The sequence below is a fragment of the Pseudomonas sp. AL 58 genome (assembly GCF_036348395.1).
Classification (GTDB): Bacteria; Pseudomonadota; Gammaproteobacteria; order Pseudomonadales; family Pseudomonadaceae; genus Aquipseudomonas; species Aquipseudomonas defluvii.
Genome location: NZ_JAZBQR010000002.1, coordinates 337,804 through 394,962 on the forward strand (window position 1 = coordinate 337,804; position 57,159 = coordinate 394,962).

Sequence of the window (57,159 nt, forward strand, 5' to 3'; positions counted from 1 at the left end):
AGGAGTTCCCATGCGCGTGACCCAGATTTTTGCCGCCGCCGCACTGGCGTTGGTCAGTACCTTTGCCGCGGCTGCCGATGAGGCCGAGCAGACCATTCGCAAGACCCTGCAGTCGCTTGAGCTGGATGTGCCAGTGGAGAGCGTTGCGGCCAGCCCGCTCAATGGCCTGTATGAGGTCAAGCTCAAGGGCGGCCGTGTGCTCTATGCCAGTGCCGATGGCCAGTTTGTCATGCAGGGCTACCTGTTTCAGATCCAGGATGGCAAGCCGGTCAACCTGACCGAGAAAGCCGAGCGTCAGGCAATCGCCAAGACCATCAACGGCATTCCAGCCGGGGAAATGGTGGTTTATCCTGCGGTTGGCCAAGCCAAGTCGCACATTACCGTTTTTACCGACACCACCTGCCCGTACTGCCACAAGCTGCACGCCGAAGTGCCTGAGTTGAACAAGCGCGGTATTGAAGTGCGTTATGTTGCTTTCCCGCGTCAGGGCCTTGGCTCACCGGGCGATGAGCAGTTGCAGGCGGTCTGGTGTTCCAGCGACCGCAAGGGCGCACTGGACAAGATGATCGACGGCAAGGAAATCAAGGCGGCCAAGTGTGCCAACCCGGTCAGCAAGCAGTTCCAGCTGGGTCAGTCGATCGGCGTCAACGGTACACCAGCCATCGTGCTGGAGAACGGTCAGGTGATTCCAGGTTACCAACCAGCTGCGCAAGTAGCCAAGCTGGCGTTGGCCGACAAGTAATTCAATCGCGAGCCGCGACCTGAGGTCGTGGCTGTTTTCACGACCGGCCTCATGCCGGTCGTTTAATGGGGAGTTCACAGTGAAACCGGTCAAAGTAGGCATCTGTGGGTTGGGGACCGTCGGTGGCGGTACCTTCAATGTACTTCAGCGTAACGCCGAGGAGATTGCCCGCCGCGCCGGGCGTGGAATCGAAGTGGCACAAATTGCCATGCGTTCGCAAAACCCGAATTGCCAGATTACCGGTACCCCCATTACCGCTGACGTGTTCGAGGTCGCGAGCAACCCTGAGATTGATATCGTCATCGAGTTGATCGGCGGTTACACCATCGCCCGCGATCTGGTGCTCAAGGCCATCGAGAATGGCAAGCACGTGGTCACCGCGAACAAGGCGCTGATCGCAGTGCATGGCAACGAGATTTTCGCCAAGGCCCGCGAGAAGGGCGTTATCGTCGCCTTCGAAGCTGCCGTTGCAGGCGGCATTCCGGTGATCAAGGCGATTCGCGAAGGCCTCTCGGCCAACCGCATCAACTGGGTTGCCGGGATCATCAACGGCACCGGTAACTTCATCCTCACCGAAATGCGCGAGAAAGGCCGTGCATTCCCTGATGTGCTGGCCGAAGCCCAGGCATTGGGCTACGCCGAAGCCGATCCGACCTTCGACGTCGAAGGTATCGACGCGGCGCACAAGTTGACCATTCTGGCGTCCATCGCCTTTGGTATTCCGCTGCAGTTCGACAAGGCCTATACCGAAGGCATCACCAAGTTGACCACGGCTGACGTCAACTACGCCGAGGCACTGGGCTATCGCATCAAGCACCTGGGCGTGGCCCGCAGCACTGCCAATGGTATCGAGCTGCGCGTCCATCCGACCCTGATCCCGTCGGACCGCCTGATCGCCAATGTCAACGGCGTGATGAATGCTGTGATGGTCAATGGCGATGCGGCGGGTTCGACCTTGTTCTATGGCGCGGGTGCCGGCATGGAGCCGACCGCCTCCTCGGTTATTGCCGACCTGGTGGACGTGGTTCGTGCCATGACCTCGGACCCGGAAAACCGTGTGCCGCACCTGGCGTTCCAGCCAGACTCGCTGTCTGCTCACCCGATTCTGCCAATCGAAGCCTGCGAAAGTGCTTATTACTTGCGTATTCAGGCCAAGGATCATCCGGGCGTGCTGGCCCAGGTGGCGAGCATCCTGTCGGAGCGCGGTATCAATATCGAATCGATCATGCAGAAGGAAGTCGAGGAACACGACGGCCTGGTACCGATGATCCTGCTGACTCACCGAGTGCTCGAGCAGCGTATGAACGACGCCATCACCGCGCTGGAAGCCCTGCAGGATGTCGTGGGCAACGTGGTGCGTATTCGCGTCGAACAACTGAACTGAGCAGTCTTTGCGTTAGAGGAATAGGTCATGCGTTACATCAGTACCCGCGGCCAGGCACCGGCCCTGAATTTTGAAGACGTGTTGCTGGCAGGTCTCGCCAGCGATGGCGGCCTGTACGTGCCTGAGAACCTGCCACGCTTCACCCAGGAAGAGATCGCTTCCTGGGCTGGTCTGCCGTACCACGAACTGGCATTCCGAGTGATGCGCCCGTTCGTCACCGGCAGCATTGCCGATGCCGATTTCAAGAAGATTCTCGAAGAAACCTACGGTGAGTTCGCCCACGCAGCCGTTGCTCCGCTGCGTCAGCTGAACAGCAACGAGTGGGTGCTTGAACTCTTCCACGGCCCGACCCTGGCATTCAAGGATTTCGCCCTGCAACTGCTGGGTCGCCTGCTTGACCACGTTCTGGTCAAGCGCGGCGAGCGCGTGGTGATTATCGGCGCTACCAGCGGCGACACCGGCTCGGCCGCTATCGAGGGTTGCCGTCGTTGCGACAACGTCGATATCTTCATCCTGCACCCGCACCAGCGTGTTTCCGAGGTTCAGCGCCGCCAGATGACAACCATCTTCGGTGAGAACATCCACAACATCGCCATCGAAGGTAACTTCGATGACTGCCAGGAAATGGTCAAGGCCAGCTTCGCTGACCAGGGCTTCCTCAAGGGCACGCGCCTGGTGGCAGTGAACTCGATCAACTGGGCGCGGATCATGGCCCAGATCGTCTACTACTTCCACGCTGCCCTGCAGTTGGGTGGCCCGGCGCGTTCGGTTGCCTTCTCGGTGCCAACCGGTAACTTCGGTGACATCTTCGCTGGCTACCTGGCACGTAACATGGGCCTGCCGATCAGCCAACTGATCGTCGCGACCAACCGCAACGACATCCTGCACCGCTTCATGAGCGGTAATCAGTACGTCAAGGAAACCCTGCACGCGACCCTGTCACCGTCGATGGACATCATGGTCTCGTCGAACTTCGAGCGTCTGCTGTTCGACCTGCATGGGCGTAACGGTGCGGCCATCGCTGAGTTGATGGACAACTTCAAGCAGGGCGGCGGTTTCAGCGTCGAGCAGGATCGCTGGACCGAAGCGCGCAAGCTGTTCGACTCGTTGGCGGTCGACGACGCGCAAACCTGCGAGACCATCGCTGACGTCTTTGCCCAGACTGGCGAAGTGCTCGACCCGCACACCGCCATCGGCGTCAAAGCCGCTCGTGAGTGCCGTCGTAGCCTGGACACTCCGATGGTGGTGCTGGGCACAGCGCACCCGGTCAAGTTCCCGGAAGCGGTAGAGAAGGCGGGTGTTGGCAAGGCACTTGAGCTGCCGGCTCACCTGGCCGATCTGTTCAGCCGTGAAGAGAAATGCACGGTGTTGGCGAATGACCTGAAGGCTGTACAAGCTTTCGTCAGCCAGCATGGCAATCGCGGCAAGCCGCTGTAATCGGCTGATCCGAGAAGAGAAAAACCCGTCATTTGACGGGTTTTTTTTCGCTCGCGTTTATGGTGAGTTGATTGTGGACTTATCCCGGCAGTGTTTCGGAATTGTCCTATGGGATGTCTGTGAGGGGTTTTCTAGAGTGTACCCGCGTGTTCGACCGATCACGCCTGCAACAGGAAAACCGCCATGCAAACCCTTAATGTACTGGTGCTTCAAGAGCAGCCCTTTCAGCTGATGGCATTGCATCAAATGCTCAACGCCAATGGGGTGTTCAACGTGCTCACCGCTGATACCCTGGTATCAGCCATGGACGTACTGACGCGTTGCAAGCAGGTCGACCTGTTGATCTGCGATGACGCCATGTCTGAGCAGGCGAGTGAGGCATTGCTGGCGTACCTGCTCGATCACTCAGGCGTCAGGGCGCTGCTCGTTGTCGGTGAGGTAGATCCCACGTCACCCAACAGCCTCTGCAGCAGGGCGCGCGCGCAAGGGGTATGGGTGTTGGGTGGCCTGCCATGGCCTGTTACGGTGCCGGCGCTGGACCAGCAGTTGCGTCGCTACCGTGAAGGGTATTCATGTGGCAGCGCACGGCCCCAGTCGCTCATGTCGACTCAAGGCGTCTGCGCCGCAGCGTCTGCTGCCCGCTGATCGAAAAAGTGCCGGGCGTCATTCAGGTAGCTGTCGCGCAGCTCCGGATCCAGCCAGCGTGCATAGGCTGTTGGCATCAGGTCCTGACGCAGTGACTGCAGCAACTGATCAATGTGCTTGATGGCTTCGTTACCTTGCGGGGTATCTGAACAGCCGACGTGGGTGAACTGATAGCGTGGGAGGCCTTTGAGCGGGTACACCGTCAGGTGCTCCGCGTTCAGTTGCTGCTGTTTGCTCAGGTAGCGAATTTCCGGCAGATAGCCCAGTAACAGGTGCAGGCGCCCTAGATGCTGCATCTGCAGCAGGTTGGTCACAGCATCGTTGCCATAGTGTCGACTCAGGGTCTCCTGAGGCGCGGCTTTCAGCATGTCATCGATGACCGGGCCGTAGCTGCGTTCGGCGACGATGCCGAGTTTGAGCAAGCGACTGGCAAGCAGCGCTTCCAGGTCGACCTTGCCATCCTTGAGAAACGGCGTGATCAGCGAGGCGTCCTGTTTGCGCACGACCAAGCCGTTACTCAATGCGCCGAGGTTCGGGATTGAATACGTCACATAGCGGTCGCGTTCAGGTGTCCAGATCAACGTCGGGTCGCAGGTGAAGGTCGGCGATTGCAGCATTTGCAGGGCACGTGCGCGGTTCACCCTGACGATACTGTGATCGTACTCGGGCATATTGGCGATCAGCTCTTTGAGTAACAGATCGACCACACCCTGGCCTTTCTGTGGGCCTTCAAAGATTGTCAGTGGCGGAAGGTCGCGCAGCAGCCAAGTCAGCGTTTCCTTGGCCGAGGCGGAAGTCGGCAGGGCAATGCCGAGCAATATGCCCAGCACAGCGCCGAGCATGCTCCGTTTGCGCGCCCTGTTCAGACCGCGCCCTGCTCGCGCAGGCGGGCGACCGCCTGTGGGTCATAGCCCAGGTCCTTCAGCAGGGCATCGGTATGGGCGCCCAGCTCGGGCCCCACCCAATCGCTTGAGCCGGGCGTTTCGGACAGTTTGGGCACGATGCCAGGCATCTTGAAGGGCTTGCCATCGGGCAGCTTGGCCTGGAGGAACATCTCGCGAGCGAGGAATTGAGGGTCGCTTAACATGTCTTCGGCAGAGTAGATGCGGCTGGCAGGCACTTGTGCGTCGTTCAGCGTCTGCATCAGGGCGTCCAGTGGCAGGCTCTGGGCCCAGCGGTCGATCACCCCATAGAGTTCGTCGCGGCGCAGGTCGCGGCCATCGTTGCTGGCCAGTGCCGGATCGTCGGCCAGGTCGTCGCGCCCAATCGCGTGCATGAAGCGCTTGAAGATCGCATCGCCATTGGCGCCGATCTGCACGTGCTTGCCGTCGGCACTGGTATGGATCGATGACGGTGTGATGCCGGGCATGATGTTGCCGGTGCGTTCACGAATGAAACCGAACACGTCGAACTCCGGGACCATGCTTTCCATCATGGCAAAGATGGCTTCATACAGAGCAACGTCGACCACTTGGCCCTGGCCGCCATTGACTTCGCGATGACGCAGGGCCATCAGTGCGCCAATCACACCCCACAAGGCGGCGATGGAGTCGCCGATGGAGATGCCGGTGCGTACAGGCGGGCGGTCCTCGAAACCGGTGATGTAGCGCAGCCCGCCCATGGACTCGCCGACGGCACCGAAGCCGGGTTGGTCTTTCATCGGGCCGGTCTGACCGAAGCCGGAAAGCCGCACCATGACCAGTTTCGGGTTTAGTGCATGCAGGGTGTCCCAGCCCAGCCCGAGCTTTTCCATTACGCCGGGGCGGAAGTTCTCGATCAGGATGTCTGCGTCGCTGAGCAACTGCTTGAGGATGCCCAGGCCTTCGGGGTGTTTCAGGTTCAGTGTCAGCGACTTCTTGTTGCGTGCCTGTACGAACCACCACAGCGAGGTTCCTTCATACAGCTTGCGCCATTTGCGTAACGGGTCGCCGCCATCCGGGGACTCGACCTTGATCACCTCGGCGCCGAACTCGGCGCAGATACGCGAGGCAAAGGGGCCGGCGATCAGGGTGCCAAGTTCGATGACTTTCAAGCCGGCGAGTGGTTTGCTGGGCGTAGACATTAGGCATCCGTTGCAACTGGGCAGAGCACTGTTTTTATCACAGCTGTGCGACGACAGATACTGCTCTGGCGCAGGTTTGTAAGGGACTGGGTGTCGAGATCGGTTAGACTGGGCGACTTTCTTTTTTCGCAAGAAGCCCGTTCATGGCCCAGCCGTCCACTACCTACAAGTTTGAACTGAATCTTACTGACCTCGATCGCGGTGTGTATGAAAGCGTCAAGCAGACCATCGCCCGCCATCCTTCGGAAACCGAAGAGCGCATGGCCGTACGCCTGCTGGCTTATGCCTTCTGGTACAACGAGCAGTTGGCGTTCGGCCGAGGCTTGTCGGACGTCGACGAGCCGGCACTCTGGGAAAAGAGCCTGGATGATCGCGTCCTGCACTGGATTGAAGTTGGTCAGCCAGATGCCGATCGCCTGACCTGGTGCTCGCGACGCACAGAGCGCACCAGCCTGTTGGCCTATGGCAGCTTGCGTGTCTGGCAAACCAAGGTCGTCGATGCGGTCAAGGGTCTGAAGAACGTCAACATCGCAGCGGTGCCCCAGGACGTGCTGGAGACGCTGGCCACGGACATGCCTCGTGCAATCAAGTGGGACGTGATGATCAGTGAAGGGACCATTTTCGTCACCGATGATCGCGGTCAGCATGAAGTTCAGTTGGAGTGGCTGCTCGGCGAGCGCGTCTGAGCTCACCCTTCGTTTTCCCGAATGCCAGAGAAGCCCTTTTAGCCCCATGCGTATCGAACCGCGGCCCTTGCCGACCACATTGCCGTTCCTTGGCGATCTGCCACCCCTGTTGACCCGTTTGTACGCTGCGCGTGGCGTGCAGTCCGAGGCCGAGCTGGATAAAAGCCTGGCGCGCCTGTTGCCGTACCAGCAGATGAAGGGCATTGATGCGGCGGTCGACCTGCTGGTCGAAGCCCTGGAGCAGCGCCAGCGTATTCTGATTGTCGGTGACTTCGATGCCGACGGCGCGACCGCCAGCACGGTGGGCATACTCGGTTTGCGTTTGCTGGGGGCGGCCCACGTCGATTACCTGGTGCCCAACCGTTTCGAGTTCGGTTACGGCCTGACCCCGGAAATCGTTGCAGTAGCCCTGGAGCGTCAGCCTCAGTTGCTGATTACCGTGGACAACGGCATCTCCAGTGTCGAGGGCGTGGCGGCAGCCAAGGCCGCCGGGCTCAAGGTATTGGTGACCGATCACCATTTGCCCGGCAACGAACTGCCGGCAGCGGATGCCATCGTCAACCCGAACCAGCCGGGCTGCACCTTCCCGAGCAAGGCATTGGCCGGGGTAGGGGTGATCTTCTATGTGCTGATGGCGCTGCGGGCGCGGCTGCGCGGCCTCGGGCATTACGCCAACCGGCCGCAGCCGAACATCGGCGAACTGCTTGATCTGGTGGCCCTGGGCAGCGTCGCCGACGTTGTGCCACTGGATGCGAACAACCGCATTCTGGTGCATCAGGGCCTGGAGCGCATCCGCGCCGGGCGGGCCCGGCCTGGGCTCAAGGCCATTCTGGAAGTGGCCCGACGTGACCATCGGCGTATTACCTCGACTGACCTTGGGTTCATTCTTGGGCCACGGCTCAATGCGGCCGGGCGTCTGGATGACATGAGCCTGGGCATTGAATGCCTGCTCAGCGAGGATGCGGGCCAGGCGCAGGAAATGGCGACCCAACTTGACGAGTTGAACCAGGACCGCAAATCCATCGAGCAGGGCATGCAGCGTGAGGCGCTGGCCCAGCTCAAGGACTTGCCACTGGAGTCGATGCCGTTCGGCCTGTGCCTGTTCGAGCCCGACTGGCACCAAGGCGTCATCGGTATTCTCGCCTCGCGACTGAAGGAGCGTTACCACCGCCCGACCATCGCCTTTGCCGACGCCGGTGAGGGCATGCTCAAGGGCTCGGCCCGCTCGGTGCCGGGGTTCCATATCCGCGATGCACTGGACGCGGTAGCTGCTCGCCATCCTCAGTTGATCAGCAAGTTCGGTGGCCACGCGATGGCGGCCGGTCTGTCATTACCGGCAGAACACTTTCCGGCGTTCGCTCAGGCCTTTGATGAGGAAGTGCGTCGGCAATTGCGTGAAGAAGACCTGACCGGTCGGTTGTTGTCCGACGGCAGCCTTTCGGCTGAGGAGTTTCACCTGGAACTGGCGCGGGCTTTGCGTCATGCCGGTCCATGGGGGCAACACTTCCCTGAACCGCTGTTTCACGGGGTGTTTCAACTGGTCGAGCAGCGGGTGGTGGGTGAGCGCCACCTGAAAGTGGTGCTCAAGAGTGAGTGTGGCTCGGTCAAGCTCGACGGTATTGCCTTTGGCATTGATCGGGATATCTGGCCCAACCCTACCGTGCGTTGGGTGGAACTGGCCTACAAACTCGACCTCAACGAGTTCCGAGGGCAGGAAACCGTGCAATTGATGATCGTCCATATGGAGCCGCGCTGATTGCAGGGAGCAAAGTGGTCTAGGCTCTAAAAAGGGTTGATCGGGTCGAAGAGCCTGCGGGGAAGATTCTGTGGTCGGCCGATCAATGCCTCTGGAGCCTTACCACTTAATTTGAGAGGTGCCCCATGAGCTTGCTGCTTGAGCCCTACACCCTGCGCCAACTGACCCTGCCCAACCGAATCGCCGTATCACCCATGTGCCAGTATTCGGCCGCGGATGGGCTGGCCAATGACTGGCATCTTGTACATCTGGGGAGCCGCGCGGTCGGTGGTGCCGGGTTGGTCTTTACTGAAGCGACTGCGATCACCGCCGAAGGCCGGATCACCGCTCAGGACCTTGGCCTGTGGAACGATGCACAGATCGCCCCATTGCAACGTATTACCCGGTTCATAACTGCCCAAGGCGCGGTACCCGGCATTCAGCTGGCGCATGCCGGGCGTAAGGCCAGCACCCATCGGCCCTGGCTTGGCAAGCGTGGCAGCGTCAAACCCGAAGACGGTGGCTGGGTACCGGTGGGGCCGTCGAAAATTGCCTTCGACCCTGAGCACACCGCCCCCAGTGAATTGAGCGTGGCGCAGATTCACGAGGTGATTCAGGCCTTCGTCAGTGCGGCCAAGCGTGCGTTGACGGCCGGCTTCAAAGTGGTCGAGGTGCATGCTGCCCATGGTTATCTACTGCACCAGTTCCTGTCGCCCTTGAGTAATCAGCGCCGTGATGAGTACGGCAGCAGCTTTGAAAACCGAATTCGTTTGACGCTGCAGGTCACCGAAGCTGTCCGTGAGGTCTGGCCCCGTGATCTGCCCGTATTCGTACGGGTGTCGGCCACTGATTGGGTCGAGGATGGCTGGAACCCGGATGAAACCGTCGAATTGGCCAGACGCTTGAAAGCCCTGGGGGTCGATTTGATCGATGTGTCCTCCGGCGGGACCTCGGTGCATGCCGAAATCCCGATCGGGCCAGGCTACCAGACCCGATTTGCCGAGCGGGTACGCAAGGAGTCGGAAATCGCTACCGGCACAGTGGGCATGATCACCGAGCCGGCCCAGGCCGAACATATCCTGCGCACCGGTCAGGCCGATATTATCCTGCTGGCCCGAGAGCTGCTGCGCGATCCTTATTGGCCGCTGCATGCCGATGATGACCTGGGCGGCAACAAGGCGGTCTGGCCTGCACAATACCAACGAGCCACCAGCCGCGAGCAGCCGATTCACGAGTCAGATTTGCGCGATTGAAGGCGAGCCTTCATCGTCGACGCTCTGGAAAGCATCGCAGGCAAGCCCGCTGCTGCCATTTGGGCTTGCCTGCGCTTGGGCGGTCAGTGCTTGAACATTACATGGCGGATGCAGGTGTAGTCCTCTAGCCCGTACATCGACATGTCCTTGCCGTACCCGGACAGCTTTTGCCCGCCGTGCGGCATTTCACTGACCAGCATGAAGTGGGTGTTCACCCAAGTGCAGCCGTACTGAAGGCGTGCCGAGATACGGTGTGCACGGCCCACGTCGGCGGTCCAGAGCGAGGAGGCCAGGCCGTAGTCGGAGTCGTTGGCCCAGGCCACTACTTGTGTTTCATCCTCGAACCGGGTCACGGAAACCACTGGGCCAAACACTTCACGGCGGACGATTTCATCGTCCTGCTGGGCGTCGGCCAGTACGGTTGGCTCGAAGAAGAAACCATGGCCAGGCACTGATTTGCCGCCCGTGATCAGACGGATATGTGGCTGGGCAATCGCGCGCTCGACGAAGCCGGCAACGCGCTCACGGTGCTGGGCGGTGATCAATGGGCCGAGTTCGGTACTGGGGTCGCCTTGCTTGCCGTACTTGATGGTGGACACCGCCTTGCCGAGTTTCTCGACAAAACGTTCATAGATACCGCTCTGGGCGTAGATGCGGCAGGCGGCAGTGCAGTCCTGGCCTGCGTTGTAGAAGCCGAACGTGCGGATGCCTTCGACGGCGGCATCGATGTCAGCGTCGTCAAAGATGATGACCGGTGCCTTGCCGCCCAGCTCCATGTGCATGCGTTTCACGCTGTCGGACGTGCTGGAAATGATGTTGGCGCCGGTGGCAATCGAGCCGGTCAGCGAGACCATGCGCACTTTCGGGTGCGTCACCAGCGGCGTGCCGACACTCGGGCCACAACCAAACAGGATGTTGAGGACCCCCGCCGGAAAGATCGGTGCGGCCAGTTCGGCCAGGCGCAGGGCCGTCAGAGGGGTCTGCTCCGAGGGCTTGAGCACCACGGTATTGCCGGCGGCCAGCGCGGGGGCGATCTTCCAGGCGACCATCATCAGCGGGTAGTTCCACGGAGCGATGGAGGCAACAACACCGATCGGGTCGCGACGGATCATCGACGTATGCCCCGGCAAATACTCGCCCGCCGCCGAACCGCTCAGGCAACGGCTGGCGCCGGCGAAGAAGCGGAACACATCAGCAATGGCCGGGATTTCGTCATTCAGGGCCGCGTGGTACGGTTTGCCGCAGTTGTCCGACTCCAGTTTTGCCAGCTCGCCACCATGCGCTTCGATGGCATCGGCCAGTTGCAGCAACAGGTGTGAGCGGTCTTTCGGCGTCGTCTGCGACCAGCTTTCAAAGGCCAGGTCTGCCGCGCGGACGGCGCTGTCGACTTGCGCTTCGCTGGCTTCATTGATTTCTACCAGCACGCTGCCCTGTGCCGGGTTGATCACTGGGTAGGCGCTACCTTCGCCGGCAACCAGTTGGCCGTTGATCAGCAGTTTGGTTTGCATGTTCGAGTCCTCCAGGAGTTATTTGCCGCTGCCGGCAACGCTTTCGCCGCCGCGGGTCAGGTAGTAGGCGCCAAGGATCGGCAGCATGGTCACCAGCATCACCAGCATTGCGACGACGTTGGTGACAGGTACATCGCGTGGCCGGCTGAGCTGATTGAGCAGCCAGATCGGCAGGGTGCGCTCATGGCCGGCGGTAAAGGTGGTGACGATGATTTCATCGAACGACAGGGCAAAGGCCAGCATCCCGCCCGCCAACAGGGCTGAGCCCAGGTTGGGCAGAACGATGAAGCGGAAGGTCTGCCAGCCATCGGCACCCAGGTCCATGGACGCCTCGATCAGGCTTTGCGAGGTTCGGCGCAGGCGAGCGATGACGTTGTTGTAGACGATCACCACGCAGAAGGTGGCGTGGCCGACGACGATGGTGAAAATACCCGGCTCGATGCCCAGGCGCTTGAACGCGGAGAGCAGAGCGATACCGGTGATGATGCCAGGCAGGGCAATCGGCAGGATCAGCATCAGCGAGATGCTTTCCTTGCCAAAGAAACTGCGCCGGTACAGGGCCGCGGAGGCCAGGGTTCCCAGTACCAGGGCAATCAGGGTGGCCATGCAGGCGACCTGCAACGAGAGCTTGATCGACTCCAGCACGTCGGGGCGCGAGAACGCCACGCTGATCCACTTCAGGGTGAAGCCCTGAGGCGGAAAACTGAAGGCGGCGTCTTCAGTGTTGAAGGCGTAGAGGAAGATGATCAGGATCGGGAAGTGCAGGAACACTAGCCCGCCCCAGGCAGCCAGGCGCAGGCCCAGGGACGCTTTTTCAGAGTGCATCGAAGGCCCCCAGTCGTTTGACGATGGACAAGTAGATGGCAATCAGCACGATCGGCACCAGGGTAAAGGCTGCGGCCATCGGCATGTTGCCGATAGCGCCTTGCTGGGCATACACCATGCTGCCGATGAAGTAGCCGGGCGGGCCGACCAGTTGCGGCACGATGAAGTCGCCCAGGGTTAGCGAGAAGGTGAAGATCGAACCGGCGGCAATGCCCGGTACCGACAGTGGCAGGATGACCTGCATGAAGGTTTGCCGGGGTTTGGCGCCCAAGTCCGCCGAGGCTTGCAGCAATGAGGGCGGCAGGCGTTCCAGCGATGCCTGGATCGGCAGGATCATGAACGGCAGCCAGATGTAGACAAACACCAGAAAACGGCCCAGGTGCGAGGTCGACAGGGTGCTGCCGCCAACGCCGGGAATACCGAGGATGACATGCAGCACTGGCTCCAGATTCAGTTGCTGAATGAACCACTGGGCAACCCCGCCCTTGGCCAGCAGCAGGGTCCAGGCATAGGCCTTGACGATGTAGCTGGCCCACATGGGCATCATCACGGCAATGTAGAAAAAGGCCTTGGTCTTGCCACTGGTATAGCGCGCCATGTAGTAGGCAATCGGGAATGCCACCACTGCGCTGGCCAGGGAGACCGCGACGGCCATGCCCAGGGTGCGCAGGATGATGTCGAAGTTTGACGGGTTGAACAGGGCGGTGAAGTTCGCCAGGGTCAACTCGGGGGTGACCGCCATGGTGAAGTCGTCGAAGGTGTAGAACCCTTGCCAGAGCAACGTCAGCAGTGAGCCCAGGTAAATCGCCCCGAACCAGATCAGTGGCGGCACCAGCAGCAAGGCCAGGTACAGGTTCGGCCGTCGGTAGAGCAGGTTGGAGAAGCGTCGCAGCGCAGGCTCGTGCTGTACGGGCGCCTGTTTATCCAGGGTCAGGCTCATCTTACTGACCCTCGTGCAACGCGGTTTCCTGCAGGGCGGTCATGGCCTCGCGGGCCCAACGCGCGGTCAGGCGTTGGCCAGGCTGAAATACCGGCGACTGGGCTTGCCACTGGTTATTGGCCTGGCTCACCGCCAGGGTCTGGCCGCTGTCCAGCGTCAGTTCGTAGCGGGTGGCGCTGCCCTGATACTGAATGTCATGGAGCAGCCCGCTGACCTGCACCTCATGGCTGGCCAAGGGGCCTTCGCCAAAGCGGATATGTTCCGGGCGAATGGAGAACGGCAGGCTACTGCCATTGAGCTGTTGGGCCAGTTCGCCACGGACCACGTTGGAGGTGCCGACGAACTCGGCGACGAACGTGGTGGCCGGCTGCATGTAAAGATTGCGTGGGGTATCGACCTGTTCGATGCGCCCTCGGTTGAATACGGCTACGCGATCAGACATCGACAGCGCTTCGGTCTGATCGTGGGTGACGAAGATGAAGGTAATGCCCAACTGACGCTGGAGCTTCTTCAGCTCACTCTGCATCTGCTCGCGCAGCTTCAGGTCGAGGGCGCCCAAGGGTTCGTCGAGCAACAGTACGCGCGGCCGATTGACCAGGGCGCGGGCCAGGGCCACGCGCTGGCGTTGACCGCCGGACAGTTGTGCCGGCTTGCGCGCGCCGTAGCCCCCCAGCGCGACCATGGCCAAGGCTTCTTCGGCGGCGGCGTGGCGTTCGTTTTTTGAGACGCCTTTGACCTTCAGGCCGTAGGCGACGTTATCGAGAACGTTCATGTGCGGGAACAGGGCATAGTCCTGAAACACCGTGTTGACGTCACGCTGATAGGGCGGCAGGCCGGCAGCCTCCACGCCGTGTATGCGAATCGAGCCGGCACTGGGTTGTTCGAAACCGGCGATCAGTCGCAAGCAGGTCGTCTTGCCTGAGCCGGACGGGCCCAGCATGGAGAAGAACTCGCCGTCCTGAATATCAATGGAAACCCGGTCTACGGCCTTCACTTCGCCGAACAGGCGGGAAACGTGGGTGAACTGGACTGCAAGCGTCATGGTGCGGTGCTCCGGATAGGCGTAAGGGCGCGCAGCGCGCCCAACGCCTGGACTGCTGAAATCGATGTAAGGTGTCTCTCAAGGCATTGACCTTGCCGGTGCAGGGTTGTTACTGCACCGGCAAGGTCGGCACTTGAAGCTGTCAGCGACCGCCCATGATCGCGATGTAGTCTTGAGTCCAGCGGCTGTAAGGCACGAACTTGCCGCCTTCGGCCTGCGGGGTCTTCCAGAAGGCGATCTTGTCGAACTGGTCGAAGCCGTTGGTTGCACAGCCTTCTGCGCCCAGCAGTTCACTGGCCTTGCAGGCCGCAGGGACGGCGGGCAGCGAGCCGAACCAGGCCGCTACATCGCCCTGGACCTTCGGTTGCAATGACCAGTCCATCCACTTGTACGCGCAGTTGGGGTGCTTGGCTTCGGCATGCAGCATGGTGGTGTCCGCCCAGCCCGTGGCGCCTTCCTTGGGAATAGTCGAGGACACAGGCTGTTGCTCGGCTTTCAGGCCGTTGACCATGTAGCCCCACGAGCTGGAGGCAACCACGCCTTCGTTTTTCACGTCGCTCATCTGGACGGTTGCGTCATGCCAATAGCGGTGAATCAGCGGTTGCTGCTGACGCAGCAGGTCAAGCACGGCCTTGTACTGGGTTTCGGTGAGTTCATAGGGGTTCTGAATACCCAGTTCCGGTTTGGCCGATTTCAGGTAGAGCGCCGCATCGGCAATGTAGATGGGGCCGTCATAGGCCTGGACCCGGCCCTTGTTGGGTTTGCCGTCTGGCAGGTTCTGTGGCTCGAACACCACGCTCCAGCTGGTCGGGGCCTGCTTGAACACATTGGTGTTGTACATCAGCACGTTCGGGCCCCATTGGTACGGGGTGCCATAGACTTGCTTGTTGACCACATACCATGCGCCATCTTTCAGGCGCGGATCGAGGTTCTTCCAGTTGGGGATCAGTGCGGTATTGATCGGCTGTACGCGTTTGCCAACGATCAGGCGCAGGGAGGCATCGCCCGAGGCAGTGACCAGATCGTAACCGCCTTTGGCCATCAGGCTGACCATCTCGTCGGAGGTCGCGGCGGTTTTCACGCTGACCTTGCACCCGGTCTCTTTCTCGAAACCGGTTACCCAATCGTAGTTCTTGTCACTTTCGCCGCGTTCGATGTAGCCGGGCCAAGCGACGATATCCAGTTGGCCTTCACCCGCGCCAACAGCCTTGAGTGGTTCGGCCGCTTGCAGGCTGGCACTGGCCAGCAGTGCGGTAGCCAAGGAACTGAGCACTGCAGTCTTGTTCACGAACATGGTTATCCCTCTTCTTTAAATTATGGTCGGGGCAGTAGTGAAGGCGTTATCTGATCTACTTCTTATAAGCGTAGTGCGGTTCTGCGGGTCTAACCCCATGGTTCGCCCTGGCGGGCCATGATGTGCCGGACCACGCTGTAGTCCTGCAGTGAGTCGCTGGACAGGTCCTTGCCATACCCGGAGCGCTTGAGCCCGCCGTGAGGCATTTCGCTGACCAGCATGAAATGGCTGTTGATCCAGGTGCAGCCATACTGCAGTCGAGCCGCGACCTGCAGGGCTTTATCCAGGTTCTGCGTCCATACCGATGAGGCCAGGCCGTATTCGGAGTCGTTGGCCCAGTCCACGGCCTGGGACAGTTCGTCGAAGCGGGTGACGGTCACCACCGGGCCGAATACCTCACGCTGGACAATTTCGTCGGTCTGTTTGCAGCCAGCCAGCAGGGTCGGCTGGTAAAAGAAACCTGGCCCGGAATGCACCGCAGCCCCAGTGATGCGTTCAATGTGGGGCTGGCTCAGGGCGCGCTCGACGAAGCTTGCGACCCGGTCCCGCTGGCGGATACTGATCAGTGGGCCGATCTCGTTGTCGGCATCGCGCTTGCCGGCAAAGCGTACGCTGGAAACGGCGCTGCCGAGCTCGCTGACCAGCCGATCATGGATGCCGGCTTGGGCATAGATGCGACAGGCCGCGGTGCAGTCCTGGCCGGCGTTGTAGTAACCGTAGGTGCGTACAGCCTCGACGACGGCCTTGAGGTCGGCATCGTTGCAGACGATCACCGGTGCCTTGCCGCCCAGTTCCAGGTGTGTGCGCTTCAGGGTTTTGGCCGCGCTCTGGAGGATTTTCTGGCCGGTGACGATATCGCCGGTCAACGACACCATGCGTACCGCCGGGTGGCTGACCAAGTGGCTGCCAACCCCCTCGCCACCGCCACAGACAATATTCAGTACCCCGCGTGGCAGGCGTTCGGCCAGCGCCGGGGCCAGTGCCAGGATCGACAGTGGTGTGTGCTCGGAAGGTTTGAACACCACGGTGTTGCCGGCGGCCAGCGCAGGCGCGATCTTCCAGGCGGCCATCATGATCGGGTAGTTCCATGGCGCAATCGAGGCGACCACACCGAGTGGATCACGGCGCACCATGCTGGTGTAGCCGGGCAGGTACTCACCGGCCAGTTGACCGGTCTGGCAGCGCACGGCCCCGGCGAAGAACCGGAACACGTCGATGGCGGCTGTCAGGTCGTCCTGGCGTGCCAAATGCAGGGGTTTTCCGCAGTTCATGGCGTCAAGGCGTGCCAGCAGGTCTGCCTGCGCTTCGATGGCATCGGCAATCGAGAGCAGGGCGCTGGAGCGTTGCTGTGGTGTTGTGCGGGCCCAGCCAGCAAATGCCCGTTGAGCCGCCTGAATGGCCTGTTCGACCTGCTCGGTGCTGGCGTCGGCAACCTGAGTCAGCACCTCGCCGGTCGCAGGATTGAGGATCGCTTCGGCCCGACCGTGACCGGCCACCTGTTCGCCGTCAATCAGCAGATGGGTCAGCAGTGGGGGCGTGCCAGCCATAGTGCGAGTTCTCTTTTGTTCTGTCGGTGCCAAGTGCTTCGTCGGGAAGCCTGGGGCCTTGCGTGCTCGTCACGGAGAGACTAGTGGCCATGAGCTAGGCCTACAAATTCTAAATACTGAAGGCTGCGTTCGATTAAATAGATGGCTTGCGCCCGGAGGGTTGTTCGCGGGCCACGGTGAGAAAGGGGTCGACCAAGGCCGGCCTTGCCGTGCCTCGGCGCCAGGCCAGACCGACGTCGAGGGTCTGGTTGAGGTCGGCCAGGGGGCGGGCCTCGATAATGTCGCCCTCCAGCGACCAGGGGCGGTAGGTCATGTCCGGTTGTATCGAAACCCCCAGGCCGGCCGCGACCAGGCTGCGCACCGCTTCGGTGGAGGCGGTGCGAAGGCTGATGTTGGCCTGCAGGCCGGCACCCGCCCAGATGCGCTGGGCATTACGCTCCATTTCATCGACGTTGAGCTGGATCAGCGGTTCGCGGGCAACGTCGGCCAGGCTGATGCTGTCGTGTTCGAGCAGGGGGTGACGCGCGGGCAGCCAGAGCCTGTGGGGTGAGTGGGTGAGGACTTCAGTCTGCAGGGCCAGGCGGTCTTCAAGGTTGGACAGGATCAGTACCCCGACATCAATTTCACCGTTGACCAACAGGTGCTCGATGTAGGGGCGTTCGTCCTCGGTCACGCGGATATCGACATTCGGGTAGGCCCGCTGGAAGCGCGTCAGCAGGTCGGCCAGGTAGTAACCGGCGACCAGGCTGGTTACGCCAATGGTCAGTTGCCCGGCAACCTGATCGGTACTCTGCTGCAGGCTGCGCTTGGCATTGTCGACCGTGGCGAGGATCAGGTGGGCCTGACGCAGGAACTGATGGCCCTGATGGGTCAGGGTCATTCCCTTGGCGTGCCGACTGAACAGGCTGACGCCGATGTCCTGCTCCAATTGCTGGATCGCCAGGGTCAGGGTTGATTGGGAAATGAACGCGGTTTGAGCGGCGGCGGAAATGGACCCGGTTTCAGCGACGGCGATGAAATGTCGGATCTGGCGCAAGGTCATCATGGCGTTGGCTTTTATGAGTTTTTATGGGATTTGTGAGTCTATATCGTTTTTATCAATAGGCGTGTTTTGCGTCGGGTGCAACATCCAGAAGCAAATACACCGGTATGCAGGAAAGCCGATCGGCTTAATCTGGACGGCAGTTTTTCGTCCCTCTCTTGGAGGTTGTGAATGGATACCCGTGGCTTGCTCGACCAACTACTCAAATCCGGCAAGGACCTGTTGCAGAACCAGGCTGGCAATGTGACTGCCGCAAAGCCAACCAAGAGCGGCGGGCTTGGCAGCTTGCTCTCGGGCGCCGGAGGCGGCGCGCTGGCTGCCGGAGCCATGGGGTTGTTGCTGGGTAACAAGAAGGCGCGCAAGTATGGTGGCAAGGCGTTGACCTATGGCGGTTTGGCCGCCCTGGGTGTGCTGGCCTACAAGGCGTATGGCAACTGGCAGGCCAGTCAGGCCTCGGCACCGAAGGGCGAGCCGCAGACCCTTGATCGCCTGCCTCCTGCGCAGGTCGAACAGCACAGCCAGGCGATCCTCAAGGCGCTGGTGGCGGCAGCCAAGGCCGATGGGCATGTCGATGAGCGCGAACGTGCACTGATCGAGGGTGAGTTCGTCAAACTGACGCCGGATCAGGCATTGCGCCAATGGTTGCATGCCGAGCTGAACAAACCCCTGGATCCGGCGGATGTTGCCCGTGCAGCCAGTACGCCGGAAATGGCCGCCGAAATGTACATCGCCAGTGTCATGCTGGTGGATGAAGAGCACTTCATGGAGCGCGCCTACCTCGATGAACTGGCCAGGCAACTGGGGCTCGACCCGGCATTGAAGCAGGCACTGGAGGTACAGGTTCGCGAAGCCTGAGGTCAAAAAATATGGGCTGATTGCCACTATTTATGACTTTCAGCCAGTTCCATGCGCTATGTCAGCCGCAAAAGCGACGAGTGGCGGGCTATAATCCGCCCATTTTTCCGCTCGCGTAGAACACTTGAGGGCTGACTGTGAATAATTGGACATTGCGCCAACGGATCCTGGCGAGCTTCGCCGTGATCATCGCCATCATGTCGCTGATGGTGGTTGCTGCCTACTCACGCCTGGTGACGATCGAGTCCGGTGAGGAGGATGTGCGTGCCAACAGCATCCCGGGTGTCTACTACAGTTCGATGATTCGTGGCGCCTGGGTCGATAGCTACGTGACCACCCAGCAGTTGGTTGGGTTGAGTGACAACCGTGAAATCACCAGTGCTGACATGGCGCTCTACAAAAGCTTCGACGAGCGCGTGAAGCAACACATGGCCAGCTACCAGGCAACCATTGAGGACGCTGAGGAAAAAACCAATTTCGAGGAATTCGCGCGCCTTGAACAAGCGTACCGGGCTACCCTCGACAAAGTGCTTGATGCCTATCGCGGCAAAAACTACCCAGAGGCACGGCGTCTGTTGGAGCAGGAGCTGACGCCTGCCTGGATGAATGGCCGTAAAAACCTGACTGCAGTGATCGAGCGTAGCCGTCATATGGCCGAAGATGCGACGTCGTCGATCGTCAGCGCCGTGTCTACCGCCAAGGTCAGCATGATCATTTCGTTGTTGATGGCGATTGTGGCAGCCACCGTCTGCGGTCTGGTGCTGATGCGTGCGATCAGTACGCCTATGCAACTGATTGTTCGCGCTTTGGATGGGCTGCGCAGTGGTGACCTCAGTGTGCGTCTGGACCTGCACCGCAAGGATGAGTTCGGTGCAGTGGAAACCGGTTTCAACGACATGATGGTCGAGTTGACCAATCTGGTATCCCAGGCCCAGCGTTCTTCGGTGCAGGTGACCACCTCGGTGACTGAAATTGCCGCCACCTCCAAGCAGCAGCAAGCTACGGCGACGGAAACTGCAGCGACGACCACTGAAATTGGTGCTACGTCACGGGAAATCGCCGCCACCTCGCGCGACCTGGTGCGCACCATGACCGAGGTGACCAGCGCTGCCGATCAGGCCTCCATCCTGGCCGGTTCCGGGCAGCAGGGCCTGGCACGCATGGAAGAGACCATGCTTCAGGTCATGGGGGCTGCGGACCTGGTGAACAACAAACTGTCGATCCTCAATGAGAAGGCCGGCAATATCAACCAGGTGGTCGTGACCATCGTCAAGGTGGCCGACCAGACCAACCTGCTGTCGCTCAATGCGGCGATTGAGGCCGAGAAGGCGGGCGAGTATGGTCGCGGCTTTTCGGTGGTGGCTACGGAAGTGCGCCGTCTGGCCGATCAGACCGCCGTGGCGACCTACGATATCGAGCAGATGGTGCGGGAGATTCAGTCGGCGGTTTCGGCAGGGGTCATGGGCATGGACAAGTTCTCCGAGGAAGTCCGCCGCGGCATGTTTGAGGTGCAGCAGGTCGGCGAGCAGCTCTCCCAGATCATTCAGCAGGTTCAAGCCCTTGCACCGCGTGTATTGATGGTCAATGAAGGCATGCAGGCCCAGGCCACAGGCGCCGAGCAGATCAATCATGCGTTGGTTCAGTTGGGCGATGCCAGCAGCCAGACAGTGGAGTCGCTGCGTCAGGCCAGCTTTGCCATCGACGAGCTGAGCCAGGTCGCGAGTGGCCTGCGTGGCGGCGTTTCACGGTTCAAAGTCTGACACGCCGATGAACGACCTCCCGGCACACGGCAGCGCGGATGCGACCAACAAGGGCAGACTCTTCCTGTTGTTTCGCATTGGTGATCAGCGTTTTGCCCTCGACACCCATGAAGTGGTTGAGGTGTTGCCACGTTTGCCACTCAAGCCTATTGCCCAGGCGCCACATTGGGTGGCCGGGGTGCTGGCCCACCGGGGCGCTCTGGTGCCGGTGATTGATGTTGGCGCGTTGAGCTTTGGCCAACCGGCGCCTGTGCGTACTAGTACCCGACTGGTACTGGTGCATTACCGTGTCGATCCCGAACGACCAGATTTGTTGCTGGGGCTGATTCTGGAGCAGGCCAGCAACACCTTGCGCTGTGATCCTGACGAATTTCGCCCCTATGGCCTGGATAACAGCCAGGCGCCTTACCTGGGGCCGGTGCGCGAAGATGCGCAAGGCCTGCTGCAGTGGATTGGGGTTCAGGCGCTGTTGAGCGATGAGGTGCGCCAGTTGCTGTTTCCGGCCGTAGCCGATGCGGGCCAGGAGCAGCAGGCATGAACAGCGAGCAACGCTTCTTTCGCTTTCTTCAGGAGCGTATTGGCCTGGATGTCGCCTCGGTGGGTGAGCCAATGGTCGAGCGCGCCTTGCATCAGCGCTGCGCTGCGGTTTCGGCACGTGATCTGGACGACTATTGGCTGCAAATGCAGCAGTCGAGCCAAGAGCAGCAGGCGCTGATCGAGGCGGTCATTGTCCCTGAAACCTGGTTCTTTCGTTACCCAGAGTCGTTCGCGGCGTTGGCCGGCCTGGCCCTCAAGCGACTGGCCGTGATCGCGGGTAGCAGGCCATTGCGTATTCTCAGCCTGCCGTGTTCGACCGGCGAAGAGCCCTACTCGATTGCCATGGCCTTGCTGGATGCTGGCGTCCCTGCGCAAGCGTTTCGTGTGGATGGTATCGACATCAGTGGCGGCTCTATAGCCCGTGCGAAACAGGCTGTGTATGGCCGAAACTCGTTTCGTGGTCAGCAGCAGCACTTTCGCCAGACGCATTTCAGTGAGTGTGCCGAGGGGCATCGATTGGATGAACGCGTGCAGCAACAGGTCAACTTGCAGGTTGGTAATGTCCTGGACCCGATGCTGCGCACGCGTGAAGGGACGTACGATTTCGTCTTCTGTCGCAATTTGCTGATCTATTTTGACGTGCCCACTCAGCAGCGGGTCTTTGAAGTGCTGAAGGGCCTGACCCACGAAGAAGGGGTCTTGTTCATTGGCCCGGCCGAGGGCAGCCTGCTGGCGCGCCTGGGTATGCGTCCCTTGGGTATTCCCCAATCATTTGCCTATGTCCGTCAGACGCCGGTGGAACTGCCGGCGGAGCTGCCGGTCAGCAAGCCTGTGCCGGTATTGAAACCGGCACCAGTGGTTGTACCCCGCCCGGTGCTGGAACCTGCGCGACGGCCATTTACCGCGCCTCAGCTTAAGCCACAACCACAACCACAAGCACAGCCACAGGCCAGCACTGAAACCGCTGTGCAATTGCTGGCACAGATTGCCCAGTTGGCCAATAGCGGCAGCAGTGCGCAAGCGCGTGTCGTGTGCGAGCGTTACTTGCGTGAGCATGAGCCTTGCGCTCAGGTGTTCTACTGGCTGGGGCTGCTTGCCGATACGGCGGGTGACAGTGCCGACGCTGTGCGGTACTACCGCAAGGCCCTGTATCTGGAGCCGCAACACCCTGAGGCGCTGGTTCATCTGGCCGCCTTGTTGGCCTCTCAGGGTGACCTGGTCGGTGCGCGCCGATTGCAGGAGCGAGCGGGACGCTTGGAACGGGAGTCTGAACGATGAACGAGCACAAGGCATGGAGTGTGATTGCCAGCGACCAGCCGAGTTTCGACGACTGCTGGAATCGCATCGGTGTTCACGGCGACAAGCAGTGCGCGTTGTTGGTCGAGCATGTTCATTGTCGTAACTGCGCTGTTTATGCGGCTGCGGCAACCCTTTTGCTTGACCGTTATGCCCTGTCTCAGGATGCGCATCAGCAAGCGGAGAGTGTCCAGAACATTGGCCCTACACGGTCCTTGCTGTTGTTTCGATTAGGCGATGAGTGGCTGGCCTTGGCGTCGCGCTGCCTGGTGGAAGTCGCGCCGCTGCAATCGGTGCACTCCTTGCCGCATCAGCGTTCCCGGGTACTGCAGGGGGTTGCCAATGTGCGGGGGGCGCTGGTGCCATGCCTGTCGTTGGGGTATCTGCTTGGGCTTGAGGGGGGCGCGTCAACCTCGACGGTGTCGCGTGTGGTACCACGGATGTTGATTCTGGCCGCCGAAGGTGGCTCTGTCGTGGCACCAGTTGATGAAGTAGAGGGCATTCATGCCCTTGAGCTGTCCCGGCTGACTCAGGACAGCCCGCCCGAAGAGCGCTTTACCGAGGCTGTTTTGCAATGGCGTGGGCGCACGGTGCGGGTGCTGGATGAAAAACAATTGCTGTCTGCCGTGAGCCGGAGCCTGTCATGACCCCAGAGCAAATGCGTGATGCGTCGTTGCTCGAACTGTTCAGCCTTGAGGCTGAAGCGCAGACCCAGGTGCTGAGCGCCGGGTTGTTGGCCTTGGAGCGCAATCCGCGGCAGGCGGATCAACTGGAAGCCTGTATGCGTGCGGCGCACTCGCTCAAGGGCGCAGCGCGCATTGTCGGGGTTGACGCCGGAGTCAGCGTTGCCCATGTCATGGAAGATTGCCTGGTTGGTGCGCAGGAGGGGCGGTTGTTTCTGCGCCCGGAACATATCGACGCCCTGCTGCAGGGCACGGACCTGTTGATGCGCATCGCCACCCCTGGCGATGTTTCGATTGATGCGGCGGTCCAGGCGTTTCTGGTGCAGATGGCGGTGCTGCTGGATCCGGCGGCGACTGCTGCGGTCGTTCCCGAACCGCCCATCCCCAGCGCCCCAGTTGTCAGTCCGCCGGCACTCCTGTCCAGCGCGCCCGAGCACCTGTCGATGCCCGAGCCTGCGCCATTGGCGCCGCCAGACGAGCCCGTTGTTGCCGTGCCGGTCAGCGGGCGTCGGAGCAAGCGCAGCAGTGAGGGCTCGGAGCGCGTGTTGCGGGTGACCGCCGAGCGTTTGAACAGCCTGCTGGACCTCTCGAGCAAGTCGTTGGTCGAGACGCAGCGGCTCAAGCCTTACCTGGCCACCTTGCAGCGGCTCAAGCGCATGCAGAACCAGAGTATTCGAGCCCTTGATGGCCTGAAGCATCAATTGGAAGCAAGCGGTCAGAGCGCTGAAGTGCAGGAAGCGCTGGCGTTGGCACAGCGTCTGTTGGGTGAAACGCAACAGATCCTTCTGCAACAGGCCGCGGACCTTGACGAGTTTGGCTGGCAGGCCAGCCAGCGCGCGCAGCTGCTTTACGATACAGCGCTGGCCTGCCGGATGCGTCCCTTCGCCGATGTACTGACGGGACAGAGCCGCATGGTGCGCGACCTCGGGCGCTCGCTGAACAAGCAGGTGCGGCTGGAGATCGAAGGCGAAAAAACGCAGGTCGACCGCGATGTGCTTGAGCGGCTCGAAGCGCCTTTGACGCACCTGTTGCGCAACGCCGTTGATCACGGCATTGAAACGCCTGAGCAGCGGCTATTGGCGGGTAAGCCCCTGGAGGGACGAATTCGTCTTCGCGCCTCGCATCAGGCGGGATTGTTGGTGTTGGAACTGCGCGATGACGGTGCCGGGGTTGATCTGGAGCACTTACGTCACGCCATTGTCGAGCGCCAGTTGTCCCCTGCGGAAACCGTGGCGCAGATGAGTGAGTCCGAACTGCTCACCTTCCTGTTCCTGCCCGGTTTCAGTTTGCGCGATACCGTGACTGAAGTCTCCGGCCGTGGTGTTGGGCTTGACGCTGTGCAGCACATGGTCCGCCAACTGCGTGGGTCAATCGAGTTGACCCAGGTCAGCGGTCAGGGCAGCTGTTTCCACCTTGAAGTTCCACTGACCTTGTCAGTGGTGCGCAGCCTGGTCGTTGAGGTGGGGGGAGAGGCCTATGCCTTCCCGCTGGCCCATATTGAACGCACGCTGGAGTTGCCGGCTGAGGCGGTCGTGCAGATCGACGGGCGTCAGCACTTCTGGCATGAAGGCCGACATATCGGCCTGGTCGCGGCTAGCCAGCTATTGAACAGGCCGGCTAGCGCCTCTGATGGGCAAGACATCAAGGTGGTGGTGATCCGTGAGCGCGAGACACTCTATGGGGTTGCGGTCGAGCGCCTGATCGGTGAGCGGGTGCTGGTGGTGATGCCGCTCGACGCCCGTTTGGGCAAGGTCCAGGATATTTCTGCCGGTGCGTTGCTGGATGACGGTTCGGTGGTCCTGATCATTGATGTGGAGGACTTGCTGCGCTCGGTTGAAAAGCTGCTCAGTACCGGTAGCCTGGAGCGCATTGAGCGTGGTCGGGGCGTTGCCAGCAACAGCGTACGCAAGCGCATTCTGGTGGTCGATGACTCGCTGACCGTGCGTGAGCTGCAGCGCAAGCTGCTGAGCAATTGCGGTTATGACGTCGCGGTAGCAGTTGATGGCATGGATGGCTGGAATGCCCTGCGCAGCGAAGACTTTGATTTGCTCATCACCGATATCGACATGCCGCGCATGGACGGTATCGAACTGGTTACCCTGCTGCGTCGTGACAATCGATTGCAGTCGCTGCCGGTGATGGTGGTCTCCTATAAGGATCGTGAAGAGGATCGCCGACGTGGACTTGATGCCGGTGCCGACTACTATTTGGCGAAGGCCAGTTTTCACGATGATGCCTTGATCGATGCCGTGGTGGAACTGATCGGGGGAGCACAGGGATGAGAGTCGCCATTGTCAACGATATGCCCTTGGCGGTTGAGGCCTTGCGCCGAGCCTTGGCGTTTGAGCCCGCGCACCAGGTGGTCTGGGTCGCGAGCAACGGTGCCGAGGCGGTGCAGCGTTGCACCGAGTTGCTCCCGGACCTGATCCTGATGGACCTGATCATGCCGGTGATGGATGGTGTTGAGGCTACCCGGCGGATCATGGCCGAAACACCCTGCGCCATCGTCATTGTCACGGTCGACCGTAAACAGAATGTGCACCGGGTCTTTGAGGCCATGGGGCATGGCGCCCTGGATGTGGTCGATACGCCCGCCTTGGGCGGCGGTGAGCCCAGAGAGGCAGCGGCCCCGCTGTTGCGCAAGATCCTCAATATCAGCTGGCTGATCGGCCAGCGCAATGCCGCGCTGCAGCCGTTGAACACACACTTGCGGGATGCGGCGCAGCGTCAGAGGCTGGTTGCCATTGGCTCTTCGGCGGGTGGTCCGGCCGCACTCGAAGTGTTACTCAAGGGCCTGCCGCGCAACTTTTCCGCCGCGATCGTTCTGGTTCAGCACGTCGATCAGGTGTTTGCCGCCGGCATGGCCGACTGGCTGGCGAGTGCTTCTGGCTTGAACGTACGCCTGGCACTTGAGGGCGAGCCGCCGCAGCCCGGCCAGGTGTTGCTGGCGGGAACCAATCACCACATTCGGTTATTGAGCAATGGCACCCTTGGTTATACCGCTGAACCGGTGAATGAAATCTATCGTCCCTCGATCGATGTGTTTTTCGAGAGCGTGGCACGGTTCTGGCGTGGTGATGCGGTCGGTGTGTTGCTTACCGGTATGGGCCGCGATGGTGCCCAGGGGTTGAAGTTGATGCGCCAGCAGGGGTTTCTGACGATCGCCCAGGATCAGCAAAGTAGCGCCGTTTACGGTATGCCCAAGGCTGCTGCGGCCATTGATGCAGCGGTGGAGGTTCGTTCGCTGGAACGCATTGCCCCCCGACTGCTGGAAATTTTTTCAAAATGACAATATCTATTGAAGCGGGCCGTTTGGCCGGCAGAGGCCAGGTGACAGCGCATGAATGATTTACCGATCAGTGGCTTTCCGAGCACCAATGAGAATTCAGCGATGGTTCTGCTGGTAGATGATCAGGCCATGATCGGTGAAGCGGTGCGACGCGGCCTGGCCCAGGAAGAGAACATCGATTTTCATTTCTGTGCCGACCCTCATCAGGCGGTGGCCCAGGCGATCCGTATCAAGCCGACCGTGATCCTCCAGGATTTGATCATGCCCGGTCTTGATGGCCTGACGCTGGTACGCGAATACCGCAGCAATCCGGCCACCCAGGACATTCCGATCATCGTCCTTTCCACCAAGGAAGACCCTCTGGTCAAGAGCGCCGCGTTTGCTGCCGGTGCCAACGATTACCTGGTCAAGTTGCCGGACAACATCGAGTTGGTGGCGCGAATTCGTTACCACTCGCGCTCGTACCTGACCCTGCTGCAGCGTGACGAGGCCTACCGGGCCTTGCGGGTCAGCCAGCAACAGTTGCTCGACACCAACCTGGTGCTGCAGCGGTTGATGCACTCCGATGGGTTGACCGGGTTGTCCAATCGCCGCCACTTCGACGAGTACCTTGAGCTGGAATGGCGCCGTTCAATCCGCGAGCAGACACAATTGTCGCTGTTGATGATTGATGTCGACTACTTCAAGGCGTTCAACGATACCTTTGGTCACTTGGCCGGCGATGAGGCCTTGCGCAAGGTCGCCGAGGCCATTCGCAGTTCCTGCAGCCGGCCCAGCGACTTGCCAGCGCGCTATGGCGGTGAGGAGTTCGCGCTGGTGCTGCCCAACACCTCTCCGGGCGGCGCCCGCCTGGTAGCCGAGAAATTGCGCCAGACCGTGGAAGCGCTGCAGATTGCGCACACCCTGCCAGAGGCCGGCTCAAGCCTGACGGTCAGTATTGGCCTGGCGACGCACATCCCAGCGGTTGGTAGCCATTGCCGGCAGCTGATTTCGGCGGCGGACAAAGGCTTGTACCTGGCCAAGAATGGCGGGCGCAACCAGGTCGGGGTGGCCTGAGGCGAGTTTTCTTGCGGCAGGCCGTCGGGCGGGCTGCCGCAGGCATTTGAGTGCGTTATACTCTCCGGCTTTTGACAGATTACGCACGAGAGCTGCCCGCCCATGGAAATCAACCCGATCCTGAACACCATCAAGGACCTGACCGAGCGCTCCGAGACTATTCGGGGGTATCTTTGACTACGATCAAAAGCATGAGCGCCTGATCGAAGTCAACCGCGAGCTTGAAGACCCGAACGTCTGGAACAAGCCCGAATACGCCCAGGAACTGGGCCGTGAGCGCGCCATGCTGGCGCAGATCGTCGAGACCCTGGACGAAATGTCCGGTGGCCTGGCCGATTGCCGTGACCTGCTGGACATGGCCGTTGAAGAAGACGACGAAGCCGCTGTCGAGGACGTCGTCAGTGAACTCGACCGCCTGCGCGTCGCGCTCGAGAAGCTCGAGTTCCGTCGCATGTTCAGCGGCGAGATGGACATGAACAACGCCTACCTGGACATCCAGGCCGGTTCCGGCGGTACCGAGGCTCAGGATTGGGCCAACATTCTGCTGCGCATGTACTTGCGCTGGGCCGACAAGCGCGGCTTCGATACCACGATCATGGAGCTGTCCGAAGGCGAAGTGGCCGGTATCAAGGGCGCCACCCTGCATATCAAGGGTGAGTATGCCTTCGGCTGGTTGCGCACCGAGATCGGTGTTCACCGCCTGGTGCGCAAGAGCCCGTTCGACTCTGGCAACCGCCGTCATACCTCGTTCTCGGCGGTGTTCGTCTCGCCTGAGATCGACGACAAGGTCGAAATCGATATCAACCCGTCCGACCTGCGAATCGATACCTATCGTTCGTCCGGTGCCGGCGGTCAGCACGTTAACACCACCGACTCGGCGGTGCGGATTACCCACGTCCCGACCAACACCGTGGTCAGCTGCCAGAACGAACGCTCCCAGCACGCCAACAAGGACACCGCCATGAAAATGCTGCGGGCCAAGTTGTACGAGCAGGAAATGCAGAAGCGTAACGCCGCCTCCCAGGCCCTTGAAGACAGCAAGTCCGATATTGGCTGGGGGCATCAGATCCGTTCCTACGTGCTTGATGCATCGCGGATCAAGGACCTGCGTACCGGCATCGAACGCAGCGACTGCGACAAGGTGCTCGACGGCGATCTCGACGAATACCTGGAGGCCAGTCTCAAGCAGGGGCTATAACCCCTCCGAGACCTGCCACAAGTCCCTCGCCCGACGGGCGAGGGCAACGAACCCGTGATGGAAAATGTGAAGACATGAGCGACCTACAACTCGATCCGCAAGACCTGCAACAGGAAGAAAACAACCTGATCGCCCTGCGCAAGGAAAAACTTGCCGCTGTGCGCGAACAGGGTCAGGCCTTCCCCAACGACTTCCGCCGTGACAGCTACTGCAACGACCTGCAGAAACAGTATGTCGACAAGACCAAGGAAGAGCTGGAAGCTGCAGCGATCCCGGTCAAGGTTGCCGGCCGTATCATGCTCAACCGTGGTTCGTTCATGGTGATTCAGGACATGACCGGTCGTATCCAGGTCTACGTCAACCGCAAGACCTTGCCGGAAGAAACCCTGGCTGCGGTCAAGACCTGGGACCTGGGCGACATCATCGCCGCTGAAGGCACCCTGGCGCGTTCCGGCAAGGGCGACCTGTACGTGGAAATGACCAACGTGCGCCTGCTGACCAAGTCGCTGCGCCCGCTGCCAGACAAGCACCACGGCCTGACCGATACCGAAACCCGCTACCGTCAGCGCTACGTTGACCTGATCGTCAACGAAGACACCCGCCAGACGTTCCGCGTTCGTTCGCAGGTCATCAGCCACATCCGCAGTTTCCTGGCCAAGCGCGACTTCCTTGAAGTCGAAACGCCGATGCTGCAGACCATCCCTGGCGGCGCCGCGGCCAAGCCGTTTGAAACCCACCACAACGCGCTGGACCTGCCAATGTTCCTGCGTATTGCCCCGGAGCTGTACCTCAAGCGCCTGGTGGTCGGTGGTTTCGAGCGTGTGTTCGAGATCAACCGCAACTTCCGTAACGAAGGTGTGTCGACGCGTCACAACCCTGAGTTCACCATGCTGGAGTTCTACCAGGCGTACGCCGATTACGAAGACAACATGGACCTCACCGAAGAACTGTTCCGCGAACTGGCGCAACTGGTTCTGGGCAGCACTGATGTGCCGTATCAGGGCAAGGTGTTCCATTTCGGCGAGCCGTTCCAGCGTATCTCTGTGTTCGATTCGATCCTCAAGTACAACCCGGAAATCACCGCTGACGACCTGCAGGACATCGACAAGGCGCGCGCCCTGGCCAAGAAGGCCGGTGCCGACGTCAAAGGTTTCGAGGGCCTGGGCAAGCTGCAGACCATGATTTTCGAAGAACTGGTCGAACATAAACTCGAGCAGCCGACCTTCATCACCGAATACCCGTTCGAAGTGTCGCCATTGGCACGTCGCAACAACAAGAACCCGAACGTCACCGACCGTTTCGAGCTGTTCATCGGTGGCCGTGAAATCGCCAACGCCTACTCCGAGCTCAACGATGCCGAAGACCAGGCCGAACGCTTCATGGCGCAGGTGGCCGACAAGGATGCCGGTGACGACGAAGCCATGCACTACGATGCCGACTTCGTACGTGCCCTGGAGTACGGCATGCCGCCTACCGCCGGTGAAGGCATTGGTATCGACCGCCTGGTCATGCTGCTGACTGACTCGCCGTCGATCCGTGACGTGATCCTGTTCCCGCACATGCGCCCACAGGCCTGAGCGTACTGAACAAGCCGCCTTCCGGGGCGGCTTTTTCTTGCCCGCAATAAGTTGATCGAATCGACAGCAATTCATAGAGGTAGACCTGTAGTGACTCCTGCAATGGCTCAACAAGGTGCTGCTGGCGTGGCCACAGCGGTGGCGGAAAGTGTTCAGTACCAGGGGCGCAAGGCGAGCCGTCGTGGCAGTGAGCAGCGTCGTCAGGAGATTCTCGACGCGGCGATGCGCATCGTTGTCCGTGATGGCGTGCGGGGTGTGCGGCACCGTGCGGTAGCCGCCGAGGCAGGGGTGCCCTTGTCGGCCACCACCTACTACTTCAAGGATATCGAAGACCTGCTGATCGACAGCTTTGCCCAGTACGTGGAGCGCAGCGCTGCGTACATGGCCAAGCTCTGGGAGCACACCGAAGTGGTGCTGCGTCAGTTATTGTCTCAGGGCGACGGCAGTCCACAATCCCGGGCGCGGCTGGCCGACGAAGTGGCGAAGATGATGAGCGAGTATGTGCAACGCCAACTGCATAACCGCCGCAACTTCCTGATGGCCGAGCAGGCCTTTCGCCAGGAGGCGCTGCTGTGTCCGAAATTGGCCGAACTGGTCAAGTCGCACGAGCAGATTTTGCTACGCGGCGCGGGCCAGATGCTTCAGGTCGTGGGCTCTCGTGAACCTCAGCAGGACGCCTTGGTGTTGACGGCGATAATCGAGCAGATGGAATATCAGGGCCTGCTCGATGCTGAGCGACCGCACGCCGAAGCGCAGATGCTCGCTATTCTTACGCGATACCTGCATCTGGTATTGGCTGCGGTCTAAGGCACGATCCATTTCAAGGAGAACCTGATGAAAGCCTGGCGTGTGCTGTTGGCCTTGTCGTTTTTACTGCTTGGCGGTTGTCTGGTGACCTTCAATGAACCCATTCCGGCGAATCAGCCGGCGCCTAAGGCGTTGCTCGGTAGCTGGAGCAGCAAGGATGCCTGGGGCGAACCCTTGAAACTGCTGATCAGTCGCACGGGGGGCAATGCCTACAAGGCAGTGGCCACGGCCAAGGGCAAGCCACGGCAGGAATACACCTTCACGGTCTCGCGTCACGGTAACCGCTGGTATTTCTCGGCTGGCGTGCCGAAAAAGCTCGGCGGGAACTTCCTGATTGCCGGTTTTGACGTGATCGGTAACAACGAGTTAGTGCTCTACAACCTTGATGTTGAACGGATCAACCAGGCGTTGGAGCAGAAGGCACTCAGCGGTCAACGCTACGAAGTGCCGGAAGATAATGGTGAGGGTGTCTTGATCGACAGCCCTGCACAACAGGTTTTCGCCTATCTGGATGACCCTGCCAACTCCGATCTGTTCATCGAAGTCGCGCGGTTCCAGCGCGCAGGCAAATAACCGATTCGAAGCAAGGAGTGTGGTGTGGACGAGTACCAGCAGACGATACGCGGCCTGTCTGATCGCATTGTTCAGGCACAGACGCCGATCCGCGTGCTCGATGCGGTGAAGTGGGACGATAGCATCCGCCAGGGGTTCCTCAAGGCCAAGGGCAAAGAGTTGCCGAAGGTGGACCGTGAGTACTATCTGGGTCGACCACTGTCCTTTGACTCCAGTGCGGTGAAGCTTGAGTTTCAGAACATCGAGCGTGACATCACGCGCCAGCTTGGCCAGTTCAACCCGGTCGGGCAGATCATGCGACGCATGTGCAAGGAGTACCGCATGGTGGTGCGCATGCTCGAGGCGCGCGGCACCGAGGATTTCGGGCTGATCTCCCAGGAGCTCTACGGCGCCGCATCCGATGCCTTTCATGCCGGTGACCCGACCCTGTCCGATCTGGGCCTGATGCTCTCCGACTACCTGAACAACATCGATTGCCTGGGTGACTTGAAGGACGAGCCGAAGAACCTTACCGCCAAGCAGGCCGTGGAAATACTTCAGCATCGCTTGAACAAGGTGTTCGGTGAGGCTGAAGAGACCATCCGTGTATTCGAGTCGGACGGTATCGTCGCCGACGCGGCGGCCGGTGCCGACTACATCAAGATCCGCGCTGACGCGATGTTCAACAACCGCGATGTCCGCGCGTTGGAGGTCCATGAGGGGCTGGTGCATGTCGGCACCACCCTCAACGGCCTGAACCAGCCGATCTGTACCTTCCTTTCCAAAGGCCCGCCTTCTTCCACGGTCACCCAAGAGGGGCTGGCGATCCTCATGGAGGTGATTGCTTTCGCCTCCTACCCCAGCCGGCTGCGCAAGCTGACCAACCGCACCCGTGCCATTCACATGGTCGAGGAGGGGGCCGATTTCCTCCAGGTGTTCGAGTTCTTTCGCGCTCAAGGGTTTGGCATGCAGGAGAGCTATGGCAATGCCAGCCGCGTGTTTCGTGGCTCGGTGCCCAATGGCTTGCCATTTACCAAGGACTTGTCCTATCTCAAGGGCTTTATCATGGTTTACAACTATATTCAGTTGGCCGTGCGTAAAGGCAAGCTTGAGCAGATTCCTTTGCTGTTTTGCGGCAAGACGACGCTGGAAGATATGCGGACTCTGCGCCAATTGGTCGACGAAGGCCTGGTGGAGCCGCCCAAGTACCTGCCTGAGCAGTTCCGCGACTTGAACGCGCTGTCGGCCTGGATGTGCTTCTCCAACTTCCTCAATCACTTGAGCCTGGACCGTATTGAAGCCGACTACTCGAACATTCTCTGACGTCCTTGGCAGGCCGCTGTGCCTGCTTCTTGTGCTGTTGAGTCTGGCCGGCTGCAGTGCCTTGCTGTTTTACCCTGAGCCGGGCGAGCCCTTCACGCCGACGCGTGCCAAGCTTGAGTACCGTGACCTCACCCTGACCGCTGCAGACGGTACGCGCCTGCATGGTTGGTGGTTGCCGGCCAAGGAGGGGGTAGCGGTCAAGGGGACGGTGCTGCACCTGCATGGCAACGGTGGCAACCTGGCGTTGCACCTGGGCGGCAGTTGGTGGCTACCGGAGCAGGGCTATCAGGTGTTGATGATCGACTACCGGGGCTATGGCTTGTCGGAAGGCATGCCGAGCTTGCCGGAAGTCTATGACGATATTGCCGCTGCTATGGACTGGCTGCAGCAGGCGCCTGAAGCGCAGGGCAAGCCGCTGGTGTTGCTGGGGCAAAGCCTGGGTGGCGCCCTGGCCATCCATTACCTGGCGCAACACCCTGAGCAATCACATCGGTTCAAGGCCATGGTCTTCGACGGAGTGCCGGCCAGTTACCGGGATGTCGGGCGTAGCGCCTTGAGTTCGAACTGGTTGACCTGGCCTCTGCAGGTTCCGCTGTCATGGCTGGTGCCGGATGGCGACAGCGCCTTGCGCTCGGTCGGGCAATTGTCCGGGGTTCCGAAGTTGATCTACCACAGCATCGACGACACCACCGTACCCATGGTCAATGGTATCCGTCTGTATCAGGCAGCCCCACCACCGCGCGTGCTGCAGTTGACCCGTGGTGGTCATGTGCAGACCTTCAACGACCCGATTTGGCGTAAGGTAATGCTGCGCTTTCTGGAAGACCCTGAACATTTCAATGGACTGCGACGTTTGGCCGAAGTCCCCAATTACCCTGACGAGAAGTAGTAATGAGTGAAGAACGCAACGCCATCCCGCTGATCATCACCGGTGTCTGCAGCATCATTGGCACTGTCGGTGCGCTTTGGTATTACGGCTACCTGCATTTTGCCAAGCCGGAGGATGCGCTGCTGCTGTCCGACTTCACCATGCTCAAGACTGTTCCCGGTGAAGACTACAAGGTTTCGCTCAGCCCGGCGCCACAGGTGGCGCAATGCATCGATGGCGTGTTGGTGCTGTTCGACACCCAGCAGAAGGGCCTGACCGGCGTACTGGTCGACAGCAAGAAGCAGGCGGTGCGCTGCATGGGGCAGGAGACGCCGCAGCAGGTACAGTAATACCGTCAATTAGCGGCGTCCCTATCGCTGGCAAACCCGGCACCCACCGGTTTCAGTCGTTGGACGCCTCTTTTTCCGCGCTTAAGGTCTGCAGGTAGTGTCGTGACAACGCCAGAAACCGTGGCGTTGGCCCGATGTCTTCATACAGCGGATTGCCTTCTTCATCGGTTTCGATGACCTGTTGACCGCGGACATAAGGGAAGCTTGCCTCCAGCTCTTCGAGCGCGGCGCCGAGCAGTTCGCCGAGCAGTTCCTCGGGTTGACGCTTGGGGTACATCTCGGCCAGCGCCGCCAGACGCGCCGCGGCTTCGACATCCAGGTGCAACACATAGCCGGTAGGGCTCATGCGCCCCGTGGCGGTCTGTTCCCAGTTCTGGGCAAGTTCGCGGATTTTCATGGTGACCTCGTTGAAGACGGATGGCCTCCTTTCAGCGTAGCTACTGGTCGCACTTTGGTCTGCCTTGAAGCACAGGCGGTACTGCGGCACTCTGATGTCATCGCTGTTTGCCCGCGTTGGAGATGAAGGCTGATGACTGGTATTGATGTGCGCTTGCGTGAAGACGTCCATCTGTTGGGCGAATTGTTGGGGGACACCGTACGCGAACAGTACGGCGAAGCTTTCCTGCAGAAAATCGAGGATATTCGTCGCAGCGCCAAGGCGGACCGCAGTGGCAGTGCCGAGCAACTGAGCTCCAGCCTCGACGGCTTGTCCGAGGACGAGTTGCTGCCGGTGGCCCGAGCGTTCAACCAGTTTCTCAACCTGGCCAACATCGCCGAACAGTACCAGTTGATTCGCCGCCGCGACGCGGATCAGCCCGAGCCGTTCGAGGCCAGGGTGCTTCCCGAATTGCTCGACCGCCTGAAAAAGGCGGGCCACAGTCCTGACGCATTGGCCCGCCAGCTCGGCAAACTGAGCATCGAACTGGTGCTGACTGCGCACCCGACCGAAGTCGCCCGCCGCACCTTGATTCACAAGTACGATGCCATCGCCGCGCAGTTGGCGGCTCAAGACCACCGCGACCTGACACCCGCCGAGCGTGCGCAGGTCCGCGAGCGTCTGCAGCGGCTGATTGCCGAAGCTTGGCATACCGAAGAAATCCGCCGTACTCGACCCACCCCGGTCGATGAAGCCAAATGGGGCTTTGCGGTCATTGAAAACTCGCTCTGGCAGGCTATCCCCAACCACCTGCGCAAGGCGGACAAGGCCTTGTTCGCGGCCACGGGCCTGCACCTGCCGCTAGAAGCTGCGCCGATTCGATTTGCCTCGTGGATGGGCGGTGACCGTGACGGTAACCCCAATGTCACGGCCACGGTCACACGCGAAGTGCTGTTGCTGGCCCGCTGGATGGCGGCAGACCTGTTCCTGCGAGACGTCGATTTTCTGGCTGCCGAATTGTCCATGCAGCAGGCCAGCCCGGCGCTGCGGGCCAGGGTGGGTGAGCATGCCGAACCCTACCGGGCGTTGCTCAAGCAACTGCGCGAGCGCCTGCGGGCAACCCGAAGCTGGGCGCAGTCGTCACTGGCTGTTACGCAACCGGCATCCGCCGAGGTCTTGCACGACAATCACGACCTGATTGAGCCGTTGCGGCTCTGCTATGAGTCGTTGCATGAGTGCGGCATGGGCGTTATCGCTGATGGCCCGCTGCTCGACACCTTGCGTCGAGCAGTGACCTTTGGCCTGTTCCTGGTGCGCCTGGATGTGCGTCAGGACGCAGCACGGCACGCTTCGGCGTTGAGTGAGATCACCGATTATCTGGGGCTGGGGCGCTATGAAGATTGGGATGAAGAGGCGCGTATCGCCTTCCTGCAGACCGAACTGAACAACCGTCGTCCGTTGTTGCCACGGCATTTCCGGCCTCAGGCCGAGACGGCTGAAGTGCTTGCGACCTGCAGTGAAATCGCTGCCGCCCCGGCGGCATCGCTGGGGTCTTATGTGATCTCCATGGCCGGCGCGGCTTCAGACGTGCTGGCGGTACAGTTGCTGCTCAAGGAGGCAGGCGTTGCCCGTCCGATGCGGGTCGTGCCGTTGTTCGAAACACTGGCCGACCTGGACAATGCCGGGCCGGTCATGCAGCGTCTGCTGGGCCTGCCGGGCTATCGTGCGGGGTTGCACGGCCCTCAGGAAGTGATGATCGGCTACTCCGATTCGGCCAAGGACGCTGGTACCACGGCGGCGGCCTGGGCCCAGTACCGCGCCCAGGAAACCCTGGTGGAGATCTGTCGAGGGCAGAACGTCGAATTGCTGCTGTTCCACGGTCGTGGCGGTACTGTGGGCCGTGGCGGCGGCCCGGCCCATGCGGCGATCCTGTCGCAGCCACCGGGCTCGGTGGCCGGCAGGTTCCGTACCACCGAGCAGGGCGAAATGATCCGTTTCAAATTCGGCCTGCCGGACATCGCGGAGCAGAACCTCAACCTGTACCTGGCTGCGGTGCTCGAGGCGACCCTGTTGCCGCCGCCACCCCCACAACCGGCCTGGCGCGGCTTGATGGACCAACTCGCGGCGGATGGTCTGAAGGCTTACCGCAGTGTGGTGCGTGACAACCCGGAGTTCGTTGAGTATTTCCGTCAGGCCACGCCGGAGCAGGAACTGGGCCGCTTGCCGTTGGGCAGTCGGCCGGCCAAACGCCGTGCGGGCGGTATTGAAAGCCTGCGGGCGATTCCGTGGATCTTCGGTTGGACCCAGACGCGGCTCATGCTGCCGGCCTGGTTGGGCTGGGAGGCGGCGTTGAGCAACGCACTGGCGCGCGGGCAAGGTGGGCTGCTGGCAGAAATGCGTGAGCAATGGCCGTTCTTCCGTACCCGTATCGACATGCTCGAAATGGTCCTGGCCAAGGCCGATGTTGAAATTGCGCGTTCCTATGATGAGCGTCTGGTGCAATCGCAACTGCGACCTTTGGGTGCACATCTGCGCGACCTATTGTCGCAGGCGTGCCAGGTTGTACTGGGGCTGACCGGGCAGCCGGTGCTACTTGCACACAGCCCCGATACCCTGGAGTTCATTCGTTTGCGCAATACCTATCTGGACCCGCTGCATCTGCTCCAGGCTGATCTCCTGGCCCGCTCGCGCACCCGTGATGCCGCTCTGGACAGCCCTTTGGAGCAGGCATTGCTGGTGACGGTGGCAGGTATCGCGGCAGGCTTGCGGAACACGGGTTGAGGTGTACTTGCGCCGGGTTGCGCCCGGCGCAACCAGAGCATGACAGGGTCTTCGGCAGCAGGTTATTCCGACTTGGGGGCGCTTGTGTGGCCGAAAGCTGCTGTGTATCTTGAGCAGCCTTTTGACCGAATTGTGGTCATGACCTAATTCCGGGATTTTGCCCTAGCGGCGAATCCTTTGATTTGCTTATAAAAATTGAGGAGCACAAGATGCGTGTAATTCTGCTGGGAGCTCCCGGGGCCGGTAAAGGTACTCAGGCAAAGTTCATCACCGAAAAGTTTGGTATTCCACAGATCTCCACCGGTGACATGCTGCGTGCCGCCGTCAAGGCGGGTACTCCGCTGGGCCTCGAGGCCAAGGCGATCATGGACGCTGGCAAGCTGGTTTCCGACGAGTTGATCATCAACCTGGTCAAGGACCGTATCGCTCAGCCTGACTGCGCGAAGGGCTTCCTGTTCGACGGTTTCCCTCGCACCATTCCCCAGGCCGAAGCCCTGGTAACTGCCGGTGTTGAGCTGGATGCCGTTGTCGAGATCGCTGTGGCTGACGAGGAAATCGTCAAGCGTATTGCCGGCCGCCGTGTTCACGAGGCCTCGGGTCGCGTCTACCACGTGATCTACAACCCGCCAAAGGTTGAAGGCAAGGACGATGAGACCGGCGATTCGCTGGTTCAGCGTAAAGACGACACTGAAGAAACCGTACGTCACCGCCTGGCGGTCTACCACGACCAGACCAAACCGCTGGTGGACTTCTACCAGAAGCTGGCTGCCGCCAATGGCAAGCCGAAGTACAGCCACATTGAAGGCGTTGGCTCTGTTGAGGCCATCACTGCCAAGGTGCTGGAAGCGCTGAGCTGATTTATTGCTCCAGCCCTTGAACAACGGCCCGCTTGCGGGCCGTTGTTGTTTATAATGCCGCTCTTTTTTCTTTCGCCTGGAATCACCGATGACCACTTTGCTGGCCCTGGATACCGCCACTGAAGCCTGCTCCGTTGCCCTGCTGCATGACGGCAAGGTGTTGAGCCACTACGAGGTGATTCCGCGCCTGCATGCGCAGAAGCTGCTGCCAATGATCCAGACCCTGCTCGCCGAGGCGGGTATCGCGTTGTCGGCGCTTGATGCCATTGCCTTCGGTCGCGGTCCAGGCGCTTTCACCGGTGTCCGTATCGCTATTGGTGTGGTCCAGGGCCTGGCCTTCGCGCTGGAGCGTCCGGTGCTGCCGGTATCGAATCTGGCCGTGCTGGCGCAGCGGGCAATGCGTGAACAGGGTGTGCAGCAGGTCGCCGCTGCCATCGACGCCCGTATGGATGAAGTGTACTGGGGCTGCTACCAGTCGACGGCAGGTGAAATGCGCCTGCTGGGTGAAGAGGCTGTGCTGCCACCGGAGCAGGTGGCCTTGCCAGCAGGTGCTACCGGGGACTGGTTTGGTGCGGGTACGGGCTGGGGCTATGCCGAGCGCCTTGCGGTCAAGGTCAGCGCCCAGGACGCCAGCCTGCTGCCTCATGCCCAGGACCTGCTCAGCCTGGCAACGTTTGCCTGGCAGCGTGGCGAGGCAATCGCAGCTGATCTGGCGCAGCCGGTCTACCTGCGCGATAAGGTGGCCACGCCTAAGGCGCGCTGAGCGCCGCCGGTCAGTTAGCGCCAGCAACCCCGAATCTTTTGCCTGATCTGTGGTCCAGTTATCAGTCAGGCATTTGCGAAGGCTCTCGGGTGCCGCTAAATTGCCATCATTGCTCCTGAGTATTCCGCCATGCGTATCGACGGTTTTTCCTCGCAGTCTTATCCGGTCAAACGCTCCGCGCGTAAGGCGCCGCTGCGTGAAGAAGAACTGGACGACGATATTCCGGGTGAATTTGAAACCCAGGCGCAGCCATCGGCGGGTACAGGTGCCAGCCGTAGTGCGGGTCTTCCCGTCCGTCAGCAGGACATGATCTTTCCTCGGGCCAGCAACAAGCGCACTGCCAAGGCCCTTAGCAGCTACCTGACCACCGCCGGCTTTGTGGATTGGGAGATGGAAGTGCTCGGGCTGGACCTGTACATTTGACGGATGATTCCCTCATCCCTTCCTTATTTTCTGGGTTGCCCGTCCTGGAGTGAAAGCGCCTGGCGCGAGTACCTGTACCCCGCTGACGCGAAAACCACCGACTTCCTTGGGCTTTACTGCCAGGTGTTCAATGCCGTAGAAGGCAACACCACGTTCTATGCCCGCCCGGCTGCTGCCACGGTTCAGCGTTGGGCGCAGATCATGCCTGAGCACTTCCGTTTTACCGCCAAGTTTCCTGGCGACATCAGCCATGGCGGTGACCTGCGCGAGCAACTGAGTGCTGCCCAGGGTTTCATTGAGTTGCTGCGGCCTTTGGGGCAGCGGGTCGCCCCTTACTGGCTGCAAATGCCGGCCAGTTTTGGGCCTTCGCGGCTTGCGGAGTTGGTCGGGTTTCTGGACGAAGTCGGTGTGCCTGTCGCAGTAGAGGTTCGCCATGCGGACTTCTTTGCCAAGGGGGAAGAGGAGCGCCTGCTCAATCGCCTGCTAATGGAGCGGGGCGTGGAGCGTATTTGCCTGGACCCGCGTGCGTTGTTCAGTTGCACATCCCGCGAGGCCTCAGTGCTGCATGCCCAAGCCAAGAAGCCCAAGGTACCGCCACGGCCCGCCGCATTCACCGCGTGCCCGCAGGTGCGTTTTATCGGGCACCCCGAGCTTGCTGCCAATGAGCCATTTTTGCGGCCTTGGCTGGATAAGGTTGCGGCCTGGATCGAAGAGGGGCGCACCCCCTACGTTTTCCTGCACACAGCCGACAATCGCCTGGCCGCTGCGCTGGCTCAACGTTTTCATCAGGGCTTGATGGAGCGGCTGCCGGGTCTGGCGCCATTGCCTGAGTTGGAAAGGGCACCACTTGCCGAGCAGTTGGGCCTGCTCTAGTCGGTTAGTGGACGGCTTGCCGTCACGCGGCGAGGCGTACGTTGTTCAGGACCACCGGGCGAGCCCAGCGCAGGTCGAAGTCCAGGTGCTTCTGTTGTTCGATCAGCGTGTGCTCATCGAATGGTTCTGCAGCCTTGTCCAGCAGGTCCATCTCGAACTCGGCTATTGGCAGGTGCAGTGGGCGTGCTTGAGGGGCCGGGCCTGGCTCAGGTGTGGGCTGCCCGGCGCTGAGTACGATTGGCCGAACCCAGCTGTTGCTGATGTCCAGTTGGCGTTGTTGCTCGATCAACTCGGCGGCGCTGAAGGGGGGCGCCGGTTTTTCCAGCAGTTCCGGCTCGAACTCGGCGATCGGCAGAAACAGGGGCTCAGGTGGGATGATCTCGCTGTCCTGAACATCGCAGTCGCGCTGGCTATTGATCTGTGCCAGGGTCTGGCTGCCGCCTACGGGTTCGCCTGTGGTGGCATCTACCGGGGCACTCGCCAGTGTTGTCGCTTCACTGCCTTCAGCCTGTTGCTCCGCCAAGGCCCGGGCAAAGAAGTCTTGCCACAGGTGGCTTACGCCACCCAATGCCTGGGTGTTGTGGCGGCTGTAATCGCCGACGGGCGACAGGTAGCCTGAATTGAGCTGAAGAATGTCTGACATGGCAGTCGGAGGCTGTCCGGGTCTGGCAAAATACTGAGTACTTTCGTTATCGGCCACGGCCGCCGATCATTTAATTTTTTTTGGATGCACGAACTATGGTTGAGCAACTGGCGGACAGCCGTCTGCGGGTCGAGGCGTTGTCGCCCGAGTATCAGGGGCATGCCGAGCAATGGGCACAACGCCTGGGCTTGCCGCTGGATGACGACGCTGCTGGCTTCGCCGTTCAGGTTGGGAGCGAAGGGCTGCAGATCCAGCAGTTGGGGCCGCAGGCGCCCGGCCCTGTGCGGGTCGACTTCGTGGAAGGGCAAGCCGCTCACCGACGGCTGTTCGGCGGCGGAAGCGGGCAGATGATCGCCAAGGCCGTGGGCATCGCCCAAGGCGTGCGCCCGCGTGTACTGGATGCCACGGCGGGCTTGGGCAAGGATGCCTTTGTCTTGGCCAGCCTGGGTTGCGAGATGCAACTGATCGAGCGTCAGCCGCTGGTCGCCGCGTTGCTTGAGGACGGATTGGCGCGAGGACGGGGTGATGCCGAGGTCGGTCCAATCGTGGCACGTATGCACCTGCAGACCGGCAACGCGATTGAGCTGATGCGCCATTGGCAGGGGGACGCGCCGCAAGTGATCTACCTCGACCCGATGTTCCCGCACCGGGACAAGAGCGCCCTGGTCAAGAAGGAAATGCGCGTGTTCCGCCCGTTGGTGGGTGACGATCTCGATGCCCCGGCGCTGCTTGAGGCCGCCTTGGCGCTGGCCACTCACCGGGTCGTGGTCAAGCGCCCGCGCAAGGCGCCGATCATCGAAGGCGCCAAGCCAAGCCACAGCCTGGAAGGCAAGTCGAGCCGCTACGACATCTATCCGAAGAAAGCCCTCAAGGCCTGATCAGGGCGCGAAGGCGCGCATGAACAGGCTGACCACATCCTGTACGTGCGCTTCGGCGCCCTCGGCATCCAGCGGTTCGCCGCAGCCGAGCAGCAAGCGGAAGTTGGGGGCGCCCTTGAGCAGGCAGAAAAAGTGCTCTGCAGCATTGCCCGGATGCTCGATACGCAGCAGGCCGAGTTCGTCAGCCTTCTGCAGCAGTGCCTCCATTTCCCTTAGCAAGCGCATCGGGCCTGCCTCGAAGAAAATCTGGCAGAGCTTGGGGTCCTGGCTGCCCAGCGCCATGATCAAGCGGTGCAGCTTGACCGACTCTTCGCCGTTGATCAGCCCCTGGAAGCCACGGCCAATGTTCAACAGCACCTGTTGCAGTGAGGCGCCGTCGGGCAGTTCGAAAATCAACTCGGGCAGTTGTGCCTTGCAGGTTGCCACCACTGCCGTGCAGAACAGTGTCTCTTTGTCGGTGAAGTGGCTGTAGACCGTCAGTTTCGAAACACCTGCCGCTGTCGCGACTGCATCCATGCTGGTGCTGGCATAGCCATGGGTCAGGAACAGTCGCTTGGCCGCTTCAAGAATGGCCTGGCGCTTGGCCAGGTCTTTCGGCCGGCCTGGACCGTTGGGTGCGGGGGTTTCGTTGAGCATGGTGTCCTTAGGCAGCGGTTAAAGGGCGTTCATGGTACATCGCGTGCTCCTTGTGCGAGCGGGAAATTCGACTGGCCGGTCAAGCGCGCTCAAAAAATTGTCGGACAAAAAAACGGGACTTTCGCTTCCCAGTGCTATGGGCTCTGATTAATATACCGATCAGTTCAAATATTAAAAGCGCCACTCGCGAAAGGGTTTTCCATATGTTGCGCCATTTCCTGCCCCTTGCTTTGCCCGTCAGTTTTGCCGTGTTACTGAGTGCGTGTGGCCAGGAAGGCCCGCAACAGGTAACCATTCGGCCGGCCATGGTGGTTCAGCCACAACCGGCCAGTGCGGCGGTCGCCAGTTATCCGGGGGAAGTGCGCGCGCGGTTTGAGCCAGAGTTGGCATTTCGCATTGCTGGCAAGGTCAGCCGGCGCTTGGTGGAGGAGGGGCAGCGGGTCAAGGCCAATCAGCCACTGGCCGAGCTTGACCCGCAGGACGTGCGCTTGCAGTTGGAGGCCGCGCGTGCCCAGGTTGCGGCCGCTGAGGCCAACCTGAGCCTGGTGCAGGCTGAGCGCGATCGCTACCAGAAGTTGCTGGAGCGGCAGATGGTCAGTCGCTCCCAGTATGACAACGCCGAGAACCTCTACCGTGCAGGCCAGGCTCGGCTCAAGCAGGTACGTGCCGAGTTCGATGTGGCGGGCAACCAGGCCGGCTATGCGGTGCTACGCGCGCCGCAGGATGGGGTGATCGCCAAACGCCAGGTCGAGGTCGGGCAGGTGGTGGCGGCAGGGCAGACGGTGTTCACCCTCGCGGCCGATGGCGAGCGTGAGGTGTTGATCAGCCTGCCGGAGCAGAATTTCTCCCGCTTCAAGGTGGGCCTGCCGGTGTCGGTGGAACTCTGGTCGCAGCCTCAAGAGCGGTTCGATGGGGTCATCCGTGAGCTGTCGCCTGCTGCTGATCCACGCTCGCGTACGTTCGCCGCCCGTATTGCGTTCAATGTCGGCAAGGTTCACGCGGAACTCGGGCAAAGTGCGCGGGTGTTCATCCAGCACGTCGAGCAGGTACCGCTGGCGGTGCCGCTTTCGGCGTTGACTGCCGAGAATGGCCAGACCTACGTCTGGCGAGTGGACGCCAACAATACGCTCAAGCGAACGCCGGTACGTGTCGGTGCCTATGGCGAGACCAGCGTGCCGGTGCTTGAGGGCTTGAGCCCCTCTGACTGGGTGGTTGCTGCGGGTGTGCATGTATTGCACGACGGCCAGCAGGTACGCCCGGTGGACCGTTCCAACCGTGTGGTCAATCTGGCGACTAAGGAGTAGTCCCTGATGGGTTTCAACCTTTCTGCTTGGGCGTTGCGTAATCGCCAGATCGTCCTGTTCCTGATGTTGTTGGTCGCCATAGTCGGCGCATTGTCGTATACAAAACTCGGCCAGAGTGAAGACCCGCCATTTACCTTCAAGGCCATGGTGGTTCGTACCCTCTGGCCTGGCGCGAGTGCCGAGGAAGTGTCGCGCCAGGTGACCGAACGTATTGAAAAAACGCTGATGGAAACCGGCGAGTACGAACGGATCGTGTCGTTCTCTCGCCCCGGCGAATCGCAAGTCACCTTCATGGCCCGGGACTCCATGCACTCGGACGAGATCCCTGAGTTGTGGTACCAGTTGCGCAAGAAAGTCGCGGACATCCGCCACACCTTGCCACCGGGCATTCAGGGGCCGTTTTTCAATGATGAATTCGGTACCACGTTCGGCAACATCTACGCCCTGACAGGCAAAGGCTTCGATTATGCCGTGCTCAAGGACTACGCCGACCGTGTGCAGGTCCAGCTGCAACGGGTCAATGATGTAGGCAAGGTCGAACTGCTGGGGCTGCAGGACGAGAAAATCTGGATCGAACTGTCGAACGTCAAGCTGGCCACCCTTGGCTTGCCATTGGCGGCGGTGCAGCAAGCACTGGAAGAGCAGAATACGGTCAGCACGGCGGGCTTCTTTGAAACGCCCACCGAGCGTTTGCAGTTGCGCGTCAGTGGTCAGTTCGAGACGGTTGAGCAGATCGAGCAGTTCCCCATTCGTGTCGATAACCGCACCTTCCGCATCGCCGATGTCGCCGACGTGCGTCGTGGCTTCAACGACCCGCCTGCGCCACGTATGCGCTTCATGGGCGAGGACGCCATCGGTCTGGCGGTGTCGATGAAGCCCGGTGGCGACATTCTGGTGTTGGGCAAGGCACTGGAAGCCGAGTTTTCGCGGATTACCCGCAACCTGCCTGCCGGCATGGAGCTGCGCAAGGTGTCTGACCAACCTGCGGCGGTGAAGACCGGTGTCGGTGAGTTCGTCAACGTACTGGTCGAAGCCTTGGCCGTGGTCTTGCTGGTGAGTTTCTTTTCCCTGGGCCTGCGCACCGGGCTGGTGGTCGCGTTGGCGATTCCAGTGGTACTGGCAATGACCTTCGCCACCATGTACTACCTGGGCATCGGTCTGCACAAGATCTCCCTGGGGGCGCTGGTACTGGCGCTGGGGTTACTGGTGGACGATGCGATCATTGCGGTAGAGATGATGGCGATCAAGATGGAGCAGGGCTTTGACCGCTTCAAGGCCGCCAGCTTTGCCTGGACCAGCACGGCATTTCCGATGCTCACCGGCACGCTGATCACTGCGGCAGGCTTCCTGCCGATCGCAACAGCGCAGTCAGGTACTGGCGAGTACACCCGCTCGATCTTTCAGGTGGTGACGATTGCGTTGTTGGCGTCCTGGATTGTCGCGGTGGTGTTTGTGCCTTACCTGGGCGAACGGCTGTTACCGGACCTGGCCAAGTCGCATGCGGCTAAACACGGTACGAACGGCAACGCGCCTGACCCCTATGGCACGCCGTTCTATCAACGGGTTCGGCGAGTGGTGGCGTGGTGTGTACGGCGGCGTAAGACAGTCATTGTGCTCACCATCGGCATGTTCATCGCGAGCATCCTGTTGTTCCGTTTCGTCCCTCAGCAATTTTTCCCGGCTTCCGGGCGTCTGGAGTTGATGGTTGACCTGAAACTGGCTGAAGGCGCCTCGCTGAGCAATACCGCTGAGCAGGTCGAGCGGCTGGAGGCGATGCTCAAGGCGCGTCCTGATATTGAAAACTATGTGGCGTATGTCGGCACTGGTTCGCCACGCTTCTACCTGCCTCTGGATCAGCAACTGCCCGCAGCGAGTTTTGCCCAGTTCGTGGTGTTGGCCAAGACCATCGAAGACCGTGAGGCGCTGCGTAGCTGGTTGATCGAAAACCTGAACGAACAGTTCCCGCAACTGCGCTCGCGTGTCACTCGGCTGGAAAACGGCCCGCCGGTTGGCTATCCGGTGCAGTTCCGGGTCACGGGGGAGCACATTGAGGTCGTGCGAGCGTTGGCGCGCAAGGTTGCGGCCAAGGTCCACGAGAACCCCCATGTGGCTAACGTGCACCTGGACTGGGAAGAGCCAAGCAAGGTGGTTCACCTGATCATCGATCAGGATCGTGCCCGTGCACTCGGCGTGAGCACGGCCAACCTCGCCCAATTCCTGCAAAGCACCCTGAGCGGTTCAGGGGTTAGCCAGTACCGGGAAGACAATGAGCTGATCGAGATACTGCTGCGTGGCACGCTACAGGAACGGCGTGAGCTTGCGAACCTGCCTAGCCTCGCGGTACCGACTGATAATGGCCGCAGCGTTGCGCTGTCGCAGATCGCGACCTTGGAATACGGTTTTGAGGAAGGCGTGATCTGGCACCGTAACCGCTTGCCGACGGTCACCGTGCGCGCCGATATTTACGGCAAGGAGCAGCCGGTGACCCTGGTTCAACAGATCCTGCCAACACTTGAGAGCGTGCGTGCGCAACTGCCGGATGGCTACTTGCTGGAAGTGGGCGGTACGGTCGAGGATTCCGCGCGAGGGCAAAACTCGGTGAAAGCCGGTTTCCCGTTGTTCATCGTGGTGGTGCTGACCTTGCTGATGCTGCAGTTGCGCAGTTTCTCGCGCACGGTGATGGTGTTCCTGACGGCCCCGTTGGGCGTAATCGGCGTGACCTTGTTCCTGTTGGTGTTCCGACAGCCGTTCGGTTTCGTCGCGATGCTTGGCACCATTGCGTTATCAGGGATGATCATGCGCAACTCGGTGATCCTGGTGGACCAGATCGAGCAGGACATTGCCGCAGGGCTTGACCGTTGGCAGGCGATCATCGAAGCCACGGTACGGCGTTTCCGGCCGATTGTGTTGACGGCGTTGGCGGCGGTGCTGGCCATGATCCCACTGTCGCGCAGTGTGTTTTTCGGGCCGATGGCGGTAGCCATCATGGGCGGCCTGATCGTCGCGACGGTGTTGACCCTGTTGTTCCTGCCAGCGCTGTATGCGGCCTGGTTCAGGGTCAAGAAACCCTAGAAACCGGCATCGCGGGCAAGCCACCCCCACAGTGCGCAACATGTGTGGGAGCGGATCTTGCCCGCGATGGTATGGGGTGTCATGCCTTATGTGGCGACCCCTGCCGTGTCAGAGCGCGCCAAACACCTTCTTCGCCAGGCTGGTGGCAGCACCGGCCGGGTTTTCACGAATGCTGGCTTCCTGCTTGCCGATCATCTCGAACAGGCCATTGAGCGCTTGCTCGGTCACGTAGTTCTCGACGTTGGCATTTTTCGAGTCCAGTACACCCAGGCTCGCAGCCTGGCCGGCGAAGCTGTTGTACTGCTGCGCCAGGCCAACCTGGTCGGTGGCCTGCTTGACGATTGGCAGGAACTTGGCGCGGATCTGTTCACGGCTGGTCTTGTTCAGGTACTGCGTCGCCGAGTCGTTGCCGCCGCTGAGAATGCTCTTGGCATCGGCCACGGTCATTTTCTTCACGGCATCCACCAGCAGTGCCTGAGCTTGCGGTACGGCCGCTTCGGCGGCTTTGTTCATGCTGGCTTCCAATTGGTCGACTTCAGCACCCATGCCGAACTTGCGCATCGTTTTGGCGGCCTTGCCAAGGTTGCCAGGCAGCTCGATGCGTACATCCGGGTTGTTGCTGAAACCACCTGGGGTACCCAGTTGCTTGACGGCAATCTGGGCGCCTTGGGTCAAGGCATCCTTGAGGCCACCGCTGGCATCCTGTTGCGAGAGATCGCTCAACGACAGGGCCATGGCGCTGGCCGAGAGCAGCAGGCCTGCACACAGGCTGGTAAAGGTGAGAACGGGGCGAAACATGGCAGCATCCTTTTCTGGGAACGAAGGGGGAAATCAGCGAATCGCGTCGACCTTGATGCGCACGGGTTGCGGGTCGTGGCCATCAAGTTGCACGGCATGCTGTTCGGTGTTGATGAACATCAGTTTACCGTCCAGCTCGATACGTGCGCTGACGGCATAGCGGTGGCCTGGTTTGACCTGGCTCGGGTCGTAGGTGAGGTGGAACGGCAGCGGAACCTGACCGTTTACCGGGCCGCTCTGCCTGGCCAGCGTGACGGCTGGCGCGTCAGCCAGGGAGACATCTTGCAGGCTGACACTCAAGGTCGCGCTTGGAGGCAGGGCGATACGCTGAAGGTAGAACACTTCGCCGTCCAGGCTGGCCTTGGGGGTTGGGGGCGTACTGCTGCAGGCTGCCAGCAGGCTTCCGATCAGGGCCAGGGTCAATTTTTTCATCAGGATCTCCTTATCGAAGGCGCCGTGACGTCGGCGCCCACGTTGTTTCGTGGTCGTGCTCCGGGCAAGACCACGTAGGGTTCATGTCGTCGTTTCGGGGTTATCGTCATTGCGATGCAGGGCCACCTGACGGATTGACAGGCGCACCTCCGCCGAGAGCACACGCTTGGCCGCCCCCTCTGCCAACTCACTGAGTTTTTCGTGGTATCCCAGTTTGCCAGCGGTATCGGGGCGCAGAACTCCCTGTTCGATCAGGGTTTGAATGAAGTGGCGGAACAGGCTTTTATCGAAGAACTCCGGGGCATTGAGCCCGTGCAGGATCGACAGCCGCTGGGCCATGACCACGCAGAGGTCTTCCAGTGCTTCGGCGCTGAGGCTGTGTTGGCCGCTATTGAGCAGCAGGGCGGTGGCCATGTAGAAGCGCTGCAGGGTCTGGGTAATGGCCCGGGCCAGGAGGGTCAGCAGCACGAATTGGCGCGAACTCGGGGCAGGGCGCAGGTAGACGCCATTTTCAAAGCGCAGCAGGCCTTGGTCGACAAACGCCTGCAGCCATTGGTCAACCACCGCGTCCAGTTCGTCCAGCGACCAGCGGATAAACAACTCGGATTGCAGGTACGGGTACAGTGCCCGTACGTATTGCAGGATCAAGTCGCGGCTCATCCGCGAGCTGCTCTGGAAGAAGCTCGCCAGCAGGGCGGGCAGGGCAACAATGTGCAGGACGTTGTTGCGGTAGTAGGTCATAAGGATGGCGTTCTGCTCATCCAGATAGAGGATCTTGCCCAGCGCATCACGCTGTTCAGCAAGCATGTCCATATCCCTGACGTGGGCGATCAGCGCCAGGCCGTCACCCTCTGGCAGCGTCGTGTGCGGTGAGTAGGGCACTTGCCGCAGCAGTGTAAGGTACAGGTCCAGCACGCGTGCTAGGGCACGTTCGTCGAGGGCCAGCTTGCTGGTCGACAGCAGGGCCAGGGCCACCAGGTTGACCGGGTTGATTGCCGCCGCTTCGTTCAGGTGCCGGGCGACTGTCTCGCCCAGGCGTGAGGTGGTCTGGTTGAGCCAGGCCGGGCGGAACTGTGGTCCATGCTCCTGCTCGCGCCAGCCGGGCTGCTGCGCGTCGAGGAAACTGGCCAGGCGAATGGGGGCGCCGAAGTTGACCGACACTTGGCCAAAGCGCTGTTTGAGGGCACCGAAGACCTTGAAGATATCGAAAATCGACTCTTTCTTCTTGCTCGCACCGCGCAGTTCACCCAGGTAGGTACGCCCCTCCAGGACGCGTTCGTAGCCGATGTACACCGGTACGAAGACAATAGGTGTGCGTGAGGAGCGCAGGAAGCTGCGCAGGGTAATTGCCAGCATCCCGGTTTTGGGTTGCAACATGCGCCCGGTTCGCGAGCGTCCACCTTCGACGAAGTACTCCACGGGGAAGCCTTTGCTGAATAGGGTGTGCAGGTATTCGTTGAACACGGCGGTGTACAGCGGGTTGCCCTTGAACGTACGGCGCATGAAGAATGCACCGCCTCGGCGTAGCAGGCTACCAATGACGGGCATGTTCAGGTTGATGCCGGCGGCAACATGCGGCGGGGTTAGGCCATTGCGGAACAGCAGGTACGACAGCAGCAGGTAGTCGATGTGGCTGCGATGGCAGGGGACGTAGATCACCTCATGTCCCGGCGCGATACCTTGCACCTGCTCGATGTGGTTGACCTTGATGCCATCGTAGATCTTGTTCCAGAACCAACTGAGCACAACCTCAAGGAAGCGAATGGCGGTGTAGGTGTAGTCCGAGGCGATTTCGTTGCCATAGCGCAGTGCCTGGGCTTCGGCCTTGGCCAGCGGGATGTTCTCGCGTTCGGCTTCCTCGGCGATGGCCTGACGTACCAACGGGTCGTGGATCAGGCCCTTGACCAGGTTGCGCCGGTGAGAAATGTCCGGGCCGATGACGGCTGTCTTGAGGTTGCGAAAATGAACCCGTAGCAGGCGTTGGGCCATGCGTACCGTGCGCGCCTGCCCTTTTTCGTGTTGCACCAGTTCGCGCAGATGGATCGGTGCGGAGAACTGCACGCGGGTCTTGCGCCCCAGGATCAGAATGCTCAGCAGCTTGCGCAGGCGCCCGGTCACGGCCCAGCTGTCGGCGAACAGCAATTTCCACGGGCTCGATTCACTGGCCGGTGACTGGCCCCAGAACACACTGACCGGGATGATCTGTGCATCGTTTTCATCATGCAGGCTGACCGCGTTGACCAACCGAGCCAGCGTTGGTGGTGCGCCGCGTTTGTCATGCCGGCCGAGCCAGTCCGGGTCTGGGGTCAAATAGAAGAAAGCGGCCGGTTCTTCGAGGTTACCGAGTGAAACGGGTAACACAGGGCGTGGCAGCCCGGCTTTGGTGCATTCACTGTCCAGCACGGCCAGGTCGGCCAGCGACGGTGATTGCAGGGCATAGAACACCGGGCGACTGCGGTCCAGGTTCAGGGTGAAAGACGACTGGTTGATTGTCTCGGAGCGAACCCATAGGTACAGCAGGCGGCGCAGAGCACCGAAAATCAGGCGGTGCAAAGGTGAACGGGTCATACAGGCTCTGCTCTGGATATTGAATTCAAGCAGGTTAGTGTGCCGTATCTGCGCAAGTTCAGCAAAAAGGACTCAGGTCATAAAAATTCTTTGAAGGCTGCCTTATACTCGGTCCGCAGCTTGCAGGTTTTTTGTTGCAAGCTGCGTCGGTAGAGGGTGGTGACCCCTGCCTGCAAGGCGATTCCAAAATAAAAAACCGGAGTAGTAAAGATGTCGTCTCGTGAGACTGGGAACGTGAAGTGGTTCAATGACGCCAAAGGTTATGGCTTCATTCAGCGTGAAGGCGGTGCCGATGTATTTGTTCATTACCGTGCGATTCGTGGCGAGGGGCATCGCACCCTGAGCGAGGGGCAGCGAGTGGAGTACGCATTGGTAGAAGGCCAGAAAGGCCTTCAGGCTGAAGACGTGGTTGGTCTCTAAGCCGTGAACGAAAAGGCCCGTCGCCGGACGACCGGGACGGGCCTTTTCGAGAGTGCAGGTTACTGCGTGCGCCAGGTGATTTCCTCTTCACCGTCGGCACTGATGCGAATCCAGCGATCGGCGTCTTCCTCGCCTTCTTCTTCTACCCAACTACCCGGTGCGCAGCGTACTTCGACGTTCAGTACGGCAAATGCTGCACGCGCGCAGGCAATGTCGTCCTCCCACGGGGTCTGGTCGCTTTCCAGGTAAAGGCTGTTCCATTTGCCAACGGCTTTCGGCAGCCAGGTCACAGGCACGTTTCCTGCCCTGCATTTCCAGGTCTGGCCTTTCTGCACCCACTCAGTGCATGGGCCGAGGGCTTCGCTTAGCCAGGCAGCAATGGCTTTGTGGTCGACGTCCGCATCCTTGAGGTAAATCTCGATATCGGGTTGACGCATGGGGCAATCCTCCGGGTTCGGCTCAGCCTTGCCGTACAAAATAGTCGTAACGCATGGACACCGTCACCTCAAAGGGCTCGGTCTGGTCGATGACCGCGGTGCGTTTTTCTGCGCTGGCACGCCAGCCATGAGGAGTCATTGCCAGCAGGTCGGCACGGGCCTTTGGTGTGTCCAGGGTCAGGCGAAAGGTCAGGGTTTCGCTGTGATCGTGAACCATGCCCTCGGGGACCAGCGCCAGGTGTTTATCATCGCTGTAGTCGCGCACTTCATCGTACAGACGCTGGCGCAGCTCCATCAGGTGCTCACGGGTCGGGCCGATACGCATCAGGCCACCCCCCGGCACCAGCAGGCGTTTCGCCTCTTGCCAGTCCAGCGGGCTGAAGACGCTGGCCAGAAAGCCGCAACTGGCATCGGCCAGCGGTATCCGGGCCATGCTCGCGACCAGCCAGGTGACTGCGGGGCTACGCCGGCAGGCACGCTTGACCGCTTCTCGGGAGATGTCCAGGGCATAGCCTTCTGCCGCAGGCAGGGCTTCGGCGATCTGCGCGGTGTAGTAGCCTTCGCCACAGCCGATGTCCAGCCAGCGCTGAGGTGCACGCTCAGCGGCCAGTTCGGCCAGGCGGTGTGCAACCGGAGCGTAGTGGCCTGCGCTGAGAAAATCCCGACGCGCCTCGACCATGGCCTGGTTGTCGCCCGGGTCACGGCTGTTCTTGTGCTGCACCGGCAGCAGGTTCAGGTAGCCCTGACGAGCACGGTCGAAACGATGACCTGCGGGGCAGGCCACGCCATTTTCGACGCTGGCCAGTGGCGCACTGCAAAGAGGGCAGATGAGCATCAGGCAAGCAGCCGGGTCAGGGTCTGGTAGTAGATCTCGGTCAGCACATCGAGATCGCTGGCCAGGATACGCTCGTTGACCTGGTGAATAGTGGCATTGACCGGGCCCAGTTCGACGACCTGAGTACCGAGGGTCGCAATGAAGCGGCCATCGGAGGTACCGCCGCTGGTCGACGGCTGGGTCTCGCGGCCAGTGACGGCCTTGATGCTCGCCGATACCGCATCGAGCAGTTCGCCCGGTTCGGTCAGGAACGGCAGGCCTGACAGCGCCCATTCCACATCCCAGTCCAACTGGTGCTTGTCGAGGATGGCCGCGACGCGCTGCTGCAGGCCTTCGACGGTCGACTCGGTGGAGAAGCGGAAGTTGAACAGGGCGGTCAGTTCGCCAGGTACGACGTTGGTGGCGCCGGTGCCGGAGTTGAGGTTGGAGATCTGGAAGCTGGTCGGCGGGAAGAAGGCGTTGCCTTCGTCCCAGTGCTCGGCGGCCAGTTCGGCCAATGCCGGGGCAGCCAGGTGGATCGGGTTCTTCGCCAGGTGCGGGTAGGCCACATGGCCTTGTTTGCCGCGTACGGTCAGCTTCGCACCGAGGGAGCCACGTCGACCGTTCTTCACCACATCACCCACCAGGGTGGTGCTCGACGGTTCGCCGACGATGCACCAGTCCAGGCGCTCCTGACGGGCGGCCAGGCGTTCGATCACCGCCTTGGTGCCATGGTGGGCCGGGCCTTCTTCGTCGCTGGTGATCAGGAACGCAACCTTGCCGCGATGGTTGGGGTAGTCGGCTACGAAACGCTCGGTGGCCACGACCATGGCGGCCAGGCTGCCCTTCATGTCGGCTGCGCCGCGGCCGCAGAGCATGCCGTTTTCGTCGATCAGCGCTTCAAACGGATCGTTCTGCCAGGCCTGTACCGGGCCGGTAGGCACTACGTCGGTATGACCGGCAAAGCACAATACCGGGCCGTCCTGAGTGCCGTGGGTGGCCCAGAAGTTGTCTACGTCTTCGATACGCATTGGCTCCAGCATGAAGCCGGCATCGCCCAGGCGCTGCATCATCTGTTTCTGGCAGTCGGCGTCGAGCGGGGTCACCGAGGGCCGACGGATCAGGTCGCAGGCCAGTTCAAGGGTAGGCGAGAGGTCGGCTGGGGCCGTCATGAAAGACTCCGGAAGCAAGGCAAGGCACAAAATTAGGGGCGTTATCTTATAGCAAAAACGGCGGCCCAAGGCCGCCGTTTAGAGGTTGTGCAGATTTTATCCGGCGGTGGCCGGCTGTACCTCATTCGACGGTTTCGGCAGCGACGACAGCATCGCCATGATCAGTGCGGCCAGGTAGGGCAGCGACTGCACCAACAGCATGGCCACCCAGAAACGCATGTCGGCGCTCGGCATGCCTTGAACCAGGTAGATACCGGCCGCGGCACCCCAGAGCAGGAGCATGATGAACAGCTCTTCGCGCGCCTCGGAAATCGCCACCAGCAGACCATGGCTGTCGGCGTTTTTCGGGGTGCGGAAGAACGGAATGCTGCTGGTGAAGAAGCCGTACAGCACCGCCTTGGCAATGGTGTGCGACAGGGCCAGGCCAGCCAGCGCCGCAGCGAAGGCATCCTTGAGGTTCACCCCGACCGCGCGGCGATAGAGGAACACGATCTTGCCGACCTTGAACACGAACAATGCCAGTGGCGGGATGGCGAAAATCATCAGCGGCGGGTCGACCCGCTGCGGCACGATGATCATCGCTGCCGACCAGAGCAGTGCCCCGACGGTGAAGAAAATGTTCATGCCGTCGGCGATCCATGGCAGCCAGCCGGCCAGGAAGTGGTAGCGCTGGCCGCGTGTCAGCTCGGTGTCCTTGCCGCGCAACAGGCTTGCAGCGTGCCGCTTGATGATCTGAATCGCGCCATAGGCCCAACGGAAGCGCTGCTTCTTGAAGTCGATGAAGGTGTCGGGCATCAGGCCCTTGCCGTAGCTGTTGTGGGCATAAGCCGCCGAATAGCCTTTTTCGAACACGCGCAGGCCCAGCTCGGCATCCTCACAGATACACCAGTCGGCCCAGCCCAGTTCTTCGAGCACCGAGCGGCGGGTCATGGTCATGGTGCCATGCTGGATGATCGCGTCACGGTCGTTGCGGGTCACCATGCCGATATGGAAGAAGCCCTTGTACTCCGAGTAGCAGAGCTTCTTGAAGGTGCTTTCATACTGGTCGCGGTAGTCCTGTGGCGATTGCACCACGGCGATTTTCGGGTCGGCGAAATGCGGCACCATGTGTTTGAGCCAGTTGCGGTCGACGCAGTAGTCCGAGTCGATCACCGCGATCACTTCGGCGTCCTTGGCCGTATGCGGGATGAGGTAGTTCAATGCCCCGCCCTTGAAACCGGCCAGTGGTGCGACGTGGAAGAACTTGAAGCGCTCGCCGAGCAGTTCGCAGTGGGCCTTGATCGGCTCCCAGACCGCCGGGTCCTTGGTGTTGTTGTCGATGATCAGGACTTCGTAGTCCGGATAATCCAGTGCGGCCAGCGCGTCGAGGGTCTGTTTGACCATTTCCGGCGGCTCGTTGTAGCAGGGCACATGGACCGAAACCTTGGGGCGGTAGGCGCTGTCGGCCTGTACCGGAAGGAACTCGCGACGCCGCTTGTGTATCCACACGGCTTCGGCCAGTTCATGAGCCTCGGTCAGCAGCACGATGAAGACGCCGAGTGCCCCGAGGGCAAGCAGGAAGCCCACCGTCAGGCTGAACCAGGTGCTGTACTGTTGGCTGTAGTCGTAGCCGATCCAGACCAGTACCGAACCGCACAGGAAGGCGATGAAGGTCAGGAAGGTACGGCCGCGCTGACGCAGGGCCGAGCCGTCGATCAGCAGCAGGGCCAGCGAGAGCATCGCCAGGACCACGGAACTGATGGCCAGCAAGCGCCATTGTGGGATCGCGACCACAGGGCCTTCAAAGTTGAACTTCTGTTGGCGAGCCGCGTTGAATACGCCCCAGTACGCGCCGACCGAACCTTCGTCACTGGCTTTCCAGGGTTGGTCGTAGGCTTCGATGACGAAGTAGTTGTAACCCTGGCGGTTCAGTTTGTTGACCAGTGTGCGCAGGTAGATGGCCTGATCGGCCTGGGTTGCTTCAGCACCACCACGCATACGGCCATTGCTCGGCCAGCCGACTTCCGAGAGCAGCAGTGGCTTTTTCGGGAACAGGCGCTTGAGGTCGCGGGCACGGTCGAGAACGAATTGGCCGGCGTCCTGCATCGGGATGAATTCCCAGTACGGCAGGATGTGCGCCGCCACCAGATCGACGTGCTTGGCCAGTTCGGGGTGTTCTTTCCAGATGTGCCATTGTTCAGAGGTTGTGACCGGTACCTTGACGGCTGCGCGCACCCGATCCAGGTATTGCATCAGCGCTTCGGGGGTGATCTCCTTGCGGAACAGGGCTTCGTTACCGACCATTACCCTCACTACGCTGCGTGAGCTGTTGGCCAGTTCGATGGCACGCTGGATTTCCCGTTCGTTACGCTCCTGGTCGGGGCTGATCCATACCCCCAGCGTTACTCGCAGGCCAAACTCCTCGGCCAGTGCCGGAATCTGGTCCTGGGTGCCGTCCACGGTATAGATACGGATACTGTCGGTCAGCTTGCTCAACTGCTCCAGGTCCTGGCGCATCTCGTCAGTGGTTGGGTATTGCCCTTTCTGCGGGCTTTGCCCCAGGCGGAAAGGCGAGTAGGAGAAGCCGGAAATCTGCTCCGGCCAGTTGGGTGTGGAAACCGGGCGGTTGATCAGCGCCCAGAACCCGGTGAACAGCGCGGCGATTGCCACGACGATGACCAGGTTAAGACCAAATTTACGCGATGACATAGGTAGTTCGGGTTCCAAAGGGTGGAACGGGCAAGCGCCGTACAGCGCAAATCCTGATCGTTACCTGCCGTGCAATACAGGCAGGTATCAACTTGGATTTTCATTAGCAGCTTTAGTTCTGACGCCCGTGCAATTGTCGTCCAGGACTTGGGGTTACGCTGGACATTAAAGCAGCATTGCAACCGGTATGACCAATCGGCTGTCTTGGCTGTCGGTCAGGCACGGTATGGCATCGAACGCAGAGCAGCCTATAATGCGCGCCGGTTTTTTCGGGGTAGGGCCATGAGTACAGAAGATCCACGCTTTGCCGGTGTTGCCCGGTTGTACGGGCTGGAGGGGCTGCAGCGCCTGCGTGACGCCCATGTGGCGATCATCGGCATCGGTGGCGTCGGTTCATGGGTGGCAGAAGCCATTGCCCGCAGTGGGGTAGGTGAAATCTCGCTGTTCGACCTGGATGATGTGTGTGTCAGTAATACCAACCGTCAGTTGCATGCGCTGCAAGGCAATGTCGGCAAACCGAAGGTGGACGCCACAGCCGAACGCTTGAGGGCGATCAACCCGGCATGCACGGTACATGCGGTGGCGGACTTCGTGACCAAGGAAACCCTCGCCCAGTACATCACCGAAGACCTGGATTTTGTCATCGACTGCATTGACGCCGTGCAGGCCAAGGCGGCGCTGATTGCCTGGTGCAAGCGTCGGAAGATCTCGATCATCACCACCGGTGGCGCGGGTGGGCAGATCGACCCTACCCAGGTTCAGGTCACCGACCTGAACCGTACCTATAACGACCCATTGGCTTCGCGTGTGCGTTCGACTCTGCGCCGCGATTATGGGTTCTCGCGCAATGTCAGCCGCAACTACAGCGTGCCGTGCGTGTTCTCCACCGAGCAGTTGCGCTACCCGAAGCCGGACGGCGGCGTTTGCCTGC

51 protein-coding genes (1 of these 51 only partly in view) are annotated in these 57,159 nt (G+C 60.8%); 32 read left to right on the plus strand and 19 right to left on the minus strand.

The genetic code is table 11. From position 1 onward, the window contains the following. Nucleotides 1-10: 10 nt before the first annotated feature. From UIA24_RS01970 to UIA24_RS23175, 4 genes are all read left to right on the plus strand, one after another. Nucleotides 11-742 (plus strand): thioredoxin fold domain-containing protein, encoded by a 732-nt coding sequence (locus tag UIA24_RS01970; RefSeq protein ID WP_065759959.1) that lies wholly within the window; start codon nt 11-13, stop codon nt 740-742. 79 nt (nt 743-821) lie between these two features. Next, nucleotides 822-2,126 carry a homoserine dehydrogenase gene (locus UIA24_RS01975; RefSeq protein WP_102052906.1) on the plus strand — a complete coding sequence of 435 codons (1,305 nt, stop codon included), beginning with the start codon at nt 822-824 and terminating at the stop codon, nt 2,124-2,126. A gap of 27 nt (nt 2,127-2,153) precedes the next feature. Next, entirely contained in the window at nt 2,154-3,563 is a 1,410-nt protein-coding gene (thrC, locus tag UIA24_RS01980) for a threonine synthase (RefSeq protein ID WP_065759957.1), read from the plus strand. 183 nt (nt 3,564-3,746) lie between these two features. Next, nucleotides 3,747-4,208 carry a hypothetical protein gene (locus tag UIA24_RS23175; RefSeq protein WP_442962999.1) on the plus strand — a complete coding sequence of 154 codons (462 nt, stop codon included), beginning with the start codon at nt 3,747-3,749 and terminating at the stop codon, nt 4,206-4,208. Here the strand turns inward: UIA24_RS23175 and UIA24_RS01990 are convergent. Next, a complete protein-coding gene (locus tag UIA24_RS01990) occupies nt 4,172-5,050 on the minus strand; it encodes a TIGR02285 family protein (protein ID WP_330522058.1) in 879 nt (292 codons plus the stop codon). The two genes, UIA24_RS23175 and UIA24_RS01990, sit on opposite strands and share 37 nt — an antisense overlap. Nucleotides 5,051-5,070: 20 nt before the next feature. Next, nucleotides 5,071-6,270 (minus strand): CaiB/BaiF CoA transferase family protein, encoded by a 1,200-nt coding sequence (locus UIA24_RS01995; protein WP_330522060.1) that lies wholly within the window; start codon nt 6,268-6,270, stop codon nt 5,071-5,073. Nucleotides 6,271-6,413: 143 nt separating this feature from the next. Here UIA24_RS01995 and UIA24_RS02000 point away from each other — a divergent pair, with 143 nt between their 5' ends. The 3 genes from UIA24_RS02000 to UIA24_RS02010 all read left to right on the plus strand — a co-directional run bounded on the left by UIA24_RS02000 (nt 6,414) and on the right by UIA24_RS02010 (nt 9,944). Next, nucleotides 6,414-6,956: a YaeQ family protein gene (locus UIA24_RS02000; RefSeq protein ID WP_065759953.1), complete on the plus strand. Its 543-nt coding sequence runs from the start codon at nt 6,414-6,416 to the stop codon at nt 6,954-6,956. A 46-nt stretch (nt 6,957-7,002) separates the two neighbouring features. Continuing rightward, entirely contained in the window at nt 7,003-8,712 is a 1,710-nt protein-coding gene (recJ, locus tag UIA24_RS02005) for a single-stranded-DNA-specific exonuclease RecJ (RefSeq protein WP_330522062.1), read from the plus strand. 125 nt (nt 8,713-8,837) lie between these two features. After that, nucleotides 8,838-9,944 (plus strand): NADH:flavin oxidoreductase/NADH oxidase, encoded by a 1,107-nt coding sequence (locus UIA24_RS02010; protein WP_065759951.1) that lies wholly within the window; start codon nt 8,838-8,840, stop codon nt 9,942-9,944. Nucleotides 9,945-10,027: 83 nt separating this feature from the next. Here the strand turns inward: UIA24_RS02010 and UIA24_RS02015 are convergent, their stop codons facing one another. The 7 genes from UIA24_RS02015 to UIA24_RS02045 form a co-directional block, all read right to left on the minus strand. Further along, nucleotides 10,028-11,452 carry a gamma-aminobutyraldehyde dehydrogenase gene (locus UIA24_RS02015; protein WP_102052902.1) on the minus strand — a complete coding sequence of 475 codons (1,425 nt, stop codon included), beginning with the start codon at nt 11,450-11,452 and terminating at the stop codon, nt 10,028-10,030. 18 nt (nt 11,453-11,470) lie between these two features. Further along, nucleotides 11,471-12,277, minus strand: a complete 807-nt coding sequence (locus UIA24_RS02020; protein ID WP_102052901.1) for an ABC transporter permease — start codon at nt 12,275-12,277, stop codon at nt 11,471-11,473. Further along, entirely contained in the window at nt 12,267-13,217 is a 951-nt protein-coding gene (locus UIA24_RS02025) for an ABC transporter permease (RefSeq protein WP_330522063.1), read from the minus strand. The genes UIA24_RS02020 and UIA24_RS02025 overlap by 11 nt, the downstream gene beginning before the upstream one ends. A gap of 1 nt (nt 13,218) precedes the next feature. Continuing rightward, a complete protein-coding gene (locus tag UIA24_RS02030; RefSeq protein ID WP_102052899.1) occupies nt 13,219-14,259 on the minus strand; it encodes an ABC transporter ATP-binding protein in 1,041 nt (346 codons plus the stop codon). A 142-nt stretch (nt 14,260-14,401) separates the two neighbouring features. Beyond that, a complete protein-coding gene (gene ydcS / locus UIA24_RS02035; protein WP_065759946.1) occupies nt 14,402-15,553 on the minus strand; it encodes a putative ABC transporter substrate-binding protein YdcS in 1,152 nt (383 codons plus the stop codon). An 89-nt stretch (nt 15,554-15,642) separates the two neighbouring features. Continuing rightward, the gene (locus UIA24_RS02040; RefSeq protein WP_065759945.1) at nt 15,643-17,100 is read right to left on the minus strand and encodes a gamma-aminobutyraldehyde dehydrogenase; all 1,458 of its coding nucleotides are present in this window, start codon (nt 17,098-17,100) and stop codon (nt 15,643-15,645) included. A gap of 133 nt (nt 17,101-17,233) precedes the next feature. Next, nucleotides 17,234-18,145 (minus strand): LysR family transcriptional regulator, encoded by a 912-nt coding sequence (locus UIA24_RS02045; RefSeq protein ID WP_065759944.1) that lies wholly within the window; start codon nt 18,143-18,145, stop codon nt 17,234-17,236. A gap of 168 nt (nt 18,146-18,313) precedes the next feature. Between UIA24_RS02045 and UIA24_RS02050 the strand changes: the two genes are divergently transcribed. The 15 genes from UIA24_RS02050 (at nt 18,314) to UIA24_RS02120 (ending at nt 34,293) form a co-directional block, all read left to right on the plus strand. Next, nucleotides 18,314-18,997, plus strand: coding sequence for a tellurite resistance TerB family protein (locus tag UIA24_RS02050; RefSeq protein ID WP_330522064.1), 684 nt, complete (start codon nt 18,314-18,316; stop codon nt 18,995-18,997). 137 nt (nt 18,998-19,134) lie between these two features. Then, nucleotides 19,135-20,757 carry a methyl-accepting chemotaxis protein gene (locus UIA24_RS02055; protein ID WP_330522065.1) on the plus strand — a complete coding sequence of 541 codons (1,623 nt, stop codon included), beginning with the start codon at nt 19,135-19,137 and terminating at the stop codon, nt 20,755-20,757. Between the two features lie 7 nt (nt 20,758-20,764). Further along, entirely contained in the window at nt 20,765-21,295 is a 531-nt protein-coding gene (locus UIA24_RS02060; protein WP_330522066.1) for a chemotaxis protein CheW, read from the plus strand. Further along, complete coding sequence (locus UIA24_RS02065; protein ID WP_330522067.1) at nt 21,292-22,572, plus strand: CheR family methyltransferase; 1,281 nt, start codon at nt 21,292-21,294, stop codon at nt 22,570-22,572. The genes UIA24_RS02060 and UIA24_RS02065 overlap by 4 nt, the downstream gene beginning before the upstream one ends. Beyond that, complete coding sequence (locus tag UIA24_RS02070) at nt 22,569-23,237, plus strand: chemotaxis protein CheW (protein WP_330522068.1); 669 nt, start codon at nt 22,569-22,571, stop codon at nt 23,235-23,237. Before UIA24_RS02065 ends, UIA24_RS02070 begins: the two co-directional genes overlap by 4 nt. After that, nucleotides 23,234-25,555 (plus strand): hybrid sensor histidine kinase/response regulator, encoded by a 2,322-nt coding sequence (locus UIA24_RS02075; protein WP_330522069.1) that lies wholly within the window; start codon nt 23,234-23,236, stop codon nt 25,553-25,555. Before UIA24_RS02070 ends, UIA24_RS02075 begins: the two co-directional genes overlap by 4 nt. Next, nucleotides 25,552-26,562, plus strand: coding sequence for a chemotaxis response regulator protein-glutamate methylesterase (locus UIA24_RS02080; protein ID WP_102052892.1), 1,011 nt, complete (start codon nt 25,552-25,554; stop codon nt 26,560-26,562). The genes UIA24_RS02075 and UIA24_RS02080 overlap by 4 nt, the downstream gene beginning before the upstream one ends. A 51-nt stretch (nt 26,563-26,613) precedes the next feature. Further along, the gene (locus UIA24_RS02085) at nt 26,614-27,618 is read left to right on the plus strand and encodes a response regulator (RefSeq protein ID WP_065759936.1); all 1,005 of its coding nucleotides are present in this window, start codon (nt 26,614-26,616) and stop codon (nt 27,616-27,618) included. Nucleotides 27,619-27,720: 102 nt separating this feature from the next. Next, nucleotides 27,721-28,816, plus strand: a protein-coding gene (gene prfB / locus UIA24_RS02090; RefSeq protein ID WP_099773686.1) for a peptide chain release factor 2 whose coding sequence is annotated in 2 segments (ribosomal slippage) — nt 27,721-27,792 and nt 27,794-28,816 — 1,095 coding nt in all. Because the reading frame shifts where the segments join, the coding sequence is not laid out codon by codon here. Between the two features lie 74 nt (nt 28,817-28,890). Beyond that, the gene (gene lysS / locus UIA24_RS02095) at nt 28,891-30,393 is read left to right on the plus strand and encodes a lysine--tRNA ligase (RefSeq protein WP_330522070.1); all 1,503 of its coding nucleotides are present in this window, start codon (nt 28,891-28,893) and stop codon (nt 30,391-30,393) included. 102 nt (nt 30,394-30,495) lie between these two features. Further along, a complete protein-coding gene (locus UIA24_RS02100; RefSeq protein ID WP_065761727.1) occupies nt 30,496-31,200 on the plus strand; it encodes a TetR/AcrR family transcriptional regulator in 705 nt (234 codons plus the stop codon). A gap of 27 nt (nt 31,201-31,227) precedes the next feature. Continuing rightward, nucleotides 31,228-31,773, plus strand: a complete 546-nt coding sequence (locus UIA24_RS02105; RefSeq protein ID WP_102052890.1) for a hypothetical protein — start codon at nt 31,228-31,230, stop codon at nt 31,771-31,773. Between the two features lie 24 nt (nt 31,774-31,797). Then, on the plus strand, nt 31,798-33,075 hold the full coding sequence (locus UIA24_RS02110) for a flavohemoglobin expression-modulating QEGLA motif protein (RefSeq protein WP_102052889.1): 1,278 nt from the start codon (nt 31,798-31,800) through the stop codon (nt 33,073-33,075). Continuing rightward, nucleotides 33,047-33,964, plus strand: a complete 918-nt coding sequence (locus UIA24_RS02115) for an alpha/beta hydrolase (protein ID WP_330522071.1) — start codon at nt 33,047-33,049, stop codon at nt 33,962-33,964. The genes UIA24_RS02110 and UIA24_RS02115 overlap by 29 nt, the downstream gene beginning before the upstream one ends. A 2-nt stretch (nt 33,965-33,966) precedes the next feature. Continuing rightward, nucleotides 33,967-34,293: a hypothetical protein gene (locus UIA24_RS02120; RefSeq protein WP_330522072.1), complete on the plus strand. Its 327-nt coding sequence runs from the start codon at nt 33,967-33,969 to the stop codon at nt 34,291-34,293. A 52-nt stretch (nt 34,294-34,345) separates the two neighbouring features. Here UIA24_RS02120 and UIA24_RS02125 read toward each other — a convergent pair whose 3' ends face one another. Continuing rightward, nucleotides 34,346-34,690 (minus strand): pilin assembly protein, encoded by a 345-nt coding sequence (locus UIA24_RS02125; RefSeq protein ID WP_099773688.1) that lies wholly within the window; start codon nt 34,688-34,690, stop codon nt 34,346-34,348. 132 nt (nt 34,691-34,822) lie between these two features. On the opposite strand from UIA24_RS02125, the gene ppc reads away from it, so the two are divergent. From ppc to UIA24_RS02150, 5 genes are all read left to right on the plus strand, one after another. Continuing rightward, nucleotides 34,823-37,450, plus strand: a complete 2,628-nt coding sequence (ppc, locus tag UIA24_RS02130) for a phosphoenolpyruvate carboxylase (protein ID WP_102052887.1) — start codon at nt 34,823-34,825, stop codon at nt 37,448-37,450. Nucleotides 37,451-37,659: 209 nt separating this feature from the next. Next, on the plus strand, nt 37,660-38,307 hold the full coding sequence (adk, locus tag UIA24_RS02135; RefSeq protein ID WP_099773690.1) for an adenylate kinase: 648 nt from the start codon (nt 37,660-37,662) through the stop codon (nt 38,305-38,307). Nucleotides 38,308-38,395: 88 nt separating this feature from the next. Then, on the plus strand, nt 38,396-39,070 hold the full coding sequence (tsaB, locus tag UIA24_RS02140; RefSeq protein WP_099773691.1) for a tRNA (adenosine(37)-N6)-threonylcarbamoyltransferase complex dimerization subunit type 1 TsaB: 675 nt from the start codon (nt 38,396-38,398) through the stop codon (nt 39,068-39,070). Between the two features lie 129 nt (nt 39,071-39,199). Continuing rightward, the gene (locus UIA24_RS02145; protein ID WP_102052886.1) at nt 39,200-39,493 is read left to right on the plus strand and encodes a hypothetical protein; all 294 of its coding nucleotides are present in this window, start codon (nt 39,200-39,202) and stop codon (nt 39,491-39,493) included. A 3-nt stretch (nt 39,494-39,496) separates the two neighbouring features. Next, nucleotides 39,497-40,366, plus strand: a complete 870-nt coding sequence (locus tag UIA24_RS02150) for a DUF72 domain-containing protein (RefSeq protein ID WP_102052885.1) — start codon at nt 39,497-39,499, stop codon at nt 40,364-40,366. Between the two features lie 22 nt (nt 40,367-40,388). On the opposite strand, the gene UIA24_RS02155 is transcribed toward UIA24_RS02150, so the two are convergent. Further along, nucleotides 40,389-41,009: an energy transducer TonB gene (locus tag UIA24_RS02155; RefSeq protein WP_102052884.1), complete on the minus strand. Its 621-nt coding sequence runs from the start codon at nt 41,007-41,009 to the stop codon at nt 40,389-40,391. 95 nt (nt 41,010-41,104) lie between these two features. On the opposite strand from UIA24_RS02155, the gene UIA24_RS02160 reads away from it, so the two are divergent. After that, nucleotides 41,105-41,887 (plus strand): class I SAM-dependent methyltransferase, encoded by a 783-nt coding sequence (locus UIA24_RS02160; RefSeq protein WP_330522073.1) that lies wholly within the window; start codon nt 41,105-41,107, stop codon nt 41,885-41,887. Here the strand turns inward: UIA24_RS02160 and UIA24_RS02165 are convergent, their stop codons facing one another. After that, on the minus strand, nt 41,888-42,523 hold the full coding sequence (locus UIA24_RS02165; RefSeq protein WP_102052882.1) for a TetR/AcrR family transcriptional regulator: 636 nt from the start codon (nt 42,521-42,523) through the stop codon (nt 41,888-41,890). Between the two features lie 203 nt (nt 42,524-42,726). On the opposite strand from UIA24_RS02165, the gene UIA24_RS02170 reads away from it, so the two are divergent. Both UIA24_RS02170 and UIA24_RS02175 read left to right on the plus strand, forming a co-directional pair. Continuing rightward, nucleotides 42,727-43,827 (plus strand): efflux RND transporter periplasmic adaptor subunit, encoded by a 1,101-nt coding sequence (locus UIA24_RS02170; RefSeq protein WP_102052881.1) that lies wholly within the window; start codon nt 42,727-42,729, stop codon nt 43,825-43,827. Between the two features lie 6 nt (nt 43,828-43,833). Beyond that, a complete protein-coding gene (locus UIA24_RS02175; RefSeq protein ID WP_330522075.1) occupies nt 43,834-46,899 on the plus strand; it encodes an efflux RND transporter permease subunit in 3,066 nt (1,021 codons plus the stop codon). 108 nt (nt 46,900-47,007) lie between these two features. On the opposite strand, the gene UIA24_RS02180 is transcribed toward UIA24_RS02175, so the two are convergent. From UIA24_RS02180 to plsB, 3 genes are all read right to left on the minus strand, one after another. Further along, nucleotides 47,008-47,697, minus strand: a complete 690-nt coding sequence (locus tag UIA24_RS02180; protein WP_099773699.1) for a DUF4197 domain-containing protein — start codon at nt 47,695-47,697, stop codon at nt 47,008-47,010. Nucleotides 47,698-47,730: 33 nt separating this feature from the next. Then, entirely contained in the window at nt 47,731-48,129 is a 399-nt protein-coding gene (locus tag UIA24_RS02185; protein WP_330522076.1) for a YbaY family lipoprotein, read from the minus strand. Nucleotides 48,130-48,210: 81 nt separating this feature from the next. Beyond that, on the minus strand, nt 48,211-50,697 hold the full coding sequence (gene plsB / locus UIA24_RS02190) for a glycerol-3-phosphate 1-O-acyltransferase PlsB (protein WP_330522077.1): 2,487 nt from the start codon (nt 50,695-50,697) through the stop codon (nt 48,211-48,213). A gap of 210 nt (nt 50,698-50,907) precedes the next feature. On the opposite strand from plsB, the gene UIA24_RS02195 reads away from it, so the two are divergent. Beyond that, entirely contained in the window at nt 50,908-51,117 is a 210-nt protein-coding gene (locus UIA24_RS02195; RefSeq protein ID WP_099773702.1) for a cold-shock protein, read from the plus strand. A 59-nt stretch (nt 51,118-51,176) separates the two neighbouring features. Here UIA24_RS02195 and UIA24_RS02200 read toward each other — a convergent pair whose 3' ends face one another. From UIA24_RS02200 to UIA24_RS02215, 4 genes are all read right to left on the minus strand, one after another. After that, nucleotides 51,177-51,554 (minus strand): hypothetical protein, encoded by a 378-nt coding sequence (locus UIA24_RS02200; RefSeq protein WP_330522078.1) that lies wholly within the window; start codon nt 51,552-51,554, stop codon nt 51,177-51,179. A 22-nt stretch (nt 51,555-51,576) separates the two neighbouring features. Then, the gene (locus tag UIA24_RS02205; protein WP_330522079.1) at nt 51,577-52,389 is read right to left on the minus strand and encodes a putative RNA methyltransferase; all 813 of its coding nucleotides are present in this window, start codon (nt 52,387-52,389) and stop codon (nt 51,577-51,579) included. Continuing rightward, complete coding sequence (gene dapE, locus UIA24_RS02210; RefSeq protein ID WP_099773705.1) at nt 52,389-53,540, minus strand: succinyl-diaminopimelate desuccinylase; 1,152 nt, start codon at nt 53,538-53,540, stop codon at nt 52,389-52,391. Before dapE ends, UIA24_RS02205 begins: the two co-directional genes overlap by 1 nt. A 96-nt stretch (nt 53,541-53,636) precedes the next feature. Next, a complete protein-coding gene (locus UIA24_RS02215; RefSeq protein ID WP_330522080.1) occupies nt 53,637-56,228 on the minus strand; it encodes a glycosyltransferase in 2,592 nt (863 codons plus the stop codon). 282 nt (nt 56,229-56,510) lie between these two features. On the opposite strand from UIA24_RS02215, the gene tcdA reads away from it, so the two are divergent. Continuing rightward, nucleotides 56,511-57,159, plus strand: partial view of a tRNA cyclic N6-threonylcarbamoyladenosine(37) synthase TcdA gene (gene tcdA, locus UIA24_RS02220; RefSeq protein ID WP_102052874.1) — the 5' portion only. It continues 176 nt past the right edge of the window; 649 of the gene's 825 nt are visible here — the first part of the coding sequence; it begins with the start codon at nt 56,511-56,513; its stop codon lies beyond the right edge, outside the window.

Coding starts and splice junctions, on each gene's coding strand:
- ppc (WP_102052887.1), top strand. CDS start 34,823: ATGACTGGTATTGATGTGCGCTTGCGTGAAGACGTCCATCTGTTGGGC.
- UIA24_RS02160 (WP_330522073.1), top strand. CDS start 41,105: ATGGTTGAGCAACTGGCGGACAGCCGTCTGCGGGTCGAGGCGTTGTCG.
- UIA24_RS02075 (WP_330522069.1), top strand. CDS start 23,234: ATGACCCCAGAGCAAATGCGTGATGCGTCGTTGCTCGAACTGTTCAGC.
- UIA24_RS02030 (WP_102052899.1), bottom strand. CDS start 14,259: ATGACGCTTGCAGTCCAGTTCACCCACGTTTCCCGCCTGTTCGGCGAA.
- UIA24_RS02100 (WP_065761727.1), top strand. CDS start 30,496: ATGGCTCAACAAGGTGCTGCTGGCGTGGCCACAGCGGTGGCGGAAAGT.
- UIA24_RS02015 (WP_102052902.1), bottom strand. CDS start 11,452: ATGCAAACCAAACTGCTGATCAACGGCCAACTGGTTGCCGGCGAAGGT.
- UIA24_RS01970 (WP_065759959.1), top strand. CDS start 11: ATGCGCGTGACCCAGATTTTTGCCGCCGCCGCACTGGCGTTGGTCAGT.
- UIA24_RS02065 (WP_330522067.1), top strand. CDS start 21,292: ATGAACAGCGAGCAACGCTTCTTTCGCTTTCTTCAGGAGCGTATTGGC.
- UIA24_RS02170 (WP_102052881.1), top strand. CDS start 42,727: ATGTTGCGCCATTTCCTGCCCCTTGCTTTGCCCGTCAGTTTTGCCGTG.
- UIA24_RS02080 (WP_102052892.1), top strand. CDS start 25,552: ATGAGAGTCGCCATTGTCAACGATATGCCCTTGGCGGTTGAGGCCTTG.
- UIA24_RS01990 (WP_330522058.1), bottom strand. CDS start 5,050: ATGCTCGGCGCTGTGCTGGGCATATTGCTCGGCATTGCCCTGCCGACT.
- UIA24_RS02150 (WP_102052885.1), top strand. CDS start 39,497: ATGATTCCCTCATCCCTTCCTTATTTTCTGGGTTGCCCGTCCTGGAGT.
- plsB (WP_330522077.1), bottom strand. CDS start 50,697: ATGACCCGTTCACCTTTGCACCGCCTGATTTTCGGTGCTCTGCGCCGC.
- UIA24_RS02155 (WP_102052884.1), bottom strand. CDS start 41,009: ATGTCAGACATTCTTCAGCTCAATTCAGGCTACCTGTCGCCCGTCGGC.
- UIA24_RS02120 (WP_330522072.1), top strand. CDS start 33,967: ATGAGTGAAGAACGCAACGCCATCCCGCTGATCATCACCGGTGTCTGC.
- adk (WP_099773690.1), top strand. CDS start 37,660: ATGCGTGTAATTCTGCTGGGAGCTCCCGGGGCCGGTAAAGGTACTCAG.
- ydcS (WP_065759946.1), bottom strand. CDS start 15,553: ATGTTCGTGAACAAGACTGCAGTGCTCAGTTCCTTGGCTACCGCACTG.
- UIA24_RS02020 (WP_102052901.1), bottom strand. CDS start 12,277: ATGCACTCTGAAAAAGCGTCCCTGGGCCTGCGCCTGGCTGCCTGGGGC.
- UIA24_RS02070 (WP_330522068.1), top strand. CDS start 22,569: ATGAACGAGCACAAGGCATGGAGTGTGATTGCCAGCGACCAGCCGAGT.
- tsaB (WP_099773691.1), top strand. CDS start 38,396: ATGACCACTTTGCTGGCCCTGGATACCGCCACTGAAGCCTGCTCCGTT.
- thrC (WP_065759957.1), top strand. CDS start 2,154: ATGCGTTACATCAGTACCCGCGGCCAGGCACCGGCCCTGAATTTTGAA.
- UIA24_RS02165 (WP_102052882.1), bottom strand. CDS start 42,523: ATGCTCAACGAAACCCCCGCACCCAACGGTCCAGGCCGGCCGAAAGAC.
- UIA24_RS02045 (WP_065759944.1), bottom strand. CDS start 18,145: ATGATGACCTTGCGCCAGATCCGACATTTCATCGCCGTCGCTGAAACC.
- UIA24_RS02200 (WP_330522078.1), bottom strand. CDS start 51,554: ATGCGTCAACCCGATATCGAGATTTACCTCAAGGATGCGGACGTCGAC.
- UIA24_RS02175 (WP_330522075.1), top strand. CDS start 43,834: ATGGGTTTCAACCTTTCTGCTTGGGCGTTGCGTAATCGCCAGATCGTC.
- UIA24_RS02205 (WP_330522079.1), bottom strand. CDS start 52,389: ATGCTCATCTGCCCTCTTTGCAGTGCGCCACTGGCCAGCGTCGAAAAT.
- UIA24_RS02125 (WP_099773688.1), bottom strand. CDS start 34,690: ATGAAAATCCGCGAACTTGCCCAGAACTGGGAACAGACCGCCACGGGG.
- UIA24_RS02105 (WP_102052890.1), top strand. CDS start 31,228: ATGAAAGCCTGGCGTGTGCTGTTGGCCTTGTCGTTTTTACTGCTTGGC.
- UIA24_RS02025 (WP_330522063.1), bottom strand. CDS start 13,217: ATGAGCCTGACCCTGGATAAACAGGCGCCCGTACAGCACGAGCCTGCG.
- lysS (WP_330522070.1), top strand. CDS start 28,891: ATGAGCGACCTACAACTCGATCCGCAAGACCTGCAACAGGAAGAAAAC.
- UIA24_RS02085 (WP_065759936.1), top strand. CDS start 26,614: ATGAATGATTTACCGATCAGTGGCTTTCCGAGCACCAATGAGAATTCA.
- UIA24_RS02010 (WP_065759951.1), top strand. CDS start 8,838: ATGAGCTTGCTGCTTGAGCCCTACACCCTGCGCCAACTGACCCTGCCC.
- recJ (WP_330522062.1), top strand. CDS start 7,003: ATGCGTATCGAACCGCGGCCCTTGCCGACCACATTGCCGTTCCTTGGC.
- UIA24_RS02145 (WP_102052886.1), top strand. CDS start 39,200: ATGCGTATCGACGGTTTTTCCTCGCAGTCTTATCCGGTCAAACGCTCC.
- UIA24_RS23175 (WP_442962999.1), top strand. CDS start 3,747: ATGCAAACCCTTAATGTACTGGTGCTTCAAGAGCAGCCCTTTCAGCTG.
- UIA24_RS02000 (WP_065759953.1), top strand. CDS start 6,414: ATGGCCCAGCCGTCCACTACCTACAAGTTTGAACTGAATCTTACTGAC.
- UIA24_RS02040 (WP_065759945.1), bottom strand. CDS start 17,100: ATGGCTGGCACGCCCCCACTGCTGACCCATCTGCTGATTGACGGCGAA.
- UIA24_RS02180 (WP_099773699.1), bottom strand. CDS start 47,697: ATGTTTCGCCCCGTTCTCACCTTTACCAGCCTGTGTGCAGGCCTGCTG.
- UIA24_RS02050 (WP_330522064.1), top strand. CDS start 18,314: ATGGATACCCGTGGCTTGCTCGACCAACTACTCAAATCCGGCAAGGAC.
- UIA24_RS02215 (WP_330522080.1), bottom strand. CDS start 56,228: ATGTCATCGCGTAAATTTGGTCTTAACCTGGTCATCGTCGTGGCAATC.
- UIA24_RS02060 (WP_330522066.1), top strand. CDS start 20,765: ATGAACGACCTCCCGGCACACGGCAGCGCGGATGCGACCAACAAGGGC.
- dapE (WP_099773705.1), bottom strand. CDS start 53,540: ATGACGGCCCCAGCCGACCTCTCGCCTACCCTTGAACTGGCCTGCGAC.
- UIA24_RS02195 (WP_099773702.1), top strand. CDS start 50,908: ATGTCGTCTCGTGAGACTGGGAACGTGAAGTGGTTCAATGACGCCAAA.
- UIA24_RS01995 (WP_330522060.1), bottom strand. CDS start 6,270: ATGTCTACGCCCAGCAAACCACTCGCCGGCTTGAAAGTCATCGAACTT.
- UIA24_RS02185 (WP_330522076.1), bottom strand. CDS start 48,129: ATGAAAAAATTGACCCTGGCCCTGATCGGAAGCCTGCTGGCAGCCTGC.